The organism is Paenibacillus mellifer, from assembly GCF_023195895.1.
In the GTDB taxonomy this organism is placed as follows: Bacteria; Bacillota; Bacilli; order Paenibacillales; family Paenibacillaceae; genus Fontibacillus; species Fontibacillus mellifer.
This window is the reverse complement of record NZ_JALPRK010000003.1, coordinates 284417-331045: the sequence shown is the minus strand read 5'-3', so window position 1 is coordinate 331045 and position 46629 is coordinate 284417. Positions and strand designations below refer to the sequence as shown.

41 protein-coding genes and 1 pseudogene (1 of these 42 running past the window's edge) are annotated in these 46629 nt (G+C 51.7%); 33 read left to right on the top strand and 9 right to left on the bottom strand.

Annotated elements, in window-relative coordinates; all coding sequences use genetic code 11:
• Window positions 1-295 precede the first annotated feature (295 nt).
• Window positions 296-493: a YjzC family protein gene (locus tag M0651_RS05975; protein ID WP_248550922.1), complete on the bottom strand. Its 198-nt coding sequence runs from the start codon at window positions 491-493 to the stop codon at window positions 296-298.
• A 357-nt stretch (window positions 494-850) separates the two neighbouring features.
• Between M0651_RS05975 and rpsF the strand changes: the two genes are divergently transcribed.
• The 23 genes from rpsF (at window position 851) to M0651_RS05860 (ending at window position 25943) form a co-directional block, all read left to right on the top strand.
• Entirely contained in the window at window positions 851-1135 is a 285-nt protein-coding gene (gene rpsF / locus M0651_RS05970) for a 30S ribosomal protein S6 (protein WP_155604535.1), read from the top strand.
• 40 nt (window positions 1136-1175) lie between these two features.
• Window positions 1176-1664, top strand: coding sequence for a single-stranded DNA-binding protein (ssb, locus tag M0651_RS05965; RefSeq protein WP_248550921.1), 489 nt, complete (start codon window positions 1176-1178; stop codon window positions 1662-1664).
• A 21-nt stretch (window positions 1665-1685) separates the two neighbouring features.
• Window positions 1686-1955 (top strand): 30S ribosomal protein S18, encoded by a 270-nt coding sequence (gene rpsR / locus M0651_RS05960; protein WP_009223360.1) that lies wholly within the window; start codon window positions 1686-1688, stop codon window positions 1953-1955.
• A 642-nt stretch (window positions 1956-2597) separates the two neighbouring features.
• Window positions 2598-4337, top strand: a complete 1740-nt coding sequence (locus M0651_RS05955) for an ABC transporter substrate-binding protein (RefSeq protein WP_248550920.1) — start codon at window positions 2598-2600, stop codon at window positions 4335-4337.
• Window positions 4338-4464: 127 nt separating this feature from the next.
• Complete coding sequence (locus M0651_RS05950) at window positions 4465-5436, top strand: ABC transporter permease (RefSeq protein WP_248550919.1); 972 nt, start codon at window positions 4465-4467, stop codon at window positions 5434-5436.
• Entirely contained in the window at window positions 5433-6449 is a 1017-nt protein-coding gene (locus tag M0651_RS05945; RefSeq protein WP_248550918.1) for an ABC transporter permease, read from the top strand. The genes M0651_RS05950 and M0651_RS05945 overlap by 4 nt, the downstream gene beginning before the upstream one ends.
• A complete protein-coding gene (locus M0651_RS05940; RefSeq protein ID WP_248550917.1) occupies window positions 6416-7447 on the top strand; it encodes an ABC transporter ATP-binding protein in 1032 nt (343 codons plus the stop codon). The genes M0651_RS05945 and M0651_RS05940 overlap by 34 nt, the downstream gene beginning before the upstream one ends.
• Window positions 7441-8481 carry an ABC transporter ATP-binding protein gene (locus tag M0651_RS05935; RefSeq protein WP_248550916.1) on the top strand — a complete coding sequence of 347 codons (1041 nt, stop codon included), beginning with the start codon at window positions 7441-7443 and terminating at the stop codon, window positions 8479-8481. Before M0651_RS05940 ends, M0651_RS05935 begins: the two co-directional genes overlap by 7 nt.
• A gap of 297 nt (window positions 8482-8778) precedes the next feature.
• On the top strand, window positions 8779-9858 hold the full coding sequence (locus tag M0651_RS05930; protein WP_248550915.1) for an LCP family protein: 1080 nt from the start codon (window positions 8779-8781) through the stop codon (window positions 9856-9858).
• A 180-nt stretch (window positions 9859-10038) separates the two neighbouring features.
• Window positions 10039-10464 carry a CBS domain-containing protein gene (locus M0651_RS05925; RefSeq protein WP_248550914.1) on the top strand — a complete coding sequence of 142 codons (426 nt, stop codon included), beginning with the start codon at window positions 10039-10041 and terminating at the stop codon, window positions 10462-10464.
• 87 nt (window positions 10465-10551) lie between these two features.
• Window positions 10552-10854, top strand: coding sequence for a MazG-like family protein (locus tag M0651_RS05920; protein ID WP_248550913.1), 303 nt, complete (start codon window positions 10552-10554; stop codon window positions 10852-10854).
• Between the two features lie 6 nt (window positions 10855-10860).
• Complete coding sequence (locus M0651_RS05915) at window positions 10861-11781, top strand: DUF2232 domain-containing protein (protein ID WP_248550912.1); 921 nt, start codon at window positions 10861-10863, stop codon at window positions 11779-11781.
• An 11-nt stretch (window positions 11782-11792) separates the two neighbouring features.
• Window positions 11793-13775 (top strand): DHH family phosphoesterase, encoded by a 1983-nt coding sequence (locus M0651_RS05910; protein WP_248550911.1) that lies wholly within the window; start codon window positions 11793-11795, stop codon window positions 13773-13775.
• Window positions 13772-14215, top strand: coding sequence for a 50S ribosomal protein L9 (gene rplI, locus M0651_RS05905; protein ID WP_248550910.1), 444 nt, complete (start codon window positions 13772-13774; stop codon window positions 14213-14215). Before M0651_RS05910 ends, rplI begins: the two co-directional genes overlap by 4 nt.
• Before the next feature lies 1 nt (window position 14216).
• Window positions 14217-15578 (top strand): replicative DNA helicase, encoded by a 1362-nt coding sequence (gene dnaB, locus M0651_RS05900; protein ID WP_248550909.1) that lies wholly within the window; start codon window positions 14217-14219, stop codon window positions 15576-15578.
• A 385-nt stretch (window positions 15579-15963) separates the two neighbouring features.
• The gene (locus M0651_RS05895; protein WP_248550908.1) at window positions 15964-17250 is read left to right on the top strand and encodes an adenylosuccinate synthase; all 1287 of its coding nucleotides are present in this window, start codon (window positions 15964-15966) and stop codon (window positions 17248-17250) included.
• Window positions 17251-17422: 172 nt separating this feature from the next.
• Window positions 17423-18154, top strand: a complete 732-nt coding sequence (locus M0651_RS05890; protein WP_248550907.1) for an ICP22 family protein — start codon at window positions 17423-17425, stop codon at window positions 18152-18154.
• A 237-nt stretch (window positions 18155-18391) separates the two neighbouring features.
• Window positions 18392-19939, top strand: a complete 1548-nt coding sequence (locus M0651_RS05885; protein WP_248550906.1) for a M23 family metallopeptidase — start codon at window positions 18392-18394, stop codon at window positions 19937-19939.
• A gap of 188 nt (window positions 19940-20127) precedes the next feature.
• Window positions 20128-20844 carry a response regulator YycF gene (yycF, locus tag M0651_RS05880; protein ID WP_155604551.1) on the top strand — a complete coding sequence of 239 codons (717 nt, stop codon included), beginning with the start codon at window positions 20128-20130 and terminating at the stop codon, window positions 20842-20844.
• Window position 20845: 1 nt separating this feature from the next.
• The gene (gene walK / locus M0651_RS05875) at window positions 20846-22669 is read left to right on the top strand and encodes a cell wall metabolism sensor histidine kinase WalK (protein WP_248550905.1); all 1824 of its coding nucleotides are present in this window, start codon (window positions 20846-20848) and stop codon (window positions 22667-22669) included.
• Window positions 22666-24093 carry a YycH family regulatory protein gene (locus M0651_RS05870; protein ID WP_248550904.1) on the top strand — a complete coding sequence of 476 codons (1428 nt, stop codon included), beginning with the start codon at window positions 22666-22668 and terminating at the stop codon, window positions 24091-24093. Before walK ends, M0651_RS05870 begins: the two co-directional genes overlap by 4 nt.
• Window positions 24094-24377: 284 nt before the next feature.
• The gene (yycI, locus tag M0651_RS05865; RefSeq protein ID WP_248550903.1) at window positions 24378-25127 is read left to right on the top strand and encodes a two-component system regulatory protein YycI; all 750 of its coding nucleotides are present in this window, start codon (window positions 24378-24380) and stop codon (window positions 25125-25127) included.
• Between the two features lie 9 nt (window positions 25128-25136).
• The gene (locus M0651_RS05860) at window positions 25137-25943 is read left to right on the top strand and encodes an MBL fold metallo-hydrolase (protein ID WP_248550902.1); all 807 of its coding nucleotides are present in this window, start codon (window positions 25137-25139) and stop codon (window positions 25941-25943) included.
• A gap of 216 nt (window positions 25944-26159) precedes the next feature.
• On the opposite strand, the gene M0651_RS05855 is transcribed toward M0651_RS05860, so the two are convergent.
• Complete coding sequence (locus M0651_RS05855) at window positions 26160-27557, bottom strand: family 4 glycosyl hydrolase (protein WP_248550901.1); 1398 nt, start codon at window positions 27555-27557, stop codon at window positions 26160-26162.
• Between the two features lie 138 nt (window positions 27558-27695).
• On the opposite strand from M0651_RS05855, the gene M0651_RS05850 reads away from it, so the two are divergent.
• On the top strand, window positions 27696-28583 hold the full coding sequence (locus M0651_RS05850) for an AraC family transcriptional regulator (RefSeq protein WP_248550900.1): 888 nt from the start codon (window positions 27696-27698) through the stop codon (window positions 28581-28583).
• Between the two features lie 447 nt (window positions 28584-29030).
• Here M0651_RS05850 and M0651_RS05845 read toward each other — a convergent pair whose 3' ends face one another.
• From M0651_RS05845 to M0651_RS05830, 4 genes are all read right to left on the bottom strand, one after another.
• Window positions 29031-30344, bottom strand: a complete 1314-nt coding sequence (locus tag M0651_RS05845) for a 6-phospho-beta-glucosidase (RefSeq protein WP_248550899.1) — start codon at window positions 30342-30344, stop codon at window positions 29031-29033.
• A gap of 12 nt (window positions 30345-30356) precedes the next feature.
• A complete protein-coding gene (locus M0651_RS05840) occupies window positions 30357-31346 on the bottom strand; it encodes an N-acetylglucosamine kinase (RefSeq protein WP_248550898.1) in 990 nt (329 codons plus the stop codon).
• Window positions 31347-31352: 6 nt separating this feature from the next.
• Entirely contained in the window at window positions 31353-32345 is a 993-nt protein-coding gene (locus tag M0651_RS05835) for a LacI family DNA-binding transcriptional regulator (RefSeq protein ID WP_248550897.1), read from the bottom strand.
• Between the two features lie 559 nt (window positions 32346-32904).
• The gene (locus M0651_RS05830; protein ID WP_059041268.1) at window positions 32905-33114 is read right to left on the bottom strand and encodes a hypothetical protein; all 210 of its coding nucleotides are present in this window, start codon (window positions 33112-33114) and stop codon (window positions 32905-32907) included.
• A 413-nt stretch (window positions 33115-33527) separates the two neighbouring features.
• On the opposite strand from M0651_RS05830, the gene M0651_RS05825 reads away from it, so the two are divergent.
• The 8 genes from M0651_RS05825 to M0651_RS05790 all read left to right on the top strand — a co-directional run bounded on the left by M0651_RS05825 (window position 33528) and on the right by M0651_RS05790 (window position 42564).
• Complete coding sequence (locus tag M0651_RS05825) at window positions 33528-34805, top strand: S1C family serine protease (RefSeq protein WP_248550896.1); 1278 nt, start codon at window positions 33528-33530, stop codon at window positions 34803-34805.
• Window positions 34806-34909: 104 nt separating this feature from the next.
• Window positions 34910-36604: a glycerol-3-phosphate dehydrogenase/oxidase gene (locus M0651_RS05820; RefSeq protein WP_282577778.1), complete on the top strand. Its 1695-nt coding sequence runs from the start codon at window positions 34910-34912 to the stop codon at window positions 36602-36604.
• Window positions 36605-36739: 135 nt separating this feature from the next.
• On the top strand, window positions 36740-38161 hold the full coding sequence (locus tag M0651_RS05815) for a CAP-associated domain-containing protein (protein WP_248550895.1): 1422 nt from the start codon (window positions 36740-36742) through the stop codon (window positions 38159-38161).
• A 170-nt stretch (window positions 38162-38331) separates the two neighbouring features.
• Window positions 38332-38499 carry a CxxH/CxxC protein gene (locus M0651_RS05810; protein ID WP_248550894.1) on the top strand — a complete coding sequence of 56 codons (168 nt, stop codon included), beginning with the start codon at window positions 38332-38334 and terminating at the stop codon, window positions 38497-38499.
• Window positions 38500-38626: 127 nt separating this feature from the next.
• Window positions 38627-39106 carry a 23S rRNA (pseudouridine(1915)-N(3))-methyltransferase RlmH gene (gene rlmH, locus M0651_RS05805; protein ID WP_213622498.1) on the top strand — a complete coding sequence of 160 codons (480 nt, stop codon included), beginning with the start codon at window positions 38627-38629 and terminating at the stop codon, window positions 39104-39106.
• Window positions 39107-39217: 111 nt separating this feature from the next.
• Window positions 39218-40645: a DUF262 domain-containing protein gene (locus M0651_RS05800; RefSeq protein WP_248550893.1), complete on the top strand. Its 1428-nt coding sequence runs from the start codon at window positions 39218-39220 to the stop codon at window positions 40643-40645.
• Complete coding sequence (locus M0651_RS05795; protein WP_248550892.1) at window positions 40635-41726, top strand: AAA family ATPase; 1092 nt, start codon at window positions 40635-40637, stop codon at window positions 41724-41726. Before M0651_RS05800 ends, M0651_RS05795 begins: the two co-directional genes overlap by 11 nt.
• On the top strand, window positions 41707-42564 hold the full coding sequence (locus tag M0651_RS05790; RefSeq protein ID WP_248550891.1) for a hypothetical protein: 858 nt from the start codon (window positions 41707-41709) through the stop codon (window positions 42562-42564). The genes M0651_RS05795 and M0651_RS05790 overlap by 20 nt, the downstream gene beginning before the upstream one ends.
• Window positions 42565-42794: 230 nt before the next feature.
• Here the strand turns inward: M0651_RS05790 and M0651_RS24240 are convergent, their stop codons facing one another.
• Both M0651_RS24240 and M0651_RS24070 read right to left on the bottom strand, forming a co-directional pair.
• The gene (locus M0651_RS24240) at window positions 42795-43154 is read right to left on the bottom strand and encodes a DUF3995 domain-containing protein (RefSeq protein ID WP_372490886.1); all 360 of its coding nucleotides are present in this window, start codon (window positions 43152-43154) and stop codon (window positions 42795-42797) included.
• A 238-nt stretch (window positions 43155-43392) separates the two neighbouring features.
• Window positions 43393-43557: pseudogene (locus M0651_RS24070) on the bottom strand (FAD-dependent monooxygenase); the annotation flags it as partial.
• Between the two features lie 175 nt (window positions 43558-43732).
• On the opposite strand from M0651_RS24070, the gene M0651_RS05780 reads away from it, so the two are divergent.
• Window positions 43733-45472, top strand: a complete 1740-nt coding sequence (locus tag M0651_RS05780) for an ABC-F family ATP-binding cassette domain-containing protein (protein WP_248550890.1) — start codon at window positions 43733-43735, stop codon at window positions 45470-45472.
• A gap of 394 nt (window positions 45473-45866) precedes the next feature.
• On the opposite strand, the gene M0651_RS05775 is transcribed toward M0651_RS05780, so the two are convergent.
• Window positions 45867-46629, bottom strand: the 3' portion of a protein-coding gene (locus tag M0651_RS05775; protein WP_282577777.1) for an aldo/keto reductase. Its footprint extends 59 nt past the window's final position; only the last 763 of its 822 coding nucleotides appear in the window; its start codon lies off the right edge, out of view; its stop codon occupies window positions 45867-45869.

The following is a 46629-nucleotide window of genomic DNA, read 5'->3' as shown; positions in this document are numbered from 1 at the left end:
GGACCCTTTCGGGTCCTTCCTCTGGTTGACGGCGAACTGATTTTGGATTCTTTTCTCAGCGACAAACAGAAACACTACGATGTTTGCCTTAGCAAGCACGAATCAGAGAAGAGGGGTCTTCACTAACCCGTGATCTGACGCTTCTACAAGTCGTGAACAAGATCTCCTTGCGGTTTGTTTCTCGCGTAATCCTCTAAACGGACCAACGGAACCACACCTCTCTTGCTCGCCGTCGATTGTATTATGTGCAGGATTCGTTTTTCTATACACATTTATTTTATTGAAACAAAATTCCTTAATGGACGCGGGCCTTTTCTTCCTTCTTCCACTTGCGGTCCTTATTTGACGTCTCCGGGAATTTTTCGCCCTTCTGCAACGTGATCCGCTGTGGATTTTGAATTTGGGTATGAAAACTCCGCGCCTCACCGACTTCCACATATACGCCCGGGTTTGGTGCGCGCATGCCTTCCTCGAATTCGGTTTGTTCACCCATCTGGCGTTCCTCCTTTCAGTTTCACATTGGAATTCAAGCTTATTGTTTGTCGGAGAAATTTAAACATGTACCTCGAAGTACCGATAATTATTTACAAGCATAAAAGCAACTCGGGGCAGTTCGGGGACAATAATCAGGATTGGGATGCGGCAGGCGAAAAGCTGAAGTGTATTCAATCAGTACGGACAACAAAAATCGGAGTTGAACTGAAGTAAGACTGGAATGTAGGAGGCAGGTATTGGGATCTTGCACTGCTGACTTCAATTTGATATACTACTATGGTGCGAGTTTACGCTCGCTCCTTGCTCCCAAACGAGTGACGTATTGGGGGCCATAGTCCAAGAGGAGGTGAATCAGATGCGCAAATACGAAGTGATGTACATTATTCGTCCTGACGTTGAACAAGAAGCTGTTCAAGCTACAGTCGAAAAATTCCAAGGCATCATCCAAAACGGCGGTGAAATTACCAAACATGACGTGATGGGCAAACGCCGGCTTGCGTATGAGATTAACAAGGTTCGTGACGGAGTTTACGTTCTCGTAAATTTCACAGCTACCCCTGAAGTGGTTGCTGAGTTGGAACGGATCTTGAAGATTTCCGACGAGGTTATCCGTTATCTCATTACAAAAGACGTAGCCTAATTCAAGTTTGAGTAACCATTGCCCGAAGGAGGGGATTTGATTGTTGAACCGTGTCATACTCATCGGACGTCTTACCCGGGATCCAGAGCTACGATATACGCCAGCCGGCGTAGCGGTAACTCAGTTTACGCTTGCTGTGGACAGACCGTTCACCTCGCAAGGGGGCGAACGCGAAGCGGATTTTATCCCGGTCGTAACCTGGAGACAGCTTGCCGAGACTTGCGCGAACTATTTGCGTAAAGGCCGGTTGACGGCTGTGGAAGGACGTATTCAAGTACGGAACTACGAGAATAACGAAGGTAAACGCGTATACGTAACCGAAGTTATTGCCGATAATGTCCGTTTCTTGGAATCGAACCGCGAAGGCGGTGCTGGTGGTGGCGGCGGTGCGCGAGAGGAAGCTCCATTTGGAAGCGGCGGCGGTGGCAATAGCAACCGTGGCGGTAACTTCTCACGCGGCAATCAAGATGATCCATTCTCCGACGACGGGAAACCGATCGATATTTCGGATGACGATTTGCCATTTTAAACACGGAAAGGACTGAAAAGCATGAGCTTCAAGCAAAGAGAAGGCGGAGACGACAAAAGACCGGCTCGCCGTGGCGGCCGCAACAAACGTCGTAAAGTGTGCTACTTCACTGTGAATAAAATTACTCACATTGATTATAAAGATACGGAGCTGCTGAAGAAATTCATCAGCGAACGCGGCAAGATTTTGCCTCGTCGTGTTACGGGCACTAGCGCTAAATACCAACGCCTTTTGACGATTGCAATCAAACGCTCCCGTCAAATCGCATTGCTTCCTTACACAACGGAATAAGCAGCTATCTGCTAAAGAGACAGTCGGACCTAAGAGGGTCCGACTGTTTTTTTTATTTAGAAAACGGGATGAACCTCTATAAAACAACGAATCGAGTAGTTACGACATGGTTCTAGTAAATGAATGAAAGATTTAGTCGATTGGTGACGAGAAAAATAGATAAATATCGAAAATTGTTAACACGTACAGTTAAGTACGAGTAAGAAAAATTAACGTTAAACTTTTTGTAAACGCTTCATATTAATTATTTCTATAAAATATTAGTAATTCAGGGGTAAAAAGGAGCCAACAAACGATTAAAAAAGATATTGACGTGAGATATTTTCACATGTATTATGAACAATAATTCAACTGGTGTTTTTCCCATGCTGGGGACCGGCTAAAGACCCTTATTAACCGTTGGTTTATATCGATCCTATGTCACTCTTTATTACAAACGGGTAACTAAAATCACATCTTAAAGGTAAACGGTTTATGGGTGAAGTAGTGCCAAAGGTTAATAGGTAAGTCGTTATATTCCGGGTCTTAAGCATGGTTAGAAGTGACGGAGGAGGATAAAGGGGGAGATTGGAAGGTACGTCAGATGAAAAGTGAACTAACTGCATGTTCTCAACTTCATTTAACAAGGAGGAGTCAACTCACATGGTGGCTAAGAAGAGAAGGTTATGGTCTATTTTACTTATTTTATCTCTCGTAGGTATTTTGTTTACGGGTTGCAGTACGAATAACACAGCTTCCAATACGCCGACTCCGACAGAGAACAACACAACTCCAGAGAATACAACGGAGCCTGAAGCAGAACCATCGCCGGATGAGCCGGTGGATGGCGGTACGATTACGTTAAGTACTTTCTCTGACGTCGTCAGCCTGAACCCTATATTCATTAATGATACTTCTTCCGGCGATGTGGCGCAGTTCCTATTCGCCAAGTTGTATGATTTGGACCGTGAAGGGAATGTGGTTGCAGAACCATGGTCTCTGGCCTCCGATCTGCCTCAAATTTCGGAAGATGGTTTGACATATACCGTGAAGCTGAAAGATACCGCTAAATGGAGCGACGGCCAGCCGGTAACGGTAGACGACCTCATCTTTACCTTCGATACGATACGAAATCCAGAAGCAGGTGCTCCGGGTATCAGCTTATTCGATAAGGTAGAGAAAGTTGAAAAAGTGGATGATCATACCGCGAATATTAAATTGAAACAGGTTTATGCCCCGTTTCAATACACACTGGTCACTGAATTGGTTCCAGCGCATGTTCTGAAGGATGTCCCTGTGAAGGAACTCCAAGCTAACGCCTATGGTACTGATCCAGCTAAAACGGTCACAAACGGTCCTTGGAAATGGACTTCATGGAAGCAAGGCGAAAGCCATACGTTGGATGCGGATCCGAACTACTGGGGCGCGACCAAGCCTCATATCGCTCAAGTGATCTATAAAATTTACGCCGACCAAAATACCGAGGTTCAGGCGATCTTGAAAGGTGACACGGACCATATTAGTGCCATTCCGGTCACACAAGTCGAAGCTGTAAAAGGCAATAAGGATGTCGCGATTATCCAGAAGCCGGGACCAACTTATGAATACGTCAGCTTCAACTTTGATTCGAAGAACTTCCCGGACAATTACGGGTTGTTTGCAGGGCAAAAGACAAGACAGGCGATCGCTTATGCCTTGAATCGACAAGGGATGGTTGACAACGTTCTTAAAGGGGTTGGGGCTCTGATCAACGCTCCGTTCCTGCCGGATACGTGGGCTGACCCGAAAGACGCGGCTGTCAATTATGCTTATGATTCGGAGAAGGCGAAGCAGCTGCTTGCGGAAGACGGATGGGTTGCTGGTAAAGATGGAATTCTGGAGAAAGATGGACACCGCTTCTCCTTTGAATTGCAATACAATGCGGGGAACAGCCGTCGCGAACAAGTCTCGGCAATCATTCAACAAAATCTCGCTGATGTTGGCATTGAGGTCAAACCTAAAGGCATTGACTTTGCGGCTTGGATCGATCAAAACGTGACGCCTGGTAAATATCAAGCGATTCTGTTGGGTTGGTCTTTGAACACGCCGGATCCGGATTCGGAGAGCATTTACTCTTCCAAGTACTTCCCGCCAGCAGGACAAAACAGCGGCTGGTATAAAAATGAGAAGCTTGATCAGCTGTGGGTGGATGGCTACTCTACGGTAGACCAAGCGGAACGTCAAGCGATTTATAAGGAAGTTGCCAAGGAAATCTCGACCGACTTGCCGTACGTCTTCCTATATCAATACGGAAGTGCGATCGGAACAGGACCAAGAGTTCACTGGGCAGAGGAGGACCGGCCTGAACCGTCGTTGGGCTATGGCCAATACTTCCACCTCATTAAATGGTGGGTAACCGATTAAGGAAAAGAGCGGATACAGGAAATAGAACCGCGGGAGGGGAAAGAGAAAATTCTCTTTCTCCTTCTCCCTTTCAAGGAGAAGAAGCTCTTCCCGGTTTTATACCTATCTTGATGTAGGAGGAAAAACAATGACAGAATATCTGATCCGTCGCTTGCTGCAATCGGTTCTGGTCATTTTTTTGATCACCATCGTCACCTTTCTGCTGATCCATGCGGCACCGGGCGGACCGACCCAAGTGATGCTTGCCCCGGGCTTGTCGCCGGAAGCATTCGAGCAGCAAAAGCGTAATATGGGGCTGGATCAACCGATCCCTGTGCAATATGTCCGGTGGATTGGCGATTTGCTTCAGGGCGATTTGGGATATACGTTCAAAAACCATCTTCCTGTTGGCGATTTACTGTGGCCGCGGATCGGTAATACATTAATTCTGATGGGGGCTGCTTGGCTGCTTACCCTTGTAATTGCCCTTCCATGGGGGATTTACAACAGTACGAAAGAATATGGGTTGTCAGATCAGACGGCTTCTTTTATCTCTTATCTAGGCTTTGCTATGCCGACGTTTTGGTTCGGTATCCTGCTGCAGCAATGGTTATCTCTCGGTCTGGATTGGTTCCCGCTTTCGGACATGCATAGCCGCGGCAAAGAAGGCAGTATCGCCGACTTATTTATGCATTTAGTGCTTCCGGTTACGGTGCTTTCTCTTGGTTTTCTTGCTTCCTATATTAAATACGCCCGAGCTAGTATGTTGGAGGTGTTGGAGCAAGATTACATCCGTACGGCTCGTGCAAAAGGCGTTAAGGAAAGAAAGGTCGTGTTCCGGCACGCCTTACGTAATGCACTAATCCCGATCATTACGATTTTAGGATTGGACTTGCCGCTGCTTGTGGGTGGCGCAGCCCTCACAGAAAATGTGTTTAACTGGCCGGGGATGGGACGCCTATATGTCGAGATGGCAACGGCACGAGAATATTCCGTGCTGATGGCAATTACGATTGTCACCGCTGTCGTCGTTGTCCTTGGTAGTTTGCTTGCGGACATTCTGTACGCCATTGTAGACCCTCGGGTGAAATTGGGAGGAAAGGGGACGAAGGCCGCATGAGTGATATGAAAGTAACAATATCGCCGAGAACGTCTCCGGACGCGTTAACTCCTGAACCGAATCAAGCGCCTAAACTTAAAGATACGACAGCCGCGCTTCCTGCCAAGAAACCATTGGGACCTTGGGCCCTGTTATGGAAGAAGTTCTCGCATAATCCCTACGCGATGACCGGGTTAGGAGTGATGCTGATTTTTATTCTGGCCGCCATATTTGCGCCATGGCTTACCAAATACGATCCGGCAAAGATCGATATGATGTTCCCGAATCTCCCAGCAGGGGCCGAGGGGCATCTATTGGGTACGGACGAATTGGGGCGTGACGTATTCACGAGGCTTCTGTATAGCGCGAGAGTTTCCTTATTAATCGGTTTTTCCGTGGCATTTGCTTCTGTCGTGATCGGGTCGATTATCGGTGCGCTGTCCGGTTATTTCGGCGGGTGGATCGATACCGTATTTATGAGGATCGTTGACGTGATGAACTCGGTACCTACGTTGTTCCTTAACATCTTGGTGCTTGCGATCTTTGGTTCGGAAATTAAATATATGATTATGATATTGGCATTTACAAGCTGGATGAGCATCGCACGGTTGGTGCGGGGGAACTTTCTTCAATTAAGGGAGATGCAGTATGTGGAAGCCGCTCGCGCCATTGGGGTATCAAATACGGGAATTATTTTCCGCCATTTACTGCGCAACTCGACGTTCCCGATTATCGTCAACGCGACCTTGATGGTTGGTGCGGCGATTCTAAGCGAGTCGGCCTTGTCTTACCTTGGTTTAGGCATACAGCCGCCTGCCACTAGTTGGGGGCTCATGTTAAGTAACGCTCAGGAGTTTATGTTGGTTGATAAAATGCAGGCCGTATATCCTGGCTTGTGTATCTTGATTGTCGTCCTTGCGGTGAACTTTATCGGTGACGGTATCCGCGATGCGCTGGATCCAAGACAGAATATCAACAAATCCCGGGGGAGGCTGGCAAAATGGCGGAGAAACTTCTCGAAATCCGGAAATTAACGGCGGGCTTTTTGACGGAGAATGGGGTTGTCAAGGCGACCGATCGGATTTCGTTATCCATAGGCAAGGGGCAAACGGTTTGTCTGGTAGGTGAATCGGGCAGCGGGAAAAGCGTCACCTCGCTTGCCATCATGCGGTTGATCGATTACGCCGGCGGAATGATTATGGAGGGCAACATTACGTTCCGCGGTCAGGATTTAACCACCAAGAAGCAAGAGGAGATGCGGCATATCCGCGGCAACCAAGTCGCGATGATCTTCCAGGATCCTATGTCGGCGTTGAACCCGGTGTTTACGGTTGGGGAACAGATCGCCGAAAGCTTGCGGCTGCATCAGAATAAGAACGCGGATGAAGCTTGGAGCATGGCTGTGGACCTGCTGAAGCTCGTCGGCATTCCTGCTCCGGAAATCCGCGCCAAGCAATATCCCCACGAGTTGTCGGGCGGGATGTGTCAACGGGTCGTCATTGCCATTGCCTTAGCCTGTAATCCGGAGATGTTGATCGCCGACGAACCAACCACCGCACTGGATGTCACGGTTCAAGCGCAGATCCTTGATCTGTTGCGGAAGCTGCAGGCCGAGCTCGGCATGTCCATCCTGCTGATTACCCATGACATGGGCGTAGCTGCGGAAATGGCAGACCGGGTTGCGGTGATGTATGCGGGAGCGATCGTCGAAGAAGGCCCGGTAGAGGACATCTTCAATCAGCCCAGCCACCCGTACACGGTAGGATTGCTCCAATCGATTCCGGGATTTGAAGGGGAACGGGGGGGAGAACTGTACACAATCCAGGGGACGATCCCGCCGATCGGTCAGTTGCCTTCCGGTTGCCGGTTTCACCCCCGTTGCCCGCATGCGACGGAAGTTTGCCGGCAGAAGGAACCGCCGGAGTTTATGATCGGGGCAGATCATCGCGCCTCTTGCTGGCTCTATGAAGATAAGCCGGTACACATAGGCGATGACCACAGCAGCAGAGAAGAGGTGAAACCCGCATGGTGACGGAAACGGCAAATGTAAAGGTAAAGCGACCGGGAGCTTTGAAATCAGGGGAGATCCTTGTGGATATCCGAGGGATCAAGAAGTATTTCCCGATTCACAAGGGTCTGCTCAGCCGAGTTGTCGGCCAAGTGAAGGCGGTGGACGATGTATCCTTGGCAATACACCAAGGGGAAACCTTCGGACTAGTCGGAGAATCCGGCTGCGGCAAGTCAACGCTAGGGCGTGTCATCCTTCGTTTGCAAGGAGCTACGGAGGGTGAAGTGGTATACCAGGGCCAAGATATCCATTCATTACGAGGCCCCAAGCTGCGGAAGCTTCGCGAAGAGATGCAGATCATTTTTCAAGATCCGTTTGGTTCACTGAATCCGCGTTTTTTAGTTAAAGATATCATCGGCGAGCCGTTGCGCGTGCACCGCAACCTGTCTCCTAAGCAGGTGGATGCACGGGTTGTTGAGCTAATGGAACTGGTTGGATTGGATGCCAGCCGACGCAATCGTTATCCGCATGAATTCTCCGGGGGGCAGCGTCAGCGGATCGGCATTGCCCGGGCAATAGCGCTCAACCCTAAATTCATCGTGGCCGATGAGGCCGTGTCGGCGCTTGACGTGTCCGTCCAATCGCAAGTCATTAATCTGCTCATGAAGCTGCAACGGGAATTGGGTCTGACATTCCTCTTTATTGCCCATGGGCTTAACGTTGTACGACATATCTCTGACCGGGTCGGCGTCATGTATCTGGGCAAGTTGGTGGAGGTTGGAGAGACAGAGACGTTGTTCGCGTCGCCGTTGCACCCCTATACCGCCGCTTTATTATCGGCGATTCCCAAGCCGGTGCCGGGTCGCAAGCAAGAGCGGATTGTGCTGCAGGGAGATGTTCCCTCCCCGGCGAACCCGCCCTCCGGCTGCCGCTTCCACACCCGCTGTCCGTTCGCTCAAGAGCTTTGCTCCAAGGTGGAGCCGCAATTGGTAGAGGCGGTTCCTGGACGTCAGGTGGCCTGCCATTTCCCGCTGCAGCCTGGGGCTATGTTGTCCTAACCTAACAGCGGAAGCAAGCTAGCTCTCCAAATCGATGATGGCAGAGGCCCGATCTCCGGAAGGAGCGGGTCTCTTCTTTTGCCACCGCTAACCTAAATTCGATACTTGCCTGGTTGGCCGACCAGCATCTGCATGTACCCCATTGTTGTACCCGAATTCCCCGATGTGTTATAGTACGAAGCGGTAGAGTTGTTTTTGAAGAGTGATAGATAGAGATGTTAGTAAAAGTAGACTCGTGGCGAACTCATAGATGAAGATATGCGAAACCAACCAGATCGGCGATGGAGGCGTAAATCAATGATTGAACGACAGAAAAGGCATAAGGCGAAACCGAAGAAAAATCGTAAAAAAATGGCAATGATCATTTTGGTGGCTCTATTATTGATTGGGGCTGGGGGATATTTGTTCCGCAAACCGCTCGCGGTAATGGCTTTTGACTTGTTCCTGTCAGGGAAGGTCGAAGAGACGCTGGAACGTTCGTATTCTCCTCTGGAAGGGGAGCAGGCCCAGTCGGTGCAACCGCAGGAGGAGAACATGAAGCCGTTCAGCGTGTTGCTGCTTGGCGTGGATCAACGGAATAACGAGCCGGCCCGCTCGGATACGATGATCTATGCGGTGGTGCGCCCGGAGGATGCCAAGGTGCTTCTGGTCTCCATCCCGCGCGACACCTACACCGAGATTGTGGGTAAGGATAAAGAAGACAAGATCAACCATGCGTATGCTTTTGGCGGAGAGAAGATGGCTAAGGACACGGTGGAGAATTTCATTGGTTATCCGGTTGATAACTATGCGGCTATCAATTTTCAAGGTGTCCGGGACATCGTCGACGCATTAGGCGGCGTGGAGCTGCCCATAACGAAGGACATTGTGAATAAGCAAGCCGATCATGAGAAGTTTACGATTCAGGCCGGCAAGCCGTTATACGACGGTACGGAGGCACTGAACTTCGTTCGTTACCGCGAGGACAGCGACTTTAATCGGACGAAACGGCATCAGGTATTCCTGAACGCGATGGTCAACCGAATGTTAAAGCTGGACCAAGTGACAAAAATTCCTGAATTGATGAACCTGATGGGCGATAATTTTAAGACGGACCTGCCGCCGAGCCAAATCATCGATTTGTCTAAACAAGTGCTGCTGGGCGATGCCTCTCCGCAAATCAGCGGATTTACGATCATGGGCGAAGGGATACGGCTGAACGGCGTTTATTACGACAAAGCTAACGAAGAAGATGTCACCTTTGCGAAAGAGATGATCGACAACTGGCTTAACCCGGAGACCGAGGCGTCCGCTCTGATTACACCGGAATCCCGGGATGCCGAGAAGGCCGAAACTGAGCAAAACAGCACGCAAGGAACGGCGACAAACCAGGAATAGCAAGAATGAGTCATCTTAGGGCATCATAGTTTAGAATAAACCGTGTTATAGACTTACCTCAGACCTCGGCAGTCCGGTGTTCCGGCTGCCGATTTCACGCGGCCCGGTCCGGAACATATCCCGTTTCGTAACGTATCCAATAGGGGAGTCTGAATGAAGGATGAGGAGGATTTTGTTCTCATGAATATAGCGTTTTTTTTGCTTCCGAAAAATGATGTGGTGACCGTAACGCTGGAGTCCACTTTGCGGCAGACGTTGGAACGTATGGAGTTTCACCGATATACGGCTGTGCCGATTATCGACCACGACGGGGCTTATGTCGGCACCGTGACGGAAGGCGACTTACTTTGGCACATGAAGAATTCGAATGGAAAGATCACTTTTGAGACCGCTTCAAAATTTCTGCTCAAGGACGTTCCATTGAAGATGGAAATCAAGCCGGTTCAGATCGATGCGGATATGGAGGACCTGATTAATCTGGCGAAGGTGCAAAACTTCGTGCCCGTCGTTGACGATCGGGGCCGGTTCATCGGGATCGTCCGACGCAGTCAGATTATCGAATATTGCGAAAAGTTTGTGACCCGAAATGCGGCTCAAACCCAATAAATCCTAAAGGTTTGCGTCTTTTGTCGCGGTTGCATTATGCTATAATGAAGAATAAAGCTTATTCGGGGAGGGTGGAAGCTGTCCGCCATGCAAAGGGAAATGGATGTGGCCAAACGTGCCAAGGTGATTGAATGGCTCAAAACGGAAGTAGTCGATCACGTATCCCGTTTGTTTAAGGCATTATGGGAAGGCAGCACGACACGGGTAACGGACAGTCTTGCCAGTCTGATTGTCAGCAGTTATATTTTGGGACGAAGACTAGGTGTTTCCTATCGGGATATGGATGACAGCATCTTGGAGAAACTGAAAAAACATAAGCAGGAGGGTCACCAGCTCGAGGATTGGTATCAAGATATTTCTACCCTGGAAGAACATATGCGTAAGAGGTGAACCCATTTGAAGTTACGCTGGACATCGGTGGCCTGGAGCGTCGCATATTTGCTGCTTCTGTTGTCACTTGCAACTCCGCTTACCGTGATCACGATGTTTTTTCTGATCGTACCGGGCATTTTGCTATACACGACCTTGTCGACGAGGGTATTTCTCTTACACGTCGCAGGGGTCTGGCTGGCGGTTTCGTTGATCTTCGGACCGGTTATTCTGCTGCAAGCGGTGTATTTTATTATTCCTTCGATCGTGATGGGCTATTTATATAAGAAAAGAGTCCCGGCTTTCCGCACGATCATGACGGGTGCCGGCACCATTTTGCTGGAATTTTTGCTGGTCCTTCTGATCAGCACCGTGTTCTTTGACTTCAACCTGGCTACGGCCATCGAGGACCTGCTCAATACGGCCATGACTCCGTTTACGAATGTCGCTGACAGCTCGCTAACCGGCGGTTTCGTATGGTCTCCGGAGATGAGCCAGCAGTTCTCCAGTCTGACAGTGCGGATGATTCCATTTACGATGATCGTCTTCTCGCTCCTGATCGCCGCAGTGGCTCATGCCATCTCCCGGCCGACGTTATCCAGCTTGGGGCATGCGGTGCCGAAGCTCCCGCCGGTTCGCGATTGGCGGTTGCCGCGTTCGCTGATCTGGTACTACTTGATTGGCGTGCTTTTACAGTGGTTTGGCGGAGAATCCGTACAACAGGGGTTCATGGGCACGATTTTGTTGAACCTGATGCCGCTGCTACAATTTCTCTTTATGGTCCAAACGGCAAGCTTCTTCTTCTTTGCGGCCTATCACCGCAAGTGGAACCCGGTCATTCCGATTCTGCTAATCGTAGCGATGTTGTTTATACCGCCGCTGCGGATCGTGGGGATTCTGGACATTGCATTTCCGCTACGGGATATGATTACGAGATCAAGACGATAGGGTGAGAAGGCATGCCTAATATTCTGCAAAAACGTTGGTACGGTTACCAGACCGTATGGATGTTCATGCTTCAGTTGCTGCTCGTCATCTTCGTCTCCTACTTTAACTGGATTTTGGGGCTGGTCAGCTTATGCCTCGTCGGTGTGTTGACTTACAGCATGCTGCGGGTGGAGCGGCAGTTCCGCAAAGAACTGATCCGCTATGTGACCGACCTGAACTACCGGATCAAACGGGTGGAAGGCGAAGCGGTTAGTAAATTGCCGTTTGGCGTGATGCTGTATAGTGAGGAACGGACGATCGAATGGCATAACCATTTCGTGGCCGGGATGTACGGCAAGGATTCGGTTGTCGGCCTGCCGCTGTCCGAGCTGTTGCCACAGCTTCCGGCGCCAAGCCGGGACAAGAAGGACGGCGGCGGCGCTCGAACAACCGTGGAGATGATGGTGGGGGAACGGCATTATGAGCTGACCGTTGATGCGAACGAACGGCTTATCTATTTTCACGACATGACGGAGCTGGCGGTGCTGCGCAGTCGGTACGAAGACGAACGGGCTGCGCTGGGCATCGTACTGCTGGACAATCTGGATGAAGCTACCCAGGGCATGGATGACCAGCAGCGAACCGCGCTCATCGCCCGTGTGGCGACGGCGATCACGGAATGGGCCAAACAGTACCGCGTGTACCTGCGGCGGCTGTCCTCCGAGCGATATCTGATGATTCTGAATCAGAAATCGCTGGACGAACTGGAGCAAAGCCGGTTCGTGATCTTGGACGAGGTCCGCGAAATGACCGCGGACCTGAAGGTGCCGATTACACTCAGCATCGGCCTCGCTTTTGGTGCCGAGCGCTTCAGCGAGCTGGGCGAACTCGCCCAGTCCAGCTTGGATATGGCGCTCGGCCGCGGGGGGGACCAGGCCGCCGTGAAGGCCGGTCAGCGGTTGTCCTTCTATGGCGGCAAATCCGGCGCCATAGAGAAGCGGACTCGCGTCCGCGCCCGCGTCATCGCGCATGCCTTGCGCGATTTGATGCAGGAGAGCGACCGCGTCATTATCATGGGCCATCGCGTACCGGACCTCGACGTGATCGGTGCCTCCATCGGCGTGCTGAAAGCCGCCGATATGTACAAGGTCGAGGCCCATATCGTGCTGGATGGCCCGAACCCGGCGATCGAGCGCCTGATGGAGCGCATCGGCAAAGAAGAGGCCCTGCTCCGGCGCTTTATCACGCCGGAGCAGGCCATGAACATGATGACCGAGCATACGTTGCTCGTGCTCGTCGATACGCATAAGGCTTCCATTACGATGGAGCCCCGGCTGGTCGAAGAAGCCAGCCGCGTCGTCATCGTGGACCACCATCGCCGCGGGGAGGAATTCGTGGCCGATGCGGTGCTCGTCTACCTGGAGCCTTACGCTTCCTCGGCTTGCGAGCTCGTCACCGAGCTGCTGCAGTACATTCACGAGAAGGTGGAGCTCAGCCCGCTGGAAGCGACGACGCTGCTTGCGGGCATCACCGTTGATACGAAGCATTTCGCGCTTCATACCGGCTCTCGGACGTTTGAGGCTGCGGCGTTCCTCCGCCGTAACGGGGCGGACACGGTGATGGTGCAACGACTGTTGAAGGAAGACTTGCAGGAGTACATCGCCAAGGCCGATATCATCAAGCATGCCCGCATGATCCATGGGCATATCGCCTTGGCGGTGACGGAAACGAACCGCAAAATCCCTCAGTTGTTGATCGCTCAAGTGGCGGATACGCTGCTGAACATGACCGGCGTATTAGCCTCATTCGTGATCAGCAAGCGGCCGGATGGCCTGATCGGGATTAGCGCCCGTTCGCTCGGGAGCATGAACGTACAGGTGGTCATGGAGCGGCTCGGCGGCGGAGGACATTTGACGAATGCGGCCGTTCAATTGGAAGGAACCCAGGCGGAAGCGGAGAAACGATTGCTCGCCGTGCTGGATGAAATAGAGAAGGAAGAGGGGTTATTCGAATGAAAGTGATCTTTTTGAAGGATGTTAAGGGCCAAGGGAAAAAGGGTGAAGTCAAAGAGGTATCGGAAGGCTATGCACAGAACTTCCTGATGCCGCGGGGACTGGTTCGTCCGGCTACCGAAGGTAATGTGAAGACACTGGAGCAGCAAGCGGCATCCGAACTGAAGCGCAAAGCGCAAGAGAAGGACGAGGCGATCCAGCTCGGCAAGAAGCTGGAGGAAATGACCGTACAGCTGAAAGCGAAAGCCGGTGAAGGCGGCCGCTTGTTCGGCGCGATTACCAGTAAGCAAGTTGCCGAGGCGCTGGAGAAAGTCGGCGTGAAGCTCGATAAGCGGAAAATCGAAATGCATGATCCAATCCGGACATTAGGCGTAACGCAAGTGCCGGTGAAGCTTCACCCGGAAGTGAAGTCGACGCTTAAGGTTCACGTCACGGAGGAGTAAGATGAGCGGCGATCTGTTTTTTGACCGGATCCCCCCGCAAAACCTAGAAGCTGAGCAGGCGGTACTCGGGGCGGTACTGCTTCAATCGGAAGCGCTCATCTCCGCGATGGAGCGGGTGCGGACCGAAGATTTCTACGATAAGCCCCATCAATTGATTTATGAAGCGATGGTTCAGCTGGGCGAGGAAGGCAAACCGATTGACCTCGTGACGTTGACCGCCAAGCTGAAGGACCGCGGCGAGCTCGAGGAGATCGGCGGCGTCAGTTATTTGGCCAAGCTGGCACATGCCGTGCCGACGGCAGCCAACGTGGATTATTACGCGCGGATCATCGAAGAGAAATCGATGTTGCGGCGGTTGATCCGCACGGCGACGCAAATCGTCAGCGATGGGTACACCGGCGGCGAAGACGTGGCCGATATGCTCAGCGATGCCGAGCGGCGCATCTTGGAGATTTCCAACCGCCGATCGGGCAGCGGCTTTATCGCTATCCGCGACGTGCTGATGGAAGTGTTCGACCGCGTCGAGACGTTACATCAGAATCGGGGAACGACCACCGGGATTCCGTCCGGGTTTGTGGATTTGGACCGAATGACGGCGGGATTTCAGCGCAGTGACTTAATTATCGTAGCCGCGCGGCCTTCCGTAGGTAAAACGGCGTTTGCCTTGAACATTGCGCAAAATGTGGCGGTGCGCGCCAAAGAGACGGTGGCGATCTTCAGTCTGGAGATGTCCGCGGCCCAGCTGGTCCAGCGGATGATCTGCGCCGAGGCGAACCTCGATGCCAGCGTCATGCGGACCGGGGAATTCAAGAGTGATGACGATTGGTCAAAGCTGACGATGGGCATTGCCGCCTTGTCGGAAGCGGACATTTATATCGACGATACCCCGGGGATTACGGTTGCTGATATCCGGGCGAAATGTCGCCGGCTCAAGAAGGAGCGCGGCCTAGGCATGATCGTAATCGATTACCTGCAGTTGATTCAAGGCCGGGGCAAAGCTGGCGAGAACCGGCAGCAGGAGGTCTCGGAAATTTCCCGGACATTGAAGCAAATCGGCCGGGAGCTGGAAGTGCCGGTCATTGCCTTGTCTCAGTTAAGCCGGGGCGTGGAACAGCGGCAGGACAAGCGTCCAATGATGTCTGACCTTCGGGAGTCCGGTTCCATCGAGCAGGATGCCGATATCGTAGCGTTTCTGTACCGGGACGATTATTATAATCAGGAAACCGAGAAGAAGAACATTATCGAAATTATTATCGCGAAGCAGCGGAACGGCCCGGTTGGGACCGTCGAACTGGTGTTCCTGAAGAACTTCAACAAGTTCGCCAATTATGAGCGGGCTCATGCGGACGCTTTTGCGGGCTAACATAAGTACGATACTTTATTTGGAACTCATCACTCATCATCATGAAATAGATCATCTTCAAGCTATATCGGATTCTAAGGGCAGACCTAACGCGTCGCCCTTTTTTGTTGGGTTGTTGAATTAATTCCGAACATTTGTAAAATGAGACCGAATAATCGTTCGCTTTTTAATTTGACTTTAAAAATAGAGACTGTTAAACTGGTATTGCTGCGTTAAAGCAATGATCAGTCAGTCGCAGGTTGACGGCAGCGGCGTGTTTGTTAGTGCGTACAACAAGATGAAGTGTCGGATCAGCCTATGGGTTGCATTTGCAGGATGCAATCGAAAGGCTGTCTTTTGCAATGCTCAAATACAGGTGCTTGACGCACCGGGTGGGGGAATGTACATGTCAACGGTAGTCGTTGTGGGAACGCAATGGGGAGACGAAGGTAAAGGTAAAATCACGGATTTCTTGGCGGACAGCGCCGATGTGGTGGCCCGTTATCAAGGCGGTAACAACGCCGGTCACACCATTCTTATCGACGGCAAGAAGTACAAACTCACCTTGATTCCGTCAGGCATCTTCAATCAAAATAAACGTTGTGTGATTGGGAACGGGGTCGTTATTAATCCGGCCGCATTGATCGAGGAAATCAACTATGTGGAAGAGAACGGCTTCAGCGCGAAGAATTTGGTGATCAGCGATCGCGCTCATGTGATTTTGCCGTATCATTTGGTGCTGGATGCGTTGGAGGAAGAACGCAAAGGCGAGAACAAGATCGGGACGACCAAGAAGGGGATCGGGCCGGCCTATATGGATAAAGCCTCCCGCAGCGGGATTCGGATTGCCGATTTGATGGATGCGGAGGAGTTCGAAGCGAAGCTGCGCCATGCGATGAAGGAGAAGAATCACCTGATCGAGACTGTCTATGGGGGTCAGCCGCTGGACGTGGAGGAAGTGCTGCAGCAATACCTGGAGTACGCAGAAATCATTCGTCCGTACGTAGCCGATACGTCGGTGATTTTGAACGAAGCGATTGATGCGGGTGAGAAGGTGCTGTTCGAAGGCGCGCAAGGCGTCATGCTCGACATTGATCAAGGGACTTATCCGTTCGTAACGTCGTCCAATCCGTCGGCAGGTGGGGTCTGCAACGGCAGCGGCGTGGGACCTACGAAGATCCACCAGATCATCGGTGTGGCTAAGGCGTACACGACCCGCGTCGGCGACGGTCCGTTCCCAACGGAGCTGTTCGACGAGGTGGGTCACATGATCCGCGAGACCGGCCACGAGTACGGGACAGTAACCGGACGTCCGCGCCGGGTTGGCTGGTTCGACAGCGTCGTTGTCCGCCATACGCGCCGTGTCAGCGGACTGACCGGGTTATCGCTCAACTCGCTGGACGTGTTGACCGGGCTGAAAACCGTGAAGATTTGCACCGGTTATAAATACCGCGGCGAGATTATCACCCATTACCCAGCCAGCTTGAAAATGCTTGCCGAATGCGAAGCGGTGTACGAAGAAATGCCGGGTTGGTCGGAGGATATTTCCGGCGCGAAAACGTTGGAGGATCTCCCAGAGACGACCCGCAATTATGTCCGCCGCGTATCCGAGTTGACCGGTGTGCCGATCGCGATCTTCTCGGTAGGCCGCAACCGCAGCCAAACGAATCAAGTGCTGCCGATCTACGAATAAGCAATAAATCCTAGACTATGAACCTATAGGAGTCGCCGATAGAAGATGGAAACATCGCTCTGCTGGCGGCTTCTTTTTCTAGTTTTGCCTACGAACTAAGGTTGAAATCGGGTTTCGCCGTCCATACTGGAGGTTGAGAGACTAGATTCTTAGGCAGTAGGAGGATAAAACGATGAAATGGCTCGGATGGATATTGAAATTATGCGTAACGATTGTAGCGGTCAGCCTATTGACTGTTGCCACGACGGGATACGTCGTCAATTCGTACATCCAATCGCTTATGAGCAGTTATAACCTGCCGATCACCGGCCAGGCTCCTGGCTTTGGCGGGATCATGAAGGGGATGTTGGGGTTCGGCAAGGCGTCTGACCGTGCAGGCCAGGTAGAGGGGGAAGCGGATCAAAGGGAGGACGCCAACAAAGTCGAAAGCGGCTCCGTTGCCGATGCGAACTCGGGCAAAACTGGAGGCGATTCGGAAGATCCGTCTGGCGGAAGCGGAGAGAGTAACGGGACTCCCCATGGGACGACGACGGAGACCAGCGGGAACTCCCCGTCTGGGAGTACGGGTAAGGATGCTAACGAGACGGATCCGAATGGCGACGCGCCGGAGGACGCTTTACCCGTCATGGGCGGAATGAGTGCCGGTGATGCATTAGGCGAAGACCAGCAAGTTGTGGTGACGCCGGATGATCTCGTGGCCAAGAAGGAGGAGCTGCCTGATAAGCAGAAGGAAGAGATTTTTGCGATTCTCATGAAGAAGCTGCCGCAGGAGGAGATGCAAATTTTGACCATGGCTTTGGAGGGCGGACTCACCGAGACAGAAATGATGAACATCGAGCAAATGTTATCAAAACATCTGGATAAGACGGAATATGCCAAGGTGATGGAATTGTTGAAGAAGTAACGTCAAACCCCCGGCCTACAGGGAATGTCAGCGTTAACATTCACAGGATTGTAAATTAAAAATCCGGCCGAGTTGCCGCCAAAACCGTGAGAACCCGCTTCGTAAGCGGGTTGTTTGCATTTGGGCCCAAAGTTGAAATCTTTAGCTGGGCTGTGTTAAAGTAAACAATAGCGGTAAAAGGTTAAAATTTTGACACCATTTTAAGTCGAATCGAGTCGATAAATAAAGGAGATCGGTATGAAAGGTTTTACGGGAAAACGTTGGCAGCTGTGGCGCGGAGACAACTCTCGAACGCAGGAGCAACACAGCCGCCCGGAAAACGATTCAGAGATATCCGAACCAGAGAATGGACGAAAGTGGCCCCATCTTCTTAAATCCCGCAAGGTCGCCCTGGCTGGGGCAGCGGTGGTATTGATCGCCGGTACGGTTTATTTGGCAGGACAGCAATATGTCAAAGCCAATACGGTAGCCTATTACCGGGTGTACGTGGGCGGGAAGGAAATTGGCACGATCGCGAGCGAATCGCAATTACAGGCTCTGATTAAACGCAAAGAGCAGGAATATAAACAGAAGTACCCGGAAGTGGAGATGGCGGTAAATACCGCGGATATTACCACTAAACCGGAGCAGGCCTATAAAGCTGAAGTTGATGTGGATTCAACACTCAATGAGTTGTACGGGATGTTAACCGGCTATGCCAAAGGCGTGGAGCTGAAGGTGGAAGGCAAAGTGATTGCTGTCGTGAAAGATCAGGCAGCGGCGCGGGAAGTGCTGGACCGGGTTAAAACGAAATACGCACCGGATATGGCAGCCAGCACACTGGCAGCGAAGGTGAAACGTACCGGCGGCAGCGCGACGGCGGGGGCGAAAACCAAGGCCTCGAACACGACGCTGGAAACGGTAGAAATTGCCGAAGAGGTGGCGCAGGGCGAGATTAAATCAGATCCGAACAAGGTACTGAGCCCTGAGGAGGCTGTACGCAAAATCCTCCAGGGCGACGAAGAAGCCATTCAGTACGAGGTGCAGGAAGGGGATACGATTTCGTCGATCGCGGCCCGCTTTGATGTGACTCAGAAGGAGCTGTTCGCAAATAACCCGGGGGTTGAAGAGCGGACGCTGCAAATCGGAACGCTGTTGAACGTGAAGGCGGTCCAACCGGCGCTTACGGTTCGCACGGTGGAGCATGTGACGGAAGAGATTGTCACTGAGCCGCAGGTGGTCGTTAAGACGAACGCCAGCATGCGGGCGGGTGAGACCAAGGTTGTCACGCCGGGGTCCAGCGGTCTGAAAACGATGGAGTACCGGATCACGAAGGAAAACGGTATGGTCGTAGACGAAGAATGGTTAGGCCAAGAGGTCACTAAGAAATCGTCGCCAAAGATCGTTGTGCGCGGCACAAAGGTCGTGCTGGGCGAAGGTTCCGGGCAGTTTGCCTGGCCGGTATCCAGCGCCAAGATGACCAGCAGTTATGGCGAGCGCTGGGGGCGGACGCATAAAGGCGTTGACCTCGTGTCCTCGAAACGCAATATCCTCGCCGCCGATGACGGGGTGATCTCTTTTGTCGGGACGAAGACGGGCTACGGTAACGTGATCATCATCGACCACAAGAACGGGTATGAGACTTTATACGGCCACTTAAGCAAGATTAGCGTGAAGAAAGGTCAAGTCGTCGAGAAGGGCGACAAAATTGGCGTCATGGGCAACACCGGGCGTTCGACCGGCACGCATCTTCATTTCGAGATTCATAAGAACGGCAGCATTCAGAACCCGATGAAGTATCTATAAGAATCTATAAGATATAAGATCAGTCCCGCAGCCCGTGAGGGAGGCGGGCTTTTTTTGCTTCAACCTTTATTTACCCCGATAGGCATGCTGTCAATCGTTACCGGATCCACGGATAGCTGATGGAGCGTCAGATATGGTAAGATAGAGGGAGCAACAGCCCATGGCTGAAAGTTGGGGTGAACGAAGTCATGCAAGGAAAAATTCTGGTCGTGGATGACGAGAAACCCATTGCGGATATTTTGAAATTTAATTTGGAAAAAGAGGGCTACGAAGTGGTCCTCGCCTTCGACGGGATCGAGGCCACTCGGCTGGCGTTCTCCGAGCAACCGGATCTGATCCTGCTCGATTTGATGCTGCCCGGCAAGGACGGGATGGACGTGTGCCGCGAAGTGCGGGCGAAGCTCGAAACGCCAATCATTATGCTGACGGCGAAGGACGGGGAGATCGACAAGGTGCTGGGTCTGGAGCTGGGCGCCGACGACTACGTGACGAAGCCGTTCAGTACGCGCGAGCTGTTGGCCCGAGTGAAGGCGCAGATGCGCCGTCAGCAGAAGGCGGCGGCGACCGAAGGCGCGGAGGAGACGAAGCAAGGGATCAGCTTGTTCGAGCTGTTCATCGATACGGACATGTACACGGTCCATAAGAACGGCGAACCGCTGGACCTGACGCACCGGGAATTCGAGCTCGTGCATTACCTGGTGAAGAACGCCGGCAAAGTGATGACCCGAGAACACCTGCTGCAAGCGGTGTGGGGGTTCGAGTATTTTGGCGATGTCCGTACGGTGGATGTGACGATTCGCCGGCTGCGCGAGAAGATCGAGAAGGATCCGAGCAAGCCGGAATACATTTTGACGCGGCGGGGATTGGGGTATATGATGCGAAGCTCCAAGGCGGGTGGACTCTAGAATGAATCTGCCCTCTTTTTTTCGCACGATCCAGGCCAAACTGATCATCATTTACGTGCTGCTCATCCTGATCGCCATGCAGCTGATCGGAGTGTATTTCGTGAGCGCGATGAAAACCTCGCTGACCAGCAACTTCACGAAGGAGCTGCAGGAGCGGGCGGAGCTGCTCTCCGTGCTGGCGGCGCAAAACCTGGGCGTGACTGGAGAATCGGCGGAAGAATCGATGGAGAATCTGCGCGTGCTGGTCAACAACCTGTTTAATATCGGCGGGGCTGAGATTCAAGTGCTCGACGCGGGGGGGAAGGTGCTGACGACGTCCAAGCCTTCCCATGCCGATTACGTGGGCACGAAGAACACGCAAACGGTCGTGAGCCGGGCTTTGCAGGGCATTCGCGATAACGAAGAATATATCATCGATGAGGATAACGTTCGGAAGAAGGTTGTCGCCAAGCCGGTCGTCAGCGGCGGGAAAATCGTTGGCGCGATCTACATCGCGGCGTCGATGAGCGAGTTGTACAGTACGATGGAGCGGATTAATAATATTTTTATATCCGGTATCCTGCTGGCTCTGGGGCTGACGGCGGTGCTTGGCGTCATCTTAGCCCACACGATAACTTCGCCGATCAAGGAGCTGACCCGGCGCGCCACGGCGGTGGCCGAGGGGGAGTTCCACCAGAAGATGCCCGTGCTTGGCAATGACGAGATCGGGCAACTCAGCAAAGCGTTTAACTACATGACCAGCCGGCTGCGGGATGCGCTGGCACAGAACGAAGAAGAGAAGGAGAAGCTTGCTTCGATCCTCACGAACATGAGCGACGGGGTGATCGCGACCGACGAAACGGGACGGGTCATCCTGATGAACCGACGTGCGAGCGAAATGCTGGGGACGCCGGATACCGCACTCGACCGGGCCGATATCATGTCGCTGATGAACCTCCCGGAAGAGGAAAGGGATGTGCTGGAGCAAGGGACGATGCACTCGACGATCCTCGAGAATATCGGGCCCGACGGCGACTTATTCTTGATCCGGGTCACGTTTACGCCGATTCATCGGCGGGAAATCGGGATCATCGGCACGATCGCGGTGCTCCAGGATGTCACTGAGCAGGAGAAGCTGGAGGCGTCGCGGCGGGAGTTCGTCGCCAATGTGTCGCATGAGCTGCGGACGCCGCTGACGACGATCAAGAGCTACACCGAGGCGCTGGAGGACGGCGCCATGGAGGATTCAGAGCTTGGGCCGCGGTTCGTATCCGTGATTCAGAACCAGACCGAGCGGATGATCCGCCTCGTCACTGACCTTCTTCACCTGTCGCGCTTCGATTCGCAAGAGGCGGAACTGCGGAAGCAGCCAACGAACGTGATGGAGATGCTGGAGGATGTGGCGGACCGGTTTTCTTTTCAGATGCAGGAGAAAGGGATCAAGCCCACGCTGTTTATCGCCAGTGATGTGGATACGGCGTGGATCGACCGCGATCAGATTGACCAGGTGCTGGACAACCTGATCTCCAATGCAATGAAGTATACGCCGGAGGGCGGGACCATCACACTGGAAGCACGTCTGACCGATGATCGCCAGTTGGCGATTTCGGTGCAGGATAACGGGATCGGGATTCCGAAGAAGGATCTGGATCGGATTTTTGAGCGGTTTTACCGCGTTGATAAGGCGCGTTCACGGAATATGGGCGGGACGGGCTTAGGCTTATCCATTGCCCGGGAAATTGTGCGGGCGCATGGCGGTACCATCTCTCTGCAGTCGGAGTTCGGCAAAGGCACCAAGGTGACCTTTACGCTGCCGGCAGAGAAGCAAGGAGGCGAGGCGCGATGAAGGAGAGGGTCAAATCGCTGGCGCTGGCCTTGCTGGTCGCGTGCAGCCTGGTACAGAGTTATTTCCTGATCTATCAATTACCGGGCAGTAATCCGGTAGTGAAATCGGAGAGCGACTACATCCGAACGGAGAATATGGGGACGACCCTGGAGGCCGATGCGATGCTCTTTCCGGCACAAATCGCCGTGCATATGGGCGAGGAGCGGCACACGGTGTTTTACCCGGATTCGACGTTTTACAATTTGATCTATAACCGGCTGAAGGGCCGTCAGTTCGACGGGTTTCAGCGGTATGACATCGATAATATTCATTGGTCCGACATTCGCAGCAAGGATATTGGCGTGGAACTGGAATTCGGCGGGGGCGTGCCGGTGGAGCTGTTGCAGAAGGTCATGCAGATCGCGCCGGACCCGCTGTTTGACGCGGAGAATGTTAACCGGGTGCTCATTTATAACACGGGAACCGATGATCAGGTGCGCGTCTTCTTCTTCAGCTCGAGGGGCGACGTCGTGTATGAGGCGACCAAGGCGGACTTGACGGTGCAGGACGTGCAGCAGCAGGTCGACTTCGGCAAGAATTGGGTGCCGTATACGTTGACGGATGGTTATTACGTCCCTGAGGAACCGGTCGATCTGGTCGAAACCGGCTTAAACATAGGATTGTATACGACGGAGCAGATGCAACGAAGCTTGTTCTTCGATCCGAGCATCACCCGTTATATCCGGGAAAAAGACGGCTCCGAAATTTACACGGATAGTAAACGCAGCCTTCAGGTCAAGCAAAACCGGAACTGGATCAACTACACCGATCCGGCGGCTCCCTCGGCAGGTGAGAATAGTCCGAGCAAAAACGTGCTGTCGGCGATTGATTTCGTCAACCAGTATGGCGGGTGGAACGGGAAATACCGGCTAGAGCAGACGAGCGACGGGATTGAGGAAGACCAGCATCGGGTCGTGTTCCAGCAATATTATGGGACCGGGCAGTTCGGCGCTTTCCCAATTATCGACCTGTCGACATTCCATTATGGGGCGATTACGCTTGAAATGCGTCAAGGCACGATCACCGGTTATGAGCGGTCGTTGATTTACGGCTCCGGCGGCAGCTGGGAGAAGAAAGTCGTCTCCCTGCCGGGCGGCAAGGCGCTGCGGGAGAGCATAGCGGCGCTTAAGGCGGAGGCAAGCATCGCCGGGTTGTACCCGGCCTATCTGCCTTCGCTCACCGAGAAAGGCTTGTTGCTGAAGCCGACGTGGGTTGTTGAGCTCAGCAACGGAGCGACCCGGGTGCTGAGTTTGGGGGCGGTGGAGAAGCCTGGAGCGGATGCGGACGAGGGTGCCGGCGCAGGCGGGGATGTTGGTGGTGCAGGTGTTGGCGCTGACGCAGGGTCTGATGCTGCTGAAAATCTTGGTGCAAATGCAAACAAGTAACCTAATTCCTAGTAGCCTCTTCTGCGACTAACGCTACTTCTTACGGACTCAGGTGACGCTATTGGCTCAACGCTTTGGGAATCCTCGCGCTAACGGACCCAGGAGACGTTATTCGGCTTGGTCGAGCGCAATTTGTTCCGATAGAGTGCGAATAGGGTCACTGGAGTCCGTTAGGCTGGGAAATCGCCGGGAAATACACTATTAACGTCACTACGGTCCGTTACGGTAAGCGACGGTACGGTACATGAGACGGATACTGAATCTGAACGAAAGGGGGATGAACCATGGATTGGGGTCGAGCGAAAAACGTGCTGATTTACGCTTTTTTGCTGCTGAATCTGGTGCTGGGTTATCAGCTGTGGAACGATCTGCGCGAGCAGGCCGACTCCAACCTGGATATCACCGCCCTGGAGAACAATACGCAGCAGGCGATGGACGAGAAGAACATTCGTGTTCTTGCCAAAATCCCGACGGAAACGCCGGAGCTGCCGAAGATCGCCTACCGGTTCGTGGACGATACGCAAACCGGTAAGCTGACCGACCTGTCGGTGCCGGTCGACAGCAGGCTGATTTTTACGCCGCGGGATTTGACGGCTGCGCTGAAGGACAACCTGCCGGACATCGGCGATTACCGATATGACGAGGTGGCGAGCAGTGCGGACGTATTTGTGCTGCATCCGTTGGTCGACGGAAAATGGCCGCTTTTCAAAATAGAATTAAAGCTGTTCAATAGCAATCAGAAAATCATTTCGTACCAGCGTCGGGCGATCGAGATCAGCTATCCGGAGGAAGAGAAGCCACAGCGCGTGCTTTCGGCCTCGAAGGCACTTGGCAACCTGATCGAGAACTTCCTGCCGGAAGGCTCGGTCGTTACGGAAGTGGAGCTGGGATATTACGGCGAGGTGTTCGATTCGGATGCCCATCTGCCGGCCGCACCGGCTTGGCGGTTCATGCTGGAGAGCGGCAAGGAGTACTACGTACAAGGAATCAGCGGCGACGTCATCAGTCCGAACACAGAGAAAACGAAGGAGTAATGGGAGATTATGGGGATCCAATTTTCGGTGCTGTCGAGTGGTTCGACGGGCAATGCAACGCTGGTTGCGAACGGGGAAGTCACGCTAATGGTCGATGCCGGCTTCAGTGCCAAACGCATCGACGAGCTGATGATGGAGCGGGGAGTGACTGGGCAGGAACTGACGGGGATTCTGGTTACGCATGAGCATTCGGACCATATCAAGGGCCTAGGCGCGGTGGCGAGAAAATACAATCTGCCGATCTATGCAAACGAGAAGACGTGGGCGGCCATGGAAAAAGCAATTGGAAATCTCGCGGATGACCAACGCTGTATCCTGGGCACCGGGGATACCCGCGATTTCGGTTCGCTCCGCGTGGAGTCGTTTGCGATCTCGCATGACGCCGCCGAGCCGGTGGGCTACAACTTCTACGACGGCAAGGAGAAGCTAAGCGTATGTACCGACCTCGGCTACGCCAGCGACAAGGTGAAGGAAGCGATCTGCGATGCCGACGTACTGGTGCTTGAGGCGAACCACGATATCGAGATGCTGCGTATGGGACGTTACCCGTGGAACATTAAGCGCCGGATCCTCGGCGACCTGGGCCACTTGTCCAACGATGCGACCGGCGAGCTGATGAGCGAGATTCTGAACGGCCGCTTGAAGCGGACGTACCTGGCTCACCTTAGCCGCGAGCACAATATGCTCGATTTGGCCAAGATGTCTGTGCGCGGTGCCATGGAGGACCGCGGCTGCTTCTTCCGGGACAGCGAGTTCAAACTGTGCGAAACGTATTACGACCGGCCGACGCCGTGGGATGTGTTGAGCGAGCGGTAGGATCTTGCGATAAAAGTGGCCTCATTCGTTGAATTGTATTCGATATTTCATATAGAATCGGGTCGATAGACCTTCTGAGACGAGAATGTGTATGAAAATTCGAATACATTCCGTCGGAATCGCTGAAAACGGCGAAATGGATTCGGTTTTTCGCATATAATTGTCGGCTCAGACAAGCAAACCGCCCGGGGATCGCGACCCCCGGGCGGTTCTTTTCTATAGCTTCCACCCCGGCAAATACGCCTTGGTGTTGTTCAACATCGTCGCAAACAGCTCCTCGGCTTGGTCCGGCGTGAGGCCGGAGAGCAGCGGGTCGTTCAGGAAGGCGCGGAAGGCCAGGTCGCGGTCCTTGCGGATGGCCGCTTTGAGGATGGCCTCCTGGTTGTAGACATGCCGGGTGACGAGGTTGTTGATGTCCTCCGGCAGGCTGCCCGCCAGCACCGGCTGAACGCTGTCCGCGCCAAACACGGCGTTCGTCTCGACAACGGCGTTCAGCGGCAGCGAAGCCATCTGGCCGCGGTTCGGCAGGTTGACGTTGGTGATCATCGGTGCGCTGGCGCCGGTCAAGCTGCGCAACATGGCGATGCCTTCTTCGCCGCTGGATTTGAGCGAGAACGACTCCTCGCCGGCAACGAGCCTGCGGCTGCGTTCGTGCAGCTTCATTAGATTATCGATGCGCCAAGCCACGGTTGTCAGGCCAAATTTCCATTGCTTCACATGCTCAGGGCTCCGTAAATACCAAGTGTTTGGCATAAACTCGGCTAAATGGCGGTCACCGGCGGCAGCGATCAGGCCAAAGCGGCGGAACAGGTCGAAATGGATGCGGTTCGCCGACGTAAAGCTGTTGTTCATCCAGTGGTCTTTTTGCCCATGGGCGCTGAACCCTTCTTCGGCATATTTCTCGGCAAACGCCCGGTAGATTGGGAACAGGTCCGTGCCGCGATAAGAGGCGCGATCCAGCCATGTGAAATGGTTGATCCCCAGCACGTTCACTTCGATGTCTTGACGGCGGACACCGGTGAGTCCCTCCATATCCTGCAGCATTTCGGTGAGCAGCTCCTGCGTGCCGAAGACCTCATGGCAGCAGCCAAAGGCCTTGATGCCCGGGAACACCTCGTACAACGTGCGAGTCAGTACGCTCATGGGGTTCGTGTAGTTGATAACCCAAGCGTTAGGCGCATGGTCGCGGATGGCCTCGGCGATCTCCGCGAACATCGGGATGCTGCGCAGTGCGCGGACCGCGCCGCCCGGGCCGACGGTGTCGCCAACGGATTGGTAGACGCCGTAAGTTTCCGGCGTATGTACATCCGACCGCATCTCCTCAAACGTGCCGGGGAGGATGGAGATGATGACGAAGTCGGCACCTTTTAGCGCTTCCGGCAACGTCTTCACCGCTTCGTAACGCCAGCGGCCCACCGCATCCGGATGATCTTGTAAGTGGTTACCAATTACCTCATTCGCCTGCGCTGCCGCAAAATCGATATCGTATAAGGCCACCTGCCCGGAGAGCGCCCGTTCCAAAGCCAAGTCGCTCATCAGTCCCCACGCCCAGCCGCGCGAGCCGCCGCCGATATAAGCGATTTTCAAATTTTTGACCGTTGTTTCTTCTGTCATAGCTCGTTCACTCCCTTTATTGATGTTACAATAAACATAGAGCAAAAATAGAAAAGTTACCGCACGGATTTTGTTAATTTGAGCATATATTCTACATTTTTTGCTGTTGAGAGACGGAAGCGTGGGGGAGGGAGCGGAATGATGCAGGAAGCACAGTTGGCACCGATTCGCCGGATGCTGTTCATCGAGGCGGCGAAGCAGCCGGGACGGTTCTCGATGGAAGGGGAGCATTTTCACGACGCTTGGGAAATTTATTATCTCGTGTCTGGGGAACGGTGTTATTTCATCAAGGATCAAATCTACCGCATTTGCGCGGGCGATCTGGTGCTGATCCCGGTGAATGTGCTGCACAAGACGTCGCCTTCGGGGAAGCTGTCACAGCCCCACGAGCGGCTCTTGGTAAACTTCCGCACGGAGGCGGTGAGCACGTTGCTTCCCGGGAGGGAGGAAGAGCTGGAGCAGCTTTTTGAACGATACCCGGTCCTGCGCTTAAACGCCGAGGAACAGCACCTTGTACAGCCGTTGCTGGCTCGGATGCTGGCGGAGCAGAAGGAGCAGGCCAACGGATATGAGGAGTACGGCCGGCTGCTGCTGGCCGAGCTGCTGCTCAACCTGCTCCGCATGGCCCATACACGTCCGAACCACGATGGGGAAGAGGGGGGCGGGAAGCGTCCTTACCGGGAGATCGCCGAAGTCGCCCGCTACATTAATACGCATTTCGAGGAGAATCTAAGCCTCGGCGAGCTGGCCGGACGGTTTCATTTGAGCCCGTACTATCTTAGCCATGTGTTCCCCAGAGTCACCGGGCTGACGTTGGTCGCCTACATCAACCGTGTCCGGATCGAGGAAGCCTGCGCGCTGCTGCGCGAGACGGAGTTGCCCGTGACCGATATCGCGTACCGCGTCGGCTACCAAAGCGTGACCCACTTCGGCCGCGTGTTTAAGAAGGCCAAGGCGCTCTCGCCGCAAAGCTACCGACGCGAGCAGCGGATGTTTAGCGGTGGGCATATGGCGTTAAAGAGCTGAATGCAGCCGTTCAAAGCGTCGCGCAGCTCACCGGATGGAAGCAGCCGTAGGGGCTATGACAACGAGGATCACCGGAGAGGTACTAATGAGGTGGAAAGGGCCGAATGGGATCGGAGGCTTAGTGCATGGAGTGAGCGAAATGGCTCAGTAAAATCCGAAGGGAACACTCGAGAGTAGCTCCGTCCTCAGAAATGAGTCAGATCGCGGAAATGTTGCATTCTGTACAACAAATACGCTTCAAAACTAGGTTGTGTAGCCGAAATGATGCTTTTTGTGCAGCATTCTGGGGCGTAGGCAGAGGAATCGGCTGAAATTGTTGCTCAAACTGCAACATTCTTGCCGGTGCCGCATGAACTCCGGAAAAATGTTGCACTTTTTGCAGCAAAAAAGAACTCCTCTCCCAAAACAACGGGAGGGGAGTTCTTAGGTTACGTTGCTATGCGAGATTTACTGCGGGAAGAAGTTCGGCAAGTACTCCTTGTTCGCCTCCAGCATCTCGTCGAGCAGTTTGATGGCGACTTCGACCGACGGGACAAGTGGGTGGTGCGCCAGCGCCTGCAAGGCGAGGTCCCGGCTGCCGGTGACGGCGGCGCCGATGGCGAGCTGCTCGTAGGTTTTGACCGCATGGATCAAACCCTTGGCCATCGGCGGGATGGTCGTCAGCGGGAGCGGGAGCGGGCCGGTTTTCGTAACCACGCAGTTAACCTCGATGCTGGCATCGTCCGGCAAGAAGTCGAGGATGCCGTTGTTGGCTACGTTCAGCGTTTGGATGTCGTTGGTGCCGTTATACAGCGAACGCATCAGGTTTACTGCCGCTTCCGAGTAATATGCACCGCCACGCTGCTCCAGCTGTTTCGGCTTCTCCTTCAGCTCGGGATCGCTGTAGAGCTCGAACAGCTCTTCTTCGACCCGCTTTACGACTTCGGCGCGATTCTGCCCCTGATTTAGGGACTCCAGCTGCTCTTCTAGCATGGCGTCGGTCATGTAGAAGTATTTCAGATAATAAGAAGGCAGGGCACGCAGGGAGCGGAGGAAATCCGGATTCCACTCCCGGGCCGGCACGTTCTTGGCGCTGTACCCGGCCGTGTCCGCCAGCATTTCATCCAGCTTGTCTTCGCCGTTCACGTCGATCCGCGACACCCAATGCAAATGGTTCAGCCCCACGAATTCGGCATAGACCCGGTCTGCGGCGACGCCGTATTTGCTGGACACCTGCTTGATCAAGCCAATCGGGGCGTTACAGAGCCCGATGCTCTTCACCTTGGAATACTTGAGGATCGCTTCGGTCACCATGCCCGCCGGGTTGGTGAAATTGAGCAGCCAGGCGTTTGGCGCCAGTTCCTCGATGTCACGGCAGACATCCAGCAGCACGGGGATCGTGCGCAGTGCCTTCAGCATACCGCCGGGGCCGGTCGTCTCCTGGCCGATGACGCCGTATTTCGGCGGGATCGACTCGTCGCGGGCCCGAGCGTCCAGCATGCCGACGCGCATCTGGGTGCTGACGAAGTCCGCGCCTGCAATCGCCGCCCGACGATCTGTCGTCAGATGGACTTCGATCGGGACTCCCGCTTGCTCCACCATTCGTTTGGCCAGGTTGCCCACAATGTTCAATTTACGCAGCCCCGGCTCAATGTCGACCAGCCACAGCTCCCGCACCGGCAGCTCTTGGTGGTGCCGAATAAAACCCTCCACCAGCTCGGGCGTATACGAAGATCCGCCGCCGATGACGGCGATCTTTAAACCTTGTTTTGTTGGTGCCAAGAGGGATCACTCCTATCTTAGGGTATAGGGGATAACGTCAAATTCATGATAAGCCGCCATCCGCTCGTGCATTTCGCCGGAGACGGTCAAGCCGTCTGCTTCCATCGCCGCCCAGACGGCGCCGACGACCGGCTCCGTGGCCAACGTCACGACGGAGGCCTGCGGCGCCTCCGCCCGGACGGCTTGCTCGATCGGCTCGCGGATCCAGCCGCGGTCGCCGCGCGTCAGCAGGCTGCCGGCCAGGACGACGTCAAACCCGTCGTCCTTCATCCCCAGCCTGCGGATCACCGCCACCGCCGATTTGCCGAGCTCGGCTCCCTGGCGGTGCAGGATCTCCAGCGCGACCGCATCGCCTTCGGCCGCCGCCGGGAACAACAGACGCGCCGCGTCCACAGGGACGTGTTTTCCATGATCCAGGAAATCATGGAACATGTCGTCCACGCGCGCGTACCCCAGCAGCTCCAGCAGCAGCTCGGTCAGCTGCGTGGGCTGCTCGCGTCCGTCCCAAGCGCGGATGACGGAGCGGAACACCTCAATATTCAGTGCGCCGCCGCCGCCAAAATCGCCATACATATAATCGAACCCGCCGCATTGGACATGCTCGCCCCGCGGGTTGCGGCCGGCCGCATTCGTGCCGGTGCCGCAGATCAGGGCGACGCCATACGGGCGGTTCGTGCCCGCGCGCAACCCGATCATCGTATCGCAGTTGATCGTATAGTTCGTGAACCCGATATTCCGCACCATCGGGTGGAGAATCCGGTAATCCGCCTCGCGGTCGGCCCCGGCTAGCCCCAGATAGGCGTGCTGCAGGTCCCCCAGGCGGATTCCGGCTTCCCCCAGAGCCGTCAGCGCGGCTTCCCGGATGCTGGCCGCCGCCTCCGCGGCGCCCGTCTGATGGTTGCCGTTCCCGCTGCGGCCTTTGCCAAGCACGTGTCCGTGCTCATCGGTCAACAGGGCATAGGTTTTGGTGCCGCCCCCGTCGATCCCCAAATAATAAGCCAATCGTCCTCACTCCTTACGGACAGTAGTTTCGCGGAGGATCAGCTCCGGATCAATCCGTTGGCCGGCGCCGCGTTTCATGCGCCCGTCAATGCGCTTCAGCAGCATGTCGGCCGCGGCCAGCGCGATCTGGTCCGCCGGTTGCCGGACGGTGGTGAGCTGCGGCCGCAGCTGGGACGCGATGTATTGGTCGTCGTACCCTACGACCATCACCTGACCCGGCACGGAGATGCCGGCCTCCATCAAGGCGTTCATGACGCCGAGCGCGATATTGTCATCTCCGGCGAAAACAGCGGAGGGGAGGTGCCCCGCAGCGATCCAGCGCTTGCACGTGTCGTAGCCGAAGGCGATTTCAAATTGGCCGGTCACGACCTCAAACGGTTCAAGCCCCTGCTCCGAAAGCGCCTGCAAAAATCCGTTGCGCCGCTCCCGGGTGCTGCGGAACATCTCTTCGCCGCATAGATGGGCGATGGACGTATGCCCCTGCTCCAGCAAATGTATCGTTGCCGCATATCCGCCTTTAAAGTTATCGATCGTTACGGAGAAGCTGTCATTCTCCGGCTTCTGGTTATCAATCAGCACATAAGGAATGCCGCGCCGCTTCAGCTCGACGATGTAATTGTCCTCTTCCAGCGGGGAGAGCAGGATCAAGCCGTCGACGCGGTCTTCCTGGATTAAGTAGTGGGTGTCGCCGCTGCTAATCCCGGTCGTAACCGAAATCGCCAGGAAATAGCCGTGCAGAGCGAGTACCTCGTTTAGTTCTTTTACCACTTGATCGAAAAAAGAGTCCTGCAGCGTCGTCACAATCACGCCGATAATGCCGGTCTTCCCGCTGGCCAGGCTGCGAGCAGCCGCGTTGGGGCGGTAGTCCAGCTCCTTCATCGCGTCCAGCACCTTCTGGCGGTTCTTCTCCCGCACGGTTTCCGCCCCGTTCAGGACACGGGAGACCGTGACCACGGACAACCCGGACTTTTTGGCGACGTCAAAAATGCTAACCTTCATCTCAATATCTCCTCATGTGAAATTCCCATCGGCTTTTAGATTGGCTTAAGAACCACCAACCTTTCTTACTAAAGTTTAAGCGTTTTAACTTTAGGGCATAAGTGTAAGATTTAATTGTGAATTTAGGGGGCAATCGTCACCCTAAAATTAAAGCGCATTAATTATTGTTTATAATAACCCTAGCATAGAGGATCAAGTATAAATAATCAACCCTCTTGTTAGTAGATTAGGATTACTATCAAATTGGGCAACGGGATGTGTAAGGGGGAGCTGAGCGAAACGATCAAACCGGTCGACCCGCTAACGCTTAGGAGACACGCTAAATGGGCAAAAACGGGGAGGTGTGGGATGTAACGCTTACCAGAGAGCTTATTTCCCCGTTTTAGAGGTAAAGGAGGGCGATTTGGCCAATATAAGCATGCTCACAAGCGTTAGAAGTGAAAATCACCGATTTATGCCCCAATAAGCACTCTGGTCAGCGTTAGCGGTAATCTTGGGCGGCTGGCCGCCCCGGCACCTCGGCGAACAAACCCCTAGTGGGCCGAGCAGAAGGGTCAGTTTAGACGGTGGGATATGGAGGCGGGGTGAGGAAGCCGTCGATTTCCAGCGCTTTTTTCTCAATTTCCTCCCGGGTTAAGATCCCTTTATCGATAAGCAGCTCCATGATGGCGCTTAAGGTCACCAATTGGTGATAATGCTCTTCCTTCATATCCGCCAGTTTGGCGAGCACATTGACTTCGTTCATCGGCGTCGAGTAGTAGGAATCCATGAAATAACCTCCCTCAGATGGCTGCGCGAAAAGCGCAGGTTTTTGTGTTTCTTGCCTTCTTATCTGCGACGGGATAGGGGCGGCGAGATCGCTATAAAAATCCCGTTAATTCCCTGATCAAATTCTGCTTCTAAACCATCAAAATATGGTAAAATAAATCTATCAATCTATCGCTTTAATATAGTGTAGTCATGGGTGAGGTCAAACATTCCAATTTTCAGAAAAAAAAGCGGCAATTTCCCGAAGTTCAGGCAACATCTCTCCGGTTCATGACGTTAAAGAAATAAAAGGAACGCGTGAATATGGCTAGGCCGTCACGGCATAAAGTTGAAGGGGACCTATGCTTGGGGCGGAAGGCATACAGGAGATGCCAACGCGGTTTTGGGGAAGAGCGACGGAGGGGGAGAATAGAGATGGGATGGTTTGACGATGACTTTTATTCCACCAAGGTTCCGGGGCGGCGCGTGCGCTTGTCCGAAGGCGGCAGCCTGCGGCGTTGGCGCGGGGGGCCGCGGAAGCACCGCCGGACGGTGCTGTCCACGCTGCAGATCTCTTTAATCTCTTCCGTTCTTAGCGCGGTAGTGGCCGTGCTGTTATTCAGTTTCATTACGGGGCTTCCTTCCTCATCGACTCGCCATACTGCTACCGGCAGCACCGTCTTGCTCACGGATAGCAGTGATCCCTATGACCGGATCAGCTCGGCGGCAGCCAAGGTCGCGCCTAGTGTGGTGAGCATTCTCAATCACGGCGGCGAGGTGTCGGATTTCGATCCAGAGCATGCGGCGCTGGGTTCGGGCGTGATTTTTAAGAAGGAGAAGGGCAAGGCCTATATTATAACGAATGCGCATGTGATCAGCGGTGCGAATGATCTGGAGATCGTGAAAAGCGACGGCAGCTCGCGGAAGGCGGAGGTTGTCGGGCAGGACTCCATTAACGATATCGCCGTGTTAGAAGTTGACGGCCAAGACATCGATACGATCATTGACCTAGGGGATTCCCAGAAGCTGCGCGCCGGGCAAACCGTCATTGCCGTTGGCAATCCGTTGGGGCTTGGAGGGACGTTGACCTCCGGGATCGTAAGTTATACGAGCCGGATGATTCCGGTGTCGCTGAACCAGGACGGCGTATACGACTGGGAGCAGGAAGTCATCCAGACGGACGCGGCGATTAACGAGGGCAACAGCGGCGGGGCGCTGGTTGATTTGAACGCTCGGCTAATCGGCATCAATACGATGAAGATTTCCGATACCGGCGTAGAGGGACTGGGTTTTGCCATTCCGGTCAACGAAGTGATGAAGACGGTTGACGATCTTTTGCTGCACGGGAAGGTCGTTCGTCCATATATGGGCGTGTATACATTGGATCTCAACAACCGGTTCTCCCCGATCTCCGATGAGCAACGCAAGGACCTCAAACTGCCGAGCCATGTCACGGAAGGGGTTATCGTGTTGGAAGCTCACGGGCCGGCGCTCGAAGCGGGTTTGAAGTTAAATGACGTCATTACCCAGTTTGACAAACAGCCGATACAATCGACCTTGGAGTTACGCCGATATCTGTATGAGAGTAAGAAGATCGGTGAGGATCTGGAGGTCACGTATTACCGTGATGGGAAGCTGGAGAAGGCGACCCTGAAGCTGACCGACAAACCGTCCGAGGCGGAGATCGAACAAGGATTGGACGAAGATAAATAACACTTTCACAGGAGAGATTCCGAAGACATGACAGCCGTAGACAGAAACGACTGAAGTGTGGTCGGGGTCTCTTTTTGCGTGCGGGATTTAGAAGGAGGATGGTCATGGCTGCAAGTGATTCGTTTTCGGGAAAAGATCGGCGACACCAGTTGGAGCAAATGGCCAACCCGGCTGAGCCGCTGGACCTGCTGGTTGTGGGCGGCGGGATCACTGGAGCGGGGATCGCCTTGGATGCGGCGGCGCGGGGGTTGCGGGTTGGACTTGTGGAGATGCAGGATTTTGCGGCCGGGACGTCAAGCCGTTCGACGAAGCTGGTACATGGCGGCCTGCGTTATCTGAAGCAGCTGGAGATTGGCGTCGTGGCGGAGGTAGGACGCGAGCGGGCGATCGTGTACGAGAACGGCCCGCATGTCACGACACCGGAACGGATGCTGCTGCCGATTTATCGGGGCGGCACGTTTGGCCGATTCAGCACCTCGCTGGGGTTGCGCGTGTACGACTTCCTCGCGGGAGTGAAACGCGGAGAGCGGCGCAGCATGCTGACGGCGGCGGAGACGCTCGCGCGGGAGCCGCTGCTGAAGCGGGACGGTCTGCTGGGCGGCGGGTACTATGTCGAGTACCGCACGGACGACGCCCGGCTGACCCTCGAGGTGCTCAAAGAAGCGGCGGCCCGCGGGGCGATGGCGGTCAACTATGCCAAGGTGACCGGGTTCCGGTACGAAGCCGGGCGCCTGATCGGCGCCGAGGTGAAGGATCTGGCCGGCGGGCGGACGTATGAGCTCCGAGCCCGGAAGGTCGTGAACGCGGCGGGGCCGTGGGTGGACGCGTTGCGCGAGATGGATCGGTCGAGGCTGGGCAAAATGCTGCAGCTGACCAAAGGCGTGCACCTGGTGTTCGACCAGGGGCGGTTTCCGCTGCGGCAGGCGGTGTATTTTGATACGCCGGATGGCCGGATGGTGTTCGCGATTCCGCGCGATGGCAAGACCTACGTAGGCACAACGGACACGGTGTATCACGGCGAGCTTACCCATCCGCACATGACGGGGGCCGACCGCGATTACATCCTGGACGCGGTTAACGGGATGTTTTCCGGGCTGGCCGTCACGGCGGCGGACGTGGAGTCCAGCTGGGCCGGGGTGCGGCCGCTCATCTATGAAGAGGGCAAATCGCCTTCGGAAATTTCCCGCAAGGATGAAATTTGGGAGTCGACGTCCGGCCTGATCACCATTGCCGGCGGCAAACTAACCGGCTACCGCAAGATGGCGGAGATGGTCGTGGACCGCGTGTCCGCCAAGCTGAAGCGGGAGTTCGGGCGGAGCTTCGCAGCTTGCTCCACCCGAACGTTGCCGATCTCCGGCGGGCAGGTGGGCGGCTCGCAGGGACTGCCCGGCTTCGCGGCGCGGAAGGCGCAGGAAGCAGCGGAACGCGGCATCCCGCAGGCGCTTGCCGCCAAGTGGGCCGCTCGATACGGTGCTAACGTCGATCGGCTGTTGGCGATCGCCGCAGAGGTGGTGGGTCGTGGCGCGCCTGTTGCGGCGGTCGATTCGAGGCGGCTCCCGCTGGAGGTCGCGGTTCCGCTGCGATATGCGCTGGAAGCGGAGATGGCGATGACGCCGGCGGATTTTTTCGTGCGTAGAACAGGGGCTTTGATGTTTGACATCGCTTGGGTGCGGCGCTGGAAGGAACCGGTCTTGGAGGAGATGGCCCGGTATTTTGGCGGGTCGGAGGAATTGAAGCGGCGGTGGGCGGCGGAGCTGGACCGGGCTTTGGAGGCTGCGGTTGTCCCGAAGAACGGATAGGGAATAGATGGGATCCAAGGTTAGAACTAGAAGATAATGTGATTTTCATGTAGGAACAAGGAATTTGTCCTTTTTCTGTCGAATTACATTCAAGAGAGCAAGCATTTATCGATGATAGAAAGAGGGCAGGGGTTCATGAAGAAGGGATGGAAGCGCGGAATTCGCGGATTGGCGATTCTCGCGGGATTAGGAGCGGCCTGGTTGGCCGCAGGGTCTGCGGTTCAGGCTGCGGGTGTAGATTTCAAGGATGTCCCAGCCTCCCATTGGGCTTATGACAAAGTCATGTGGGCGAAGAATAACGGGGTGACGGACGGGTATCCGGACGGGACATTCCGACCGGCTCAATCGGTGACGGAAGCGGAGTTCCTGAGCATGCTGGTCCGGGCTTATCCGGAGATTAAGCTGGATGCGGCGAAGGGGCAGGAGACATGGTATACGCCGTACTATAATTTAGCGTTCGAGTTAACCTGGCCGGTGAGCGACAAGCCAAATGAGCCGATCACACGCGGGTCGGTGGCCCGCTTGATGGCGGCTTTTTACGGGCAGAGTTTGGGTGAAGATGAGGCGGTTCAGTGGGTGCTCGCCCAAGGCTTGGCCCAAGGGAAAAGCGGTGCCGGCGTGGAAGGTTTTGCCCCGAAGGACGCGGTGTCGCGGGCGGAAGCGCAGACGTTCCTGTATCGGCTGAAGCTGACGTTGCCGAAGGCGACAAGCCCGGATCTGATCAAGCCGGAGATCCAGCTGCAAGGCGTTGGGATTGGGGATTCGACGGACCGCGTGATCGAGCTGCTTGGTGAACCGGCGCGCAAGGACGTGACCAACTACGGGTTGGAATGGTACATCTATAATAAGGATTACAAGCATTATACGCAGGTTGGCGTGGCCGACGGCAAGGTGGTTGGTTTGTTCGGCAATCATGAGGAGTGGCAGTTCGGGCCCGAGGCGGAGAAAGGGCTGGAGACGTTGCGGAGCAGCCTGGCCGCGATCTGGGATAAGAGCGAGAACCCGCCGCGGGAATATGTGGAGACGTATACGCCGAGAGGGCAGTACCTCAACCTGTACCTGGACAAGCACGAGAAGTTCCGCGTGGACGGGGTGCTGCTGATGGACAAGAAATTTACGGAGTCTAACGTGTACGCGCCATCTACGCCGGAGTCGCTGAAGGCGACGGAGCGGGAGATTTTGGACCTGACCAATGCGTTTCGTGTGCAAAAAGGGTTAGGCGTGCTGAGCTGGAACGAATCCGTGGCCGAGGTGGCGCGCTCGCATAGTAAGGATATGGCGGAACGGAATTATTTTGAACATGATAATCCGGAAGGGAAGTCGGCGGGCGACCGCATGATGTCTCGCGGGATTCCGCAGTTCCGTGCCTGGGGTGAAAATATCGCCGCCGGCTACCTCGACGCGATCGATGGGCATTATGGCTGGCTTAATTCTTGGGGCCACCGGGAGAATATGCTGGAGCCGGCGTTTACGATGCTGGGTGTTGGTGCCGTGGACGGCTTGGATAGCAGCGATTACGATACGTATTATACGCAAAACTTCTATACGCCTTTGTAAACCGGCTAGGGAGCCGGGGGGCAGGGTTGGATAGGGGGAAGGAACCGCCTGGGGGATGTGACCGGGGCGGTTCCTTTTTTGCGCGGAGTATGGTAGAAAAGATAAAGGACAACCTGTTAATACGGAAGCCGGCCGCGGGAGTGCGGCGCATAAGAAAGGATGCTTGAACTATGTACGTCGTATGCAAAGATCATGTGGAATTGGCCATCGATATGTTCGTGGATGAGTTTGAGGAAGCGCCCGATGTGGTCGATTTGGAGCACACCAAGTTTATTGACTGGGAGCCCCCGGTGAAGTGTCAGGAATGCGATCGTGAGGCACGGTTTTTGGTGGTGTAGCGGTGTAGTGTCGTGTTGCACAATTGAATGAGGGACGACGAACGGGGCGACGGCATGCAGGTGACGGGCCCCGCTGTTTTTTTATATAGGGTGACGAGTTTAGGACGAAAACGGAGGATGAACTTAAGTGCTGATTCAAATCGTGGCCGTCGGCAAATTGAAGGAAAAATATCTGGTACAGGGCATTGCGGAATACGCGAAGCGCCTGGCGCCGTATGTGAAGTTTCAAGTCGTGGAGGTGCCCGACGAGAAAGCGCCGGAGACGATGAGCGAGGCGGAGCTCATCGGCGTGAAGGAGCGCGAGGGCGAACGCATCCTCGCGCAAATCAAGAGCGACGCGCATGTCATTGCGCTCGCGATTGGCGGCCAGCTCTGGAGCTCGGAAGAGCTGGCCGGTTGTCTCGATCAGCTCGGCACCTACGGGACGAGCCATGTCGTGTTCGTCATCGGCGGGAGCCTCGGGCTCGCCGATGCGGTTCTCAGCCGCGCGCAGCAGCGGCTGTCGTTCGGGCGCATGACGCTGCCCCACCAGCTCATGCGCCTGGTGCTCACCGAGCAGATTTATCGCGCGGTGAAGATTAACCGGGGGGAACCTTATCATAAGTAAACGAGATATGTTGATAATACTTTTTATTATTATAAAATGATTAAAGGAAATAAAATTGTAATGGTGAATTATTATATTGGTAATAATAAACAGAAAGGAGACTGATAATTAATGATAATGGTAAAAGAAATTAGTTTTGAATTAGAGGATACTGAAACAGTTATTCATAAATATAAATTTGAAGCAAGTGATAATGATGATCAAATTTTTATTGATAGTCAGGGAATTGAAATAATGATTTCAGGTAAAAACGGATCTTTATGCCATAGTGTTAAAGTAATTAGTGGAGAATCTATATTAGATGAACATCTTGACTATTTATGTGACTTATTTATAGATAATTATAACAAACAAATTAATGACAATAATGAAACTAATGAACAAGGTGTAGAAATTGAAAAAGAGTTAATCAAAAAAAATGACCCAGATATTTTAGTTCCATATGACCCCAACACAATTAGAGTTACACAAGCTAGATTCTCATTAAGAGAGATATTTGAAATGATAAATGGTACAGAACATGATGAGTCTATACTGGACTTGTCTCCAGACTTTCAGAGAAATTATGTGTGGGATAGTACACGTAAATCAAGGTTGATCGAGTCTATTTTATTAAAAATACCACTTCCTGTATTTTATTTGGCAAGGAATAATGAAGGTAAATATCAAGTTGTTGATGGTGTACAACGTTTATCCGTAATTAATCAGTACTTTTCAAATGGGTTTAGTCTGCGTAATTTAGAATACTTAAAAAATGAGTGTGATAAAAAATTTTTTCAAAAAGATCCAAAAGTATCACTACACCCAAAATTTGTTCGACAGCTTCGTTCATACCAAATTGATTGCAATATCATTGAACCTGATACTCCACACCGAGTTAAGTCCGATATCTTTAAGAGATTAAATACTGGCGGTAGAAGTTTAAATAGTCAAGAGATTAGAAATTCCATTTTAAGAAAAGACTCAAGAGATTTTATAAGAAAATTGGCTAAATCTCCTGAGTTTGTTACTGCTACTAATCGTAGTATTAATGTGAAAAGAATGATGGACCAAGAATTAGTTACGAGATATATAGGATTCTATTTCCTTTATAAAGACATCGGTATAACCAATAAATTGAAATATAATGGGATTATGGACGAATTTCTAGATAATGTAGTTGAGGTTCTGAACTCGGATTATAAAAAAATTCCATTTAATCAATTAGAAGCGGATTTTAAAAAGTCAATGAGTAACGCATACATATTGTTTAAGGATTATGCATTCAGAAAAGTTAAACTTGATTATAGTAAGTTTCCCAAAAATATGGTTAACAAATCTTTATTCACTGCTTTTTCTGTTTTATTATCTAATTTTAGTTCTGATGAAGTAAAGAATAAGGGAATACTTATTACTGAATTTGCGAAATATTTAGAGGATAATGAATATTTATATGATTCAATAACTAATGGAACCAATGATAAGGCTAGAATAGATACAACATTCCTTTTAATTGATCAATTTCTGATATCAAATATTGGGGGAAAAAATGATAAATAGTATAGAAGTGAAAAATTATAAGTGCTTTAGGGAAAATAATATTGAATTGAAGAATGCATCCATATTACTTGGTATCAATTCAGGTGGTAAGTCTTCATTAATTCAGTCAATTTTACTCTTCGACCTTGCACTTGATACTTTAAAGGAAGAAAGTGTCCAAAGTATTGACTTAGTGACTAATAAATATGGGATTGAATTACACTCATATGATGAATTAATAAATAGGGATTCGTATGACAACTTTTTTAGTATATCGTTTAATAATAATGTAGTAGCGACATATAAACCTAGCAGTGATTTAAATGTATTGGATGTAAGTTTTAATAAACCCAGTATAGATATTAAACTTGATATAATTTACTTAGGTTCTAACAGGTATATTTCAACTAAGCAAAAAAGTGGAACATTACGCAATATTGTTTTAGGGGATCAGAACGAATATTTAGGATATATAATTGAAAAAGGTAGACATGCAAACAATATACCAGTGTATACCGAAAGAAACTATTGGAACAAAAAAGACACTAGTTTGTTAGAAATACAAATTAATGATTGGCTAGACTTTATTTTTCCTGGTAATAAAGTGACTTCTGCTAATACCGGTAAAGATAATAAATACCTTTTATTATTTGATGACGAATTAGGTCTTCATCATTCTAATATAGGGTTTGGTATTTCATTTGTATTACCTATTATAGTAGCTGGTTTAATTGCAAAAAAGGGGAGTGTATTAATAATTGAAAATCCTGAATTACACTTACACCCGAAAGCACAGTCGAATATAGCTTTATTTTTATCAGTAATTGCTTCATCAGGAGTTCAAGTAATTATCGAAACGCATAGCGAACATATCGTCAATGGATTTAGAAAGGGTGTTCTTGAAAAGGAAAATCCATTTACGTATAGTGATTTACAGTTAATTTACTTTAATAACAACTCTGAGAGTATAGTTGAAAATATCATTTTAAATGAAAAAGTTGAAATTAATAATTGGCCTGAAGGTTTTATGGATCAAGAAGAAAAAGATCTATATGAAATTAGGAAGATGAGGTTGAGGCTGATTGGAGAAGCTAATAATTAATAATGATATTTTTAGTGAAATGTTAAGTTCAAATGATATTGAAACATTCATAAGTATTTCTGAAGTATTAGATAATATGTCTTATAAACTAATTTTTTCTGCTGCTAATATAGAAACTGTATTTGATAATGTTATAAAAGTAGAAGATAGAGATAATCGAGCTATTATAAACAAAAGATTAGAGAAACAGTCTCTCTATATATGTGAGGAAGAATATATAGGATATGTAACACATTTAGAAAATTTAAAGAATGAAGAGATATATACTATTCACGAAGTACTAATAGAGAATAAGTATTTTGACAATTTGAATTTTATGCTCTCTTTTAACTGGAAAGACAATAATCACATAAGAAATATAACAAGCTACGATAGTTTATTAGATATATTAATTCTATTTACAAGTAGACACGATGATATTGTTTCTTTTACAAACAGTTTAAATTTCATACCATTCTTTGTTATAGATTATGAGCTAGATAAATCATTAAAAAACTTAAACGATGGGTTTGATCAAAGAAAAAATGAAATTTTATATCATTTATATTGTATTGCAAAAGAAATACCGAATATAATCGATCGTGGATTTAAAGATTATGAAAGTATTGGAGAACAACTGACATTGTCATGCTCTCCTGAACGAAACAGAGATACGGTTAAAGAGAAATTAATAAAAAAGATTGATGAAAAAACTATAAACTGCGAATTGCATACTAAAATGAGAAGAATATCCTCAAATGCACCTGATAGAATCTATTTTTGTCCCTCAGTACCATTTGGGGTTCACAAAGATTGGGATAATAAGATATACATATACCAAATTACTGCCCATGTTTAAAGTCTCCCTTACATCCACCACGCTGAACCGTATCATAAATAACGGCAAGTTACAGGGTTTCCATATCATTCTTCCGCTTGTTTATGCCTTGCTAGGTATCGACACCTGGGTGCTGCGCACGAGAAGCAGCAGGCTCTAGTGGAAGCAATAGGGCCATCCCGCAAAGGATAGATCTAAACTTGTCGTTATAGAGAATACGGATAATTGCAAAAGGCTTGCTAAGGGAAGCCTCAAATAAATGCGGCTATCCAAAAAGTGAGACTAATCCATACACAAAGGGGTGAATAGAAGACGGTATCTTGTTTTGCAAATCTAGTATGTTTGATTTTCTTAAAAAAGCCTACATATTTTCCTTCGCCAATCGCACGTAACAAGAAAACAACTCCTCCTGCTATACAAAGCCATTTTGTAAGAAGGGAGGAGGTGATGACTGTGAACATTTCTATCTGAACTAGCAGTAATACAGATGCAAAGAAGCAGAGGAATCCGATCAAAAGTGTACCTAACCTTCCTGGCCGCAACACTGGCAATTTACTGTCATCCTTAGTTGGAAGAGCTGCATGTAGTCCCCAACTTCCGCCAAATGCCAAAAAACGTGTAATAAACCGATACTTATAAATATAAAAGATGTGATTCCTATTAAAGTCTCTACCAATTTACCACCCCTCCTTCATGTTATCGTCCCTAGAGCTGAAATTGGTACAAGCGCTGCGCCTGGTTGCGATAGATCCCTTTAGGGGCATACTTCATTAGTTGATTTCTGACACTGGTGATAAACAAGCTTTCCGATTGTGCCATATTCCCGATCCTCCAGGATTGATCTGATATTTGCTTGATTCTCTTTCTGCGTCTGGCATCATAATCTGCGAATGCCTCTTGATCATTGTCTTGTATACGAAGGCATTCGGCCAAAATACGCGCATCCTCAATCGCTTGGCAGGCTCCTTGTCCCATATTAGGGGTGATCGCATGAGCAGCATCACCTATCTCCACCTCCTAGTTACGATCAATACCTTCCCATACAACATCATATTGTTTTCTAAATGATCTACAAATCAATTGTACTCCCCACCAAACAGTGTTAATCTGAAAATCGGCAACCTTAAGTATCCACGCTGCCGCACACCCCACAATACCCGCCGTTATGGCGATTCAGAAAGGTAACACCATGATTAAAATAGATAACCTATCCTTCTCCTTCCCGCAAAAAGAACTCTACAAAAACATTTCCTTCACGCTCGAAGAAGGCCAACACTGCGCCTTTATCGGCACGAGCGGTAGCGGGAAAAGTACATTGATCGAGATGCTGATGGACCCGGAAAGACATTTGTTCGAGGGCAAGCTGGAGATCGCCCCGGATTGCAGAATCGGGTACGTTAGTCAATTCTCGCAGGTGGACAAAACGAAGGAAATGACCGTTTTTGAATATATCGGGGAAGAATTTATCAAGATCCAGGACGTACTCACCGCGATTTATGCTGAGATGGCAACCACGTCGGATATGGATTCGCTGATGGAAAAGGTTCAATCGGCGTTGGACGCATTCGATGCAATAGGCGGGGATGATTTCGAAAGCACGATTCATAAGCAACTGAATCTCGCCAATCTGATGAAGCTGAAAGATGCCAGAGTATCTTCCTTGAGCGGCGGGGAATTCAAGCTGATCCAAGTCATGAAGGAAATGCTCAGCAGCCCGGACTTAATGATTATGGACGAACCGGACGTGTTTTTGGATTTTGAAAACCTCAATGCGCTCAAAAAATTGATCAATTCCCACAAAGGCACGCTGCTGGTCGTTACGCACAACCGCTATCTGTTGAATCATTGCTTCAATAAAATCATCCACCTCGAAAACTTGGAAATCCAGGAGTTTGACGGGCGGTATATCGATTATAACTTCTCGCTGCTTCAGACCAAGATTGAGCTGCAAGAAATCGCGATCGCCGAAGCCGAAGAAATCGAGCGATACGATCACATCATCGACAATCTTCGAGAGATCGCAACGAATGTTGCAGACGCGTCCAGAGGAAGGGCATTAAAAGCCCGAGTTAAGTTTCAGGAAAGATTGGAAGCACGCCGAATCAAAGCGCCGTTTGTCGAGATCAAGCAGCCGAATATTCGTTTTGATCTGGATCGTAAAGTGGAAGACGCCACTGTCGTAAAGGTTGCCAATTACAGCGTAGCCTTCGACGAGCTGCTTCTGCACAACGTTAATTTCGAGATCCAATCTACAGATAAAGTCGCGATCATCGGCCCGAACGGCACAGGGAAAACGACTTTGCTCCGCGAAATCTTCAAAAACAACCATGACTCCATTGAAATCAATGCAGATGTGAAAGTAGCTTATTTATCGCAGCTTCAAGACGAAACGCTAAAAGACTCGAATACGATCCTTAATGAATTCATCGACGCGGGGTTCAAAACGTATGACGAGATTAGAGCGTATCTTGCGAACTACGGCTTTGAAGGCGTAATCCTGGATCAGAAGATCCAATCCTTATCCGGTGGAGAAAAGAACATGCTTCAACTGGCTAAAGTCGCTGGTAGTCAAGCCGATCTGCTGCTGTTTGATGAACCGACCAGCCATTTGGACCTCTATACGCAGATTGCGCTGGAGAAAGCCATCGAAGACTACAAAGGCGCGATTCTGATGATTTCCCACGATTTTTATTCAGTCGTAAATGGCATGGATTATGTGCTGATCATTGACGACAAGACGATTAGAAAGATGAGTATGCGCAAATTCAGACAGATGATCTACGCCCGTCATTTTGATAAAGACTATTTGGAAAACGAACAAAAGAAAAAGGCCGTTGAAATGCAGATCGAATTAGCGTTGAAAAATACGGATTTTGAAACGGCAAAAGGCTTGGTCGACGAGTTGGAAGACATCATTAAGCAGCTTTAGACGGCAACGCTCATAGTGAAGGTAGAAAAAGGCCAAAAGAAGACACTGATGAATAATCTCTCAGTGTCTTTTACTGCATACTTATTGAATTCACTATGGACTGGTAAAAATTAATTAGCCCATATATTGTAAAAACTTGCCGTTAGAGTGTTGCGGTGAACCGTATCATAAATGACACAAATTTTTGGGGGGGAGGTCTGAATGACCTCCCCCAGTCCCAAGCTCCCATCGTTAGATGGGGGCTGATTTGAGTTTCTAGCATGAACACATCTTCAGTTAAGGAGATGTAACAGACTAACTTGGGTACTACGCTAACGCCCCCCCTTTAAATGCAGCTAAATATACCAAAGAGGCTACAGCTAGTTAGTAGCTGTAGCCCTATGATTTCTATCGTTTAGATATCAAGTTTACGTTCACCAATCCATTTCACCATTGCCGGATCACGATGGGAGAAGAACAGGCTCTCTTTCGTATCTAACATAGCAATCGACTCCATATCCGGCTGACTTAATTCAAAGTCATTACGAACAGACTTTGGAATTACAACAACTTCTCTTTGTGTCAGCCACCTTAAAACCACTTGAGCGACAGATTTATTATACTTTTGAGCTATAGATTGCAATACTTCATTTTGGAACAAGTTATTTTTTCCTTCAGCAAAAGGAGCCCATGACTCGATCTGAACATTGTTTTCTCTCATGAATTTTGCATTTTCGATTTGCTGGTTGAAAGGATGCGTTTCTACCTGGTTAACGGCAGGAACAACTTCATTATGAATAATCAAATCGATCAGGCGGTCTTCGTGGAAATTACTAACCCCAATTGCACGCACTTTTCCTTCCCGATACAAGTCCTCCATAGCGCGCCAAGAACCATGCACGTCGCCATATGGCTGATGAATCAAATACAGATCCAAGTAGTCTAACTGCAATCTTTGCAACGATTTTTCAAATGCCATCTTGGTGCGCTCATACCCGGTATCCTGGACCCAAAGCTTTGTGGTGATAAATAAGTCCTCTCTTACTACACCACTGCGTTTGATTGCTCTGCCCACGGCTTCTTCATTCATATAAGAGGCAGCCGTATCAATAAGACGATAGCCTGCAACAATAGCGTCATAAACGCTTTGTTCGCATTCCGTTGAATCAGCAATCTGA

What these genes read in the sequence shown, in the direction of transcription:
- M0651_RS05815 (WP_248550895.1), top strand. Translation starts at nt 36,740, where the DNA reads ATGAAGAAGGGATGGAAGCGCGGAATTCGCGGATTGGCGATTCTCGCG.
- M0651_RS05925 (WP_248550914.1), top strand. Translation starts at nt 10,039, where the DNA reads ATGAATATAGCGTTTTTTTTGCTTCCGAAAAATGATGTGGTGACCGTA.
- M0651_RS05870 (WP_248550904.1), top strand. Translation starts at nt 22,666, where the DNA reads ATGAAGGAGAGGGTCAAATCGCTGGCGCTGGCCTTGCTGGTCGCGTGC.
- M0651_RS05920 (WP_248550913.1), top strand. Translation starts at nt 10,552, where the DNA reads ATGCAAAGGGAAATGGATGTGGCCAAACGTGCCAAGGTGATTGAATGG.
- M0651_RS05780 (WP_248550890.1), top strand. Translation starts at nt 43,733, where the DNA reads ATGATTAAAATAGATAACCTATCCTTCTCCTTCCCGCAAAAAGAACTC.
- M0651_RS05885 (WP_248550906.1), top strand. Translation starts at nt 18,392, where the DNA reads ATGAAAGGTTTTACGGGAAAACGTTGGCAGCTGTGGCGCGGAGACAAC.
- M0651_RS05940 (WP_248550917.1), top strand. Translation starts at nt 6,416, where the DNA reads ATGGCGGAGAAACTTCTCGAAATCCGGAAATTAACGGCGGGCTTTTTG.
- yycF (WP_155604551.1), top strand. Translation starts at nt 20,128, where the DNA reads ATGCAAGGAAAAATTCTGGTCGTGGATGACGAGAAACCCATTGCGGAT.
- M0651_RS05895 (WP_248550908.1), top strand. Translation starts at nt 15,964, where the DNA reads ATGTCAACGGTAGTCGTTGTGGGAACGCAATGGGGAGACGAAGGTAAA.
- M0651_RS05795 (WP_248550892.1), top strand. Translation starts at nt 40,635, where the DNA reads ATGATAAATAGTATAGAAGTGAAAAATTATAAGTGCTTTAGGGAAAAT.
- M0651_RS05975 (WP_248550922.1), bottom strand. Translation starts at nt 493, where the DNA reads ATGGGTGAACAAACCGAATTCGAGGAAGGCATGCGCGCACCAAACCCG.
- M0651_RS05935 (WP_248550916.1), top strand. Translation starts at nt 7,441, where the DNA reads ATGGTGACGGAAACGGCAAATGTAAAGGTAAAGCGACCGGGAGCTTTG.
- M0651_RS05950 (WP_248550919.1), top strand. Translation starts at nt 4,465, where the DNA reads ATGACAGAATATCTGATCCGTCGCTTGCTGCAATCGGTTCTGGTCATT.
- walK (WP_248550905.1), top strand. Translation starts at nt 20,846, where the DNA reads ATGAATCTGCCCTCTTTTTTTCGCACGATCCAGGCCAAACTGATCATC.
- rplI (WP_248550910.1), top strand. Translation starts at nt 13,772, where the DNA reads ATGAAAGTGATCTTTTTGAAGGATGTTAAGGGCCAAGGGAAAAAGGGT.
- M0651_RS05800 (WP_248550893.1), top strand. Translation starts at nt 39,218, where the DNA reads ATGATAATGGTAAAAGAAATTAGTTTTGAATTAGAGGATACTGAAACA.
- M0651_RS05890 (WP_248550907.1), top strand. Translation starts at nt 17,423, where the DNA reads ATGAAATGGCTCGGATGGATATTGAAATTATGCGTAACGATTGTAGCG.
- M0651_RS05945 (WP_248550918.1), top strand. Translation starts at nt 5,433, where the DNA reads ATGAGTGATATGAAAGTAACAATATCGCCGAGAACGTCTCCGGACGCG.
- yycI (WP_248550903.1), top strand. Translation starts at nt 24,378, where the DNA reads ATGGATTGGGGTCGAGCGAAAAACGTGCTGATTTACGCTTTTTTGCTG.
- M0651_RS05855 (WP_248550901.1), bottom strand. Translation starts at nt 27,557, where the DNA reads ATGACAGAAGAAACAACGGTCAAAAATTTGAAAATCGCTTATATCGGC.
- M0651_RS05835 (WP_248550897.1), bottom strand. Translation starts at nt 32,345, where the DNA reads ATGAAGGTTAGCATTTTTGACGTCGCCAAAAAGTCCGGGTTGTCCGTG.
- M0651_RS05955 (WP_248550920.1), top strand. Translation starts at nt 2,598, where the DNA reads ATGGTGGCTAAGAAGAGAAGGTTATGGTCTATTTTACTTATTTTATCT.
- M0651_RS05820 (WP_282577778.1), top strand. Translation starts at nt 34,910, where the DNA reads ATGGCTGCAAGTGATTCGTTTTCGGGAAAAGATCGGCGACACCAGTTG.
- M0651_RS05850 (WP_248550900.1), top strand. Translation starts at nt 27,696, where the DNA reads ATGATGCAGGAAGCACAGTTGGCACCGATTCGCCGGATGCTGTTCATC.
- rpsF (WP_155604535.1), top strand. Translation starts at nt 851, where the DNA reads ATGCGCAAATACGAAGTGATGTACATTATTCGTCCTGACGTTGAACAA.
- M0651_RS05930 (WP_248550915.1), top strand. Translation starts at nt 8,779, where the DNA reads ATGATTGAACGACAGAAAAGGCATAAGGCGAAACCGAAGAAAAATCGT.
- rpsR (WP_009223360.1), top strand. Translation starts at nt 1,686, where the DNA reads ATGAGCTTCAAGCAAAGAGAAGGCGGAGACGACAAAAGACCGGCTCGC.
- M0651_RS05830 (WP_059041268.1), bottom strand. Translation starts at nt 33,114, where the DNA reads ATGGATTCCTACTACTCGACGCCGATGAACGAAGTCAATGTGCTCGCC.
- M0651_RS05910 (WP_248550911.1), top strand. Translation starts at nt 11,793, where the DNA reads ATGCCTAATATTCTGCAAAAACGTTGGTACGGTTACCAGACCGTATGG.
- dnaB (WP_248550909.1), top strand. Translation starts at nt 14,217, where the DNA reads ATGAGCGGCGATCTGTTTTTTGACCGGATCCCCCCGCAAAACCTAGAA.
- M0651_RS05825 (WP_248550896.1), top strand. Translation starts at nt 33,528, where the DNA reads ATGGGATGGTTTGACGATGACTTTTATTCCACCAAGGTTCCGGGGCGG.
- M0651_RS05810 (WP_248550894.1), top strand. Translation starts at nt 38,332, where the DNA reads ATGTACGTCGTATGCAAAGATCATGTGGAATTGGCCATCGATATGTTC.
- M0651_RS05860 (WP_248550902.1), top strand. Translation starts at nt 25,137, where the DNA reads ATGGGGATCCAATTTTCGGTGCTGTCGAGTGGTTCGACGGGCAATGCA.